52 protein-coding genes are annotated in these 56,634 nt (G+C 66.6%); 18 read left to right on the forward strand and 34 right to left on the reverse strand.

The window, feature by feature from the left end:
• Positions 1-101: 101 nt before the first annotated feature.
• The 10 genes from cydB to GOC52_RS20040 all read right to left on the reverse strand — a co-directional run bounded on the left by cydB (position 102) and on the right by GOC52_RS20040 (position 9,118).
• A complete protein-coding gene (gene cydB, locus GOC52_RS19995) occupies positions 102-1,115 on the reverse strand; it encodes a cytochrome d ubiquinol oxidase subunit II (RefSeq protein WP_010482330.1) in 1,014 nt (337 codons plus the stop codon).
• Position 1,116: 1 nt separating this feature from the next.
• Positions 1,117-2,514: a cytochrome ubiquinol oxidase subunit I gene (locus tag GOC52_RS20000; protein ID WP_191850306.1), complete on the reverse strand. Its 1,398-nt coding sequence runs from the start codon at positions 2,512-2,514 to the stop codon at positions 1,117-1,119.
• A gap of 129 nt (positions 2,515-2,643) precedes the next feature.
• Entirely contained in the window at positions 2,644-3,843 is a 1,200-nt protein-coding gene (locus tag GOC52_RS20005; RefSeq protein ID WP_049454173.1) for an ABC transporter permease, read from the reverse strand.
• A gap of 1 nt (position 3,844) precedes the next feature.
• On the reverse strand, positions 3,845-5,143 hold the full coding sequence (locus tag GOC52_RS20010; RefSeq protein WP_043399574.1) for an FtsX-like permease family protein: 1,299 nt from the start codon (positions 5,141-5,143) through the stop codon (positions 3,845-3,847).
• A gap of 27 nt (positions 5,144-5,170) precedes the next feature.
• Positions 5,171-5,995 (reverse strand): hypothetical protein, encoded by an 825-nt coding sequence (locus tag GOC52_RS20015; RefSeq protein WP_191850309.1) that lies wholly within the window; start codon positions 5,993-5,995, stop codon positions 5,171-5,173.
• Positions 5,992-7,209, reverse strand: coding sequence for a hypothetical protein (locus GOC52_RS20020; RefSeq protein WP_191850311.1), 1,218 nt, complete (start codon positions 7,207-7,209; stop codon positions 5,992-5,994). The genes GOC52_RS20015 and GOC52_RS20020 overlap by 4 nt, the downstream gene beginning before the upstream one ends.
• A 51-nt stretch (positions 7,210-7,260) precedes the next feature.
• Positions 7,261-7,569 carry a hypothetical protein gene (locus tag GOC52_RS20025; protein WP_053443726.1) on the reverse strand — a complete coding sequence of 103 codons (309 nt, stop codon included), beginning with the start codon at positions 7,567-7,569 and terminating at the stop codon, positions 7,261-7,263.
• 325 nt (positions 7,570-7,894) lie between these two features.
• Positions 7,895-8,110 (reverse strand): hypothetical protein, encoded by a 216-nt coding sequence (locus GOC52_RS20030; protein WP_053443727.1) that lies wholly within the window; start codon positions 8,108-8,110, stop codon positions 7,895-7,897.
• Positions 8,107-8,751 carry an RNA polymerase sigma factor gene (locus GOC52_RS20035; RefSeq protein ID WP_053443728.1) on the reverse strand — a complete coding sequence of 215 codons (645 nt, stop codon included), beginning with the start codon at positions 8,749-8,751 and terminating at the stop codon, positions 8,107-8,109. The genes GOC52_RS20030 and GOC52_RS20035 overlap by 4 nt, the downstream gene beginning before the upstream one ends.
• Before the next feature lie 37 nt (positions 8,752-8,788).
• A complete protein-coding gene (locus tag GOC52_RS20040) occupies positions 8,789-9,118 on the reverse strand; it encodes a hypothetical protein (RefSeq protein ID WP_010482336.1) in 330 nt (109 codons plus the stop codon).
• Positions 9,119-9,285: 167 nt separating this feature from the next.
• Between GOC52_RS20040 and GOC52_RS20045 the strand changes: the two genes are divergently transcribed.
• The 7 genes from GOC52_RS20045 (at position 9,286) to GOC52_RS20075 (ending at position 18,034) form a co-directional block, all read left to right on the forward strand.
• On the forward strand, positions 9,286-11,655 hold the full coding sequence (locus GOC52_RS20045; protein WP_191850313.1) for a S9 family peptidase: 2,370 nt from the start codon (positions 9,286-9,288) through the stop codon (positions 11,653-11,655).
• Entirely contained in the window at positions 11,652-12,071 is a 420-nt protein-coding gene (locus GOC52_RS20050; protein WP_019337913.1) for an NUDIX hydrolase, read from the forward strand. Before GOC52_RS20045 ends, GOC52_RS20050 begins: the two co-directional genes overlap by 4 nt.
• A gap of 30 nt (positions 12,072-12,101) precedes the next feature.
• Entirely contained in the window at positions 12,102-12,662 is a 561-nt protein-coding gene (locus GOC52_RS20055) for a hypothetical protein (RefSeq protein ID WP_191850315.1), read from the forward strand.
• A 32-nt stretch (positions 12,663-12,694) separates the two neighbouring features.
• Positions 12,695-13,813, forward strand: coding sequence for a hypothetical protein (locus tag GOC52_RS20060; RefSeq protein ID WP_191850317.1), 1,119 nt, complete (start codon positions 12,695-12,697; stop codon positions 13,811-13,813).
• Between the two features lie 37 nt (positions 13,814-13,850).
• Complete coding sequence (locus tag GOC52_RS20065; protein WP_191850318.1) at positions 13,851-15,467, forward strand: hypothetical protein; 1,617 nt, start codon at positions 13,851-13,853, stop codon at positions 15,465-15,467.
• Between the two features lie 54 nt (positions 15,468-15,521).
• The gene (gene hemF / locus GOC52_RS20070; protein WP_010482345.1) at positions 15,522-16,418 is read left to right on the forward strand and encodes an oxygen-dependent coproporphyrinogen oxidase; all 897 of its coding nucleotides are present in this window, start codon (positions 15,522-15,524) and stop codon (positions 16,416-16,418) included.
• A gap of 95 nt (positions 16,419-16,513) precedes the next feature.
• Complete coding sequence (locus GOC52_RS20075; RefSeq protein WP_191850320.1) at positions 16,514-18,034, forward strand: hypothetical protein; 1,521 nt, start codon at positions 16,514-16,516, stop codon at positions 18,032-18,034.
• A 78-nt stretch (positions 18,035-18,112) separates the two neighbouring features.
• Here the strand turns inward: GOC52_RS20075 and GOC52_RS20080 are convergent, their stop codons facing one another.
• Positions 18,113-18,592, reverse strand: a complete 480-nt coding sequence (locus GOC52_RS20080; RefSeq protein ID WP_049454188.1) for a DUF421 domain-containing protein — start codon at positions 18,590-18,592, stop codon at positions 18,113-18,115.
• 328 nt (positions 18,593-18,920) lie between these two features.
• On the reverse strand, positions 18,921-21,695 hold the full coding sequence (gene polA, locus GOC52_RS20085) for a DNA polymerase I (RefSeq protein ID WP_191850322.1): 2,775 nt from the start codon (positions 21,693-21,695) through the stop codon (positions 18,921-18,923).
• Positions 21,696-21,793: 98 nt separating this feature from the next.
• On the opposite strand from polA, the gene GOC52_RS20090 reads away from it, so the two are divergent.
• Positions 21,794-22,078, forward strand: a complete 285-nt coding sequence (locus GOC52_RS20090) for a DUF2782 domain-containing protein (RefSeq protein WP_005411628.1) — start codon at positions 21,794-21,796, stop codon at positions 22,076-22,078.
• Between the two features lie 132 nt (positions 22,079-22,210).
• Here the strand turns inward: GOC52_RS20090 and GOC52_RS20095 are convergent, their stop codons facing one another.
• Positions 22,211-22,657: a universal stress protein gene (locus GOC52_RS20095; RefSeq protein ID WP_005411629.1), complete on the reverse strand. Its 447-nt coding sequence runs from the start codon at positions 22,655-22,657 to the stop codon at positions 22,211-22,213.
• A gap of 183 nt (positions 22,658-22,840) precedes the next feature.
• Here GOC52_RS20095 and GOC52_RS20100 point away from each other — a divergent pair, with 183 nt between their 5' ends.
• Positions 22,841-22,987, forward strand: coding sequence for a hypothetical protein (locus tag GOC52_RS20100; RefSeq protein WP_191850324.1), 147 nt, complete (start codon positions 22,841-22,843; stop codon positions 22,985-22,987).
• Between the two features lie 88 nt (positions 22,988-23,075).
• Here GOC52_RS20100 and GOC52_RS20105 read toward each other — a convergent pair whose 3' ends face one another.
• From GOC52_RS20105 to rpmB, 6 genes are all read right to left on the reverse strand, one after another.
• Positions 23,076-23,630, reverse strand: a complete 555-nt coding sequence (locus GOC52_RS20105; protein WP_019337921.1) for a hypothetical protein — start codon at positions 23,628-23,630, stop codon at positions 23,076-23,078.
• 120 nt (positions 23,631-23,750) lie between these two features.
• Positions 23,751-25,943 (reverse strand): DNA helicase II, encoded by a 2,193-nt coding sequence (gene uvrD / locus GOC52_RS20110; protein WP_191850326.1) that lies wholly within the window; start codon positions 25,941-25,943, stop codon positions 23,751-23,753.
• A gap of 9 nt (positions 25,944-25,952) precedes the next feature.
• Positions 25,953-27,374 (reverse strand): FAD/NAD(P)-binding protein, encoded by a 1,422-nt coding sequence (locus tag GOC52_RS20115; RefSeq protein WP_191850328.1) that lies wholly within the window; start codon positions 27,372-27,374, stop codon positions 25,953-25,955.
• Positions 27,375-27,419: 45 nt separating this feature from the next.
• Positions 27,420-28,838 carry a cardiolipin synthase gene (cls, locus tag GOC52_RS20120; RefSeq protein ID WP_191851494.1) on the reverse strand — a complete coding sequence of 473 codons (1,419 nt, stop codon included), beginning with the start codon at positions 28,836-28,838 and terminating at the stop codon, positions 27,420-27,422.
• 192 nt (positions 28,839-29,030) lie between these two features.
• The gene (rpmG, locus tag GOC52_RS20125; RefSeq protein WP_170272460.1) at positions 29,031-29,198 is read right to left on the reverse strand and encodes a 50S ribosomal protein L33; all 168 of its coding nucleotides are present in this window, start codon (positions 29,196-29,198) and stop codon (positions 29,031-29,033) included.
• Positions 29,199-29,208: 10 nt separating this feature from the next.
• Positions 29,209-29,445: a 50S ribosomal protein L28 gene (gene rpmB, locus GOC52_RS20130; protein ID WP_005411638.1), complete on the reverse strand. Its 237-nt coding sequence runs from the start codon at positions 29,443-29,445 to the stop codon at positions 29,209-29,211.
• A 278-nt stretch (positions 29,446-29,723) separates the two neighbouring features.
• Between rpmB and GOC52_RS20135 the strand changes: the two genes are divergently transcribed.
• Complete coding sequence (locus GOC52_RS20135; RefSeq protein ID WP_191850330.1) at positions 29,724-30,938, forward strand: glycosyltransferase; 1,215 nt, start codon at positions 29,724-29,726, stop codon at positions 30,936-30,938.
• Positions 30,939-30,950: 12 nt separating this feature from the next.
• Here the strand turns inward: GOC52_RS20135 and dnaQ are convergent, their stop codons facing one another.
• Positions 30,951-31,460: a DNA polymerase III subunit epsilon gene (gene dnaQ / locus GOC52_RS20140; RefSeq protein WP_049436013.1), complete on the reverse strand. Its 510-nt coding sequence runs from the start codon at positions 31,458-31,460 to the stop codon at positions 30,951-30,953.
• Positions 31,461-31,515: 55 nt separating this feature from the next.
• Entirely contained in the window at positions 31,516-32,409 is an 894-nt protein-coding gene (locus tag GOC52_RS20145) for a LysR family transcriptional regulator (protein WP_191850332.1), read from the reverse strand.
• Positions 32,410-32,517: 108 nt separating this feature from the next.
• On the opposite strand from GOC52_RS20145, the gene GOC52_RS20150 reads away from it, so the two are divergent.
• The 5 genes from GOC52_RS20150 (at position 32,518) to GOC52_RS20170 (ending at position 39,198) form a co-directional block, all read left to right on the forward strand.
• Positions 32,518-32,907 (forward strand): RidA family protein, encoded by a 390-nt coding sequence (locus tag GOC52_RS20150; RefSeq protein ID WP_191850334.1) that lies wholly within the window; start codon positions 32,518-32,520, stop codon positions 32,905-32,907.
• A 227-nt stretch (positions 32,908-33,134) separates the two neighbouring features.
• Positions 33,135-33,467: a hypothetical protein gene (locus tag GOC52_RS20155; protein ID WP_019337929.1), complete on the forward strand. Its 333-nt coding sequence runs from the start codon at positions 33,135-33,137 to the stop codon at positions 33,465-33,467.
• Between the two features lie 55 nt (positions 33,468-33,522).
• On the forward strand, positions 33,523-34,776 hold the full coding sequence (locus tag GOC52_RS20160; protein WP_191850336.1) for a TolC family protein: 1,254 nt from the start codon (positions 33,523-33,525) through the stop codon (positions 34,774-34,776).
• Positions 34,773-35,978 carry an efflux RND transporter periplasmic adaptor subunit gene (locus GOC52_RS20165; RefSeq protein WP_191850338.1) on the forward strand — a complete coding sequence of 402 codons (1,206 nt, stop codon included), beginning with the start codon at positions 34,773-34,775 and terminating at the stop codon, positions 35,976-35,978. Before GOC52_RS20160 ends, GOC52_RS20165 begins: the two co-directional genes overlap by 4 nt.
• A 10-nt stretch (positions 35,979-35,988) precedes the next feature.
• Positions 35,989-39,198 (forward strand): efflux RND transporter permease subunit, encoded by a 3,210-nt coding sequence (locus GOC52_RS20170; RefSeq protein WP_191850340.1) that lies wholly within the window; start codon positions 35,989-35,991, stop codon positions 39,196-39,198.
• Between the two features lie 100 nt (positions 39,199-39,298).
• Here GOC52_RS20170 and GOC52_RS20175 read toward each other — a convergent pair whose 3' ends face one another.
• From GOC52_RS20175 to GOC52_RS20215, 9 genes are all read right to left on the reverse strand, one after another.
• A complete protein-coding gene (locus GOC52_RS20175; RefSeq protein WP_191850342.1) occupies positions 39,299-41,071 on the reverse strand; it encodes a DUF885 domain-containing protein in 1,773 nt (590 codons plus the stop codon).
• A 161-nt stretch (positions 41,072-41,232) separates the two neighbouring features.
• Entirely contained in the window at positions 41,233-41,580 is a 348-nt protein-coding gene (locus GOC52_RS20180; RefSeq protein ID WP_010482376.1) for a lipid-A-disaccharide synthase N-terminal domain-containing protein, read from the reverse strand.
• Positions 41,580-42,302, reverse strand: a complete 723-nt coding sequence (locus GOC52_RS20185; protein WP_049436020.1) for a glycosyltransferase family 2 protein — start codon at positions 42,300-42,302, stop codon at positions 41,580-41,582. Before GOC52_RS20185 ends, GOC52_RS20180 begins: the two co-directional genes overlap by 1 nt.
• An 89-nt stretch (positions 42,303-42,391) precedes the next feature.
• Positions 42,392-43,357, reverse strand: coding sequence for an NAD-dependent epimerase/dehydratase family protein (locus GOC52_RS20190; RefSeq protein WP_049436021.1), 966 nt, complete (start codon positions 43,355-43,357; stop codon positions 42,392-42,394).
• Positions 43,358-43,408: 51 nt separating this feature from the next.
• Positions 43,409-44,140, reverse strand: a complete 732-nt coding sequence (locus tag GOC52_RS20195; RefSeq protein WP_049436022.1) for a suppressor of fused domain protein — start codon at positions 44,138-44,140, stop codon at positions 43,409-43,411.
• Positions 44,141-44,266: 126 nt separating this feature from the next.
• Complete coding sequence (locus GOC52_RS20200; RefSeq protein ID WP_019338308.1) at positions 44,267-45,190, reverse strand: ParB/RepB/Spo0J family partition protein; 924 nt, start codon at positions 45,188-45,190, stop codon at positions 44,267-44,269.
• Positions 45,190-45,987, reverse strand: coding sequence for a ParA family protein (locus GOC52_RS20205; RefSeq protein WP_109813712.1), 798 nt, complete (start codon positions 45,985-45,987; stop codon positions 45,190-45,192). Before GOC52_RS20205 ends, GOC52_RS20200 begins: the two co-directional genes overlap by 1 nt.
• 112 nt (positions 45,988-46,099) lie before the next feature.
• Positions 46,100-46,738 (reverse strand): 16S rRNA (guanine(527)-N(7))-methyltransferase RsmG, encoded by a 639-nt coding sequence (gene rsmG / locus GOC52_RS20210; RefSeq protein ID WP_010482382.1) that lies wholly within the window; start codon positions 46,736-46,738, stop codon positions 46,100-46,102.
• A 39-nt stretch (positions 46,739-46,777) separates the two neighbouring features.
• Positions 46,778-47,377, reverse strand: coding sequence for a 4'-phosphopantetheinyl transferase family protein (locus GOC52_RS20215; RefSeq protein WP_049454213.1), 600 nt, complete (start codon positions 47,375-47,377; stop codon positions 46,778-46,780).
• A gap of 84 nt (positions 47,378-47,461) precedes the next feature.
• On the opposite strand from GOC52_RS20215, the gene GOC52_RS20220 reads away from it, so the two are divergent.
• Positions 47,462-47,713 carry a GlsB/YeaQ/YmgE family stress response membrane protein gene (locus GOC52_RS20220; RefSeq protein WP_005411656.1) on the forward strand — a complete coding sequence of 84 codons (252 nt, stop codon included), beginning with the start codon at positions 47,462-47,464 and terminating at the stop codon, positions 47,711-47,713.
• Between the two features lie 82 nt (positions 47,714-47,795).
• Here GOC52_RS20220 and xth read toward each other — a convergent pair whose 3' ends face one another.
• The 4 genes from xth to GOC52_RS20240 all read right to left on the reverse strand — a co-directional run bounded on the left by xth (position 47,796) and on the right by GOC52_RS20240 (position 53,561).
• Positions 47,796-48,563 (reverse strand): exodeoxyribonuclease III, encoded by a 768-nt coding sequence (gene xth, locus GOC52_RS20225; protein ID WP_049413190.1) that lies wholly within the window; start codon positions 48,561-48,563, stop codon positions 47,796-47,798.
• Positions 48,564-48,716: 153 nt separating this feature from the next.
• Complete coding sequence (locus tag GOC52_RS20230) at positions 48,717-50,126, reverse strand: coniferyl aldehyde dehydrogenase (RefSeq protein ID WP_191850344.1); 1,410 nt, start codon at positions 50,124-50,126, stop codon at positions 48,717-48,719.
• Between the two features lie 235 nt (positions 50,127-50,361).
• Positions 50,362-52,023, reverse strand: coding sequence for an MFS transporter (locus GOC52_RS20235; RefSeq protein ID WP_043399645.1), 1,662 nt, complete (start codon positions 52,021-52,023; stop codon positions 50,362-50,364).
• Between the two features lie 110 nt (positions 52,024-52,133).
• The gene (locus GOC52_RS20240; protein ID WP_191850346.1) at positions 52,134-53,561 is read right to left on the reverse strand and encodes a DcaP family trimeric outer membrane transporter; all 1,428 of its coding nucleotides are present in this window, start codon (positions 53,559-53,561) and stop codon (positions 52,134-52,136) included.
• 245 nt (positions 53,562-53,806) lie between these two features.
• On the opposite strand from GOC52_RS20240, the gene acs reads away from it, so the two are divergent.
• Complete coding sequence (gene acs / locus GOC52_RS20245) at positions 53,807-55,750, forward strand: acetate--CoA ligase (RefSeq protein ID WP_191850348.1); 1,944 nt, start codon at positions 53,807-53,809, stop codon at positions 55,748-55,750.
• A 121-nt stretch (positions 55,751-55,871) separates the two neighbouring features.
• On the forward strand, positions 55,872-56,537 hold the full coding sequence (locus GOC52_RS20250) for a response regulator transcription factor (RefSeq protein ID WP_005420420.1): 666 nt from the start codon (positions 55,872-55,874) through the stop codon (positions 56,535-56,537).
• Positions 56,538-56,634 lie beyond the last annotated feature (97 nt).

Raw genomic sequence — 56,634 nt, forward strand, 5'->3', positions numbered from 1 at the left:
CCGCCGGAAAGGAGCGCACGCTAGCACGTCCCGCGCGGGGTGTGCAGGTTTCACATTCCCCAACACGGGGCCCGGCAAGCGCAGGCCCCGTCTTCAATCGATCAGTGGTAACCGGTGTCGGCGTGCACCTTGCCGCGGAATACCCGGTAGGACCACGCCGTATAGCCGAGGATGACCGGCAGCAATATGACCAGCCCGACCAGCGTGAAGCCCAGCGACGACGCCGGCGCGGCGGCCTGCCACAGGGTCATCGACGGTGGCAGCAGATACGGCCACATGCCCAGCACCAGACCGAGGAAGCCGAGTACGAACAGGGCCAGGCTGAGCAGGAACGGCGGCAGGTCACGGCGCGGGTGGGTGGCACTGCGCCACAGCGCGGCGGCTACCGCCAGGGTCAGCAGCGGCACCGGCGACAGCCACCAGAAGTTGCCGTCGCTGAACCAGCGATCCATCAACCGCGAATCGAGGAACGGCAGCCAGCTGCTGACCAGGCCCATCGCCGCGATCACGGCCACCACCAGCGGCCGGGTCATCTGCCGCGCCAGCGCCTGCACGCGCCCTTCGGTCTTCAGGATCAGCCAGGTGCTGCCCAGCAGCGCATAGCCGGCCACCAGTGCGGCACCGGTCAGCATCGCGAACGGGCTGAACCAGGCGAACGGCCCGCCCTGATAGACACCGTCCACCAGCGGGATGCCCTGCACCAGGGTGCCGAGGATCACGCCCTGGGCGAAGGTCGCCAGCAGCGAACCGAGGCCGAACGCCACGCTCCACAGCCGGCGCGAACGATGCGCCTTGAAGCGGAACTCGAACGCCACGCCGCGGAACACCAGCGCCACCACCAGCAGCAGCACCGGCAGGTACAGCGCAGACAGCAGCACCGCATACGCCTTCGGGAACGCCGCCAGCAGGCCGGCGCCACCGAGCACCAGCCAGGTCTCGTTGCCGTCCCAGATCGGCGCGGCGGTGTTCATCATCAGGTCCAGCTGTTCCTCGTCCTCGGCGAACGGGGCGAGGATGCCGATGCCGAGCACGAAGCCGTCCAGCACCACGTACATCAGCACGCCGAAGCCGATCACCGCGAACCATGCCACCGGCAGCCAGGTCATCAGGTCCATGTCAGCGTTCCTCAAGCGGTTCGTCGGCGGCCGACAGCGGGCGTGCCGGGGTATGGCTGCCGTGGTCCAGCGACGGCCCCTCGGCGTACGGCTGCGGCCCATGGCGCAGGATCTTCACCAGGTACCAGATGCCCCAGCCAAACACGAAGGCATAGCCAACAACGTAGACGCCCAGCGACAGCGCGGTCATCCACGCGCTCTGCGGGCCCACTGCATCAGCGGTGCGCAGCACGCCATACACCACCCACGGCTGGCGCCCCATCTCGGTAACGAACCAACCCGACAGCAGCGCGATGAAGCCGCTGGGCAGCATCCAGTTCCAGCCGCGCAGCAGCCACGGCGAATCCAGCAGCTTCTTCCGCCACAACTGGAAGGCCGACACCCAGGCCAGCAACAGCATCAGCGTGCCCAGCCCGACCATGATGCGGAAGGCGAAGAACACCGGCGTCACCGGCGGCCGCTCGCTGGCGGGTACCGAGGTGAGAGGATCGAAAGTGCCATCCAGGCTGTGGGTGAGGATCACGCTGCCCAGCTTCGGGATGGCAACCTCGAAATCGTTGCGCTCTTCCTTCTCGTTCGGCAGCGCGAACACCACCAGCGGCACGCCCTCGCCTTCCTTGGTTTCATGCCAGTGCGCTTCCATCGCCGCGATCTTCATCGGCTGGTGCTTGAGCGTGTTCAGGCCATGCATGTCGCCGACGAAGATCTGCACCGGCACGGTCAGTGCGGCGAACGCCACCGCCGCGATCAGCATGCGCCGACCCGCTTCCACGTGCGTGCCCTTGCGCAGGTACCACGCGCCCACACCACCGATCACGAAACAGGTAGTGATGAACGAGCCCAGCGCCATGTGCACCAGGCGATAGGGGAACGAGGGGTTGAACACCACTTGCCACCAATCGACTGGATGCACGATGCCGTTGACCATCTCGTAGCCGGCCGGTGTATGCAGCCAGCTGTTGGACGACAGGATCCAGAACGTGGAGAACAGCGTGCCCAGCGCCACCATGCAGGTGGACAGGAAATGCAGGCGCGGTGAGACCCGGCCCCAGCCGAACATCATTACGCCGAGGAAGCTGGCTTCCAGGAAGAACGCGGTCAACACCTCATAGGTCAGCAGAGGGCCGATGACCGTGCCGGCCACCTCGCTCAGCCGCGGCCAGTTGGTGCCGAACTGGAAGGCCATGACGATGCCGCTGACCACGCCCATGCCGAACGACACCGCGAAGATCTTCTGCCAGAAGAAATACAGCTCGCGCCACACGGGCAACTTCGTGCGCAGCCAGCGCCATTCGATGAAGGCCAGCCAGCTGGCCGTGCCAATGGTGAAGGCGGGGAACAGCACGTGGAAACTGATGACGAATCCGAACTGGATCCGGGACAACAACAACGCGTCCAAGGGACGCCTCCTGCCTGTGACCGGTGGGATACCGGACCACTTTAGGAGGATTTCGTTAAGGTGGGATGCGACCGGGTGACGCGCTGCTTCACTTTGTCGCAGGTGGAGCTGGGCTCACGGGCGAACGAATCAGAACGGCTTCAACAGCGCCAATGGCTCCTCCCGCACCGTTCGCCATGCACGGGGCAGCAGGGCAGCAAGACTCGCCACCATCACCAACATGAACGCCATCAACCCTGTCAGCCACGACGATATCGAGCTTCGTTCCTCGGGCGACCAGAACAGGTACAGCGAACACGCGCCCAGCACGGCGCCAGGAATGGTGAAGATGCTGACTTCGAAGATGATCTCCGTGAAGATCACCGATGCGCGCGCACCCAACGTTCGACGGATACCGATGGAGCGCCGCCTACGCTCCAGCCATGCGCCTACCACGCCGGACACGCCGGCCATCAGCACACCCAGGACCACCGCTGCCATGAAAGCGAGCATGGCCGTCGTGAAGCGGTCTGCACGAAGGTAGGCATCGCGATATCCGGCCAACGTGTCAACGCCTGTCGGATTCACGACGCGATAGGGCTGCCGCAGCGCCTCAACGGTGCGGTCAAGCAACACGCGATCCACCTCCGCGTGGGATCCGATCAGGTAATAGCGGCTCGCACCGGTTGGAAAACCGGGAAACAGCGCCCACTGCGAGTCCCGATCGTTTCCACTTGGCGCAGGCCCGACGATGGACGAGAACACACCCACGATCACCCTGCTGCTTCCCGGCCCGAAGTACAACTGACGACCCACGGCGCTCTCCGAGCCAAACAGATGGACGGCCAATGCCTCGCTGATCAGCACGACCGGCGCGCCGTCGGTCGCCTCATGGTCTGCCGGCAAACGCCCCTTCACCACCTGTGTCCCCAGCATCGTCAACAGGCCTGGGCTGGCGGTTATCACGGGAATGCGATCACAGCCTGCCACGTCGCTGCTGCCAGCCGCCATGGCGTGTGCCATGGCTGCATCACTGGTGCATGCACCGTAATGATGAGCCCTGCCTCCGAACGGAACCGAATCGCTGGCGACCGCCTGCCGGACGCCAGGGAGCTGGATGGCGGAGAGGTCCGATCGCACCAACGAAGGCGCCACCCTCTCTTCGATATCGGAGACCCGGATGACACCGATCGCCTGTGCTCCCTCGATGCCCCGCGTGTTCAATCGTGAGAAACCATCTGCGGCAGACTGCAGGGCAAAGGCGCAGGCCAGGCTGGCCAGTGCGGCCTGTACAAACAGCAGCGACGCGCGGCCCAGGTGGTTGCGGACTTCCTGCATTGAATCCAGCATTTCACGCCGCTCCCTTTGCAAACAACCGCGACAGCGATCCGCTCCGGCAGACTTCCAGCGCGGGGATGAACGCGCACAACAGCGCTGTCGCGAACCCAACCCCGGCTGCCATCAGTACGGACGCGGGGTCCAGCGTAGTGATGGCCGACGGAAGCACCTCCCCTGTCGCCACCAGCCGCATGCCCACCGCATACGCAATGGCCGCCAATGCAGCACTGGCCAATCCCGACGATGCGCATTCCCACATGAGCTGGGCAAAAACATCCCCCCGCCGGGCACCCAGCGCGCGACGTATCGCAAGCTCGCGACGGCGCGCGCCCAGGCTGAATCCCAGCAGCGCGGCTGCATTGACGATGCAGACCACCAGCAGAAGCAGTGCCAGATGAAGCTGTTTCCGGGTGCGTTCAGGGACCAGCCCCTGTCGGTCCAGCCACGCCATCAGCGGCCAGAGCCCGACCTGATCGCTGTCCGGGTCAACCTGCAGATCCCGGGCTTGCGCGTACGCGTTCAGCATCGCGCGGTATCCAGACACGTCATCCACTGTCGGTAACCATGTCCACAGTTGCAGCCAGGACGCCTGCGGGCCAGCAAGGTCCACTCCCTCCCCACCGCCCCAGACCGCCACGCCGTCGACCACGGTCAATCCGTCCGCAATGGCAGTTTCAACCGGTAGATAGATCTGATCGGGTTCCACGAAAGGACGACGGGTCACGTCTCCCTGGAACATCGGCACCGGATGCCAGTCCTCCGCCACGCCGACAACCGTGTATGTGCGCCCGCTCAGCTCCAGCGGATGACCGATGCATCCGGCCGGGCACTCGACCGCTGCGAGTGCCCGTGACAGCACAGCGATCCGACTTCCAGCCTGCCCTTCCTCCGCCGTCCACGATCGCCCTTGCACCAGAGTGATCCCGAGCACGCCGAACACTCCTGACGTTGCGTATCTGGCACGCAGCCGGGCGCTTGATTGCCCGGGTTTCAGCAGGGTCACGGCACCACCGGCCATGGCCGCCTGATTCCAGGCATACCCTTGGTCCAGCAGGGCTTTGGCATCAGGCCAGGTCAACCCCTGCCCAGGATCAGGTGCCGCCGCGTGCTGTGCTCCCGGGCGCACGTCCAGGTGTGGACGGAAGAGCGACCCGCTGCGTCCCGGGACCGGATCGGAGGATGCCTGCAGCACAATGGACAGCATCACCATGGCGGTTCCCACTCCCGCACCGAGCATGAGAGCGACGGCAATGTGCGTCCGGAGGCGCTGCCGAAAGCGCTTAAGCGACAGAGAAACGTAATAGAAGATCACACACCCTCCATGGAGTTGACCCTGTGCCTAGACAGACGCGATCGGCATCCCACGCAGGAGCAGATCCCTGCTTCTCACTGGATCGCCAAGGGTGGCCAGATACGGGCTGAATGCACAGAAAGTGATTGTCGTCCCTTGGACGTAAAATAAGATCTCGCCAATTCTGCTATCGAACGTTTCGCGACATGCGGCTACTAGCGATGTGATAACACCCGCGCCGATCGATACCGCGCCTCGTGGAAATTCCAGGTCAACCGCATCGCCGTGATAGCTGCAGACTACGGGCACACCCTCAGGCCGTTCAACGAAGAAGGGATGCCACTGCTCCTCTCCCTCTTCTACATCCGACGTCCCATCCCACTTGAAGTAGGACCATACGGATTTCTGTACAGGATCCTTGAGATGAGAAGTGTCTGGCATCCTGTGGCCAAAGCCAAACGCGAATGGTGGAACTCTGATGTCCGAAACAAGGCCAGAAATCAGCATCCACTGAACATTCAGCGGAAGAAGTGATTTACTCACCCCGCGAGTACCGATTCCATGCGCCAGTGTTGCGGCACCCACCAGGAGAGAGCCCAGTGCAGCATGTGCCCAATTCTCATGTAGTCCACACTTGCGGAGCTTCATGCCGATATCGCAACGAGAGATATCAAACACCCGGTTGATTACGTAGCCTGCATGCAGCATTGGCTTCCGACCAAGGGGCGCGGCAACGATCGGCGTCGCTTCCCGGATCGTCCACAGGCTGGTCAGCTGATCCAGATGAATCACGGTTACGTCCCTGACGTCGCGCAGAGCGACCGCGACTGCGTCCTGATCATCCGAGTGAAGAACGACAATGGAATTTTTCATGCCACCGCCTCCGCGACCACAGCGCCTTCTGGAGATCTGTAAACTCTCTTGATTTCACTCTGCATTTCGTCGACCAGTGCCGTGAGCTTTTCTGAAGGCGCTTCTTCCAACACAAAAAGCGTCGATACTCTCCTCTCGATGAAGAACCCCCCATCGATATGCATCAGCCTTCGCCTCACTCTTCTGATTGCTGCATGGTCGAAGTCCACGAAGAATTCCAAGGCACGAGCGAGCAACTGATGAATGGCGTAGTAGACGAACACAGCGTGAACCAGCGAGTGATTGGGAATGAAATTTCCCGACCAGGGGGAGACCGGCCGAACGCGGATTGCGCTGGACATGAACTTCCCGTAGACATCCTCATATGCTGAAAGAAACGAATGCACAGATTCATGCAGGATCGCTTCTGCGCAAAGATCCACCGTCATTTCTTCCCTATGGACATTCAGCACGCGAATGCAGCCCGCGTGAGTTGGCCGATACTCCGATCCAAGGTTGAGCTGGGCTACGCTGTCACCAACGCCAATGGATTTTCTGACAAGAACACGCCTTGTGAATGTTCGAATCAACAAGCCGAGATGCGGAACTGACTCGTCCACCATACGAATGGCCGCTTCAAGCTTGTTCCTTATTACTTGAATCTCGTGCTGTGGGATATCCAATGATGGTTGGCAGAACGTTCCGCTCTCGGGTTCGTACCTCTGCGAAAGCCGGCTGTCCACATCAAGGACAATCACTCCACCAATCCTGGGTCTGTCCATCCTTTCAGCGATGTCGCCCTCACTCGTTGTCACCCAGTCGCCCAGAGCGCTTTCGAGCGGGCTCGCGACAGCAGGCCGCTTCGGCTCGATGGTGTGGGTGCGCTGTTGAGCCGGGCACTCGGCGATAGCCGCAAACCAAAGAGCATCGAGAGTCGAAACCGGCTCACCATGCTGATCTTCATATGCGATGCCCGCCGACTCGTCCAGGAATGCGGATACCCAAGGCGAGGCAAGAAGCCTCCGTCTTCCGGCAGCGTCAAGGCGATGAATTGCACGCTCTATCGCGTCGACCCGGCCCTGAATCCCAGCCCCTTCACCTCGCTTGACTGAAAGCGCAACTCCCAAGCGTTGCCCAGTAATCTCGATCCACGATTTCATCAACGCCACGCACACATCGGCCGTGCGTCCGGGCTCATCTATCGCCCCCTTCAGATCTTCAAAGCACAGCTCCATCAATCGCTCCTTGATGGCGGGCGATCACCTTTACAGCGATCGCCCGTTCTATCAGATAATGAATTTCCGGACTTCAGGAACTGCGTGCGCGAACCTGAAACTCTCCTTCTGCTGATCTCCGGTGGAGTAGTGTCCGCAATGGGTACCGCCACTCGAGTAGCTCGTGCACTGCGTACCTGCGATTTCATGATCGCCAGGCAGTTCGTGCGTAGACATCCCACTATCGATGCTGATTTCTGGAATCGAGAGGCTCTGAACCAGTGGCGACGCATCCGACTGCGCTGCAGCTGCAATGCCGGACAGGCCAAGCAGTGCTACGAGAGTAGGGGGAAGCAGCACAGACTTGTCGATCTTCGACATGACTCATCTCCGTTGAAGTTGATGGAACGCGAACAGGTCCAAGCCTCCCCGGCTATGACCTGCGTCAGCGATTGCCGACGACCGAGAGTTCCCCAGGACGCACATGAACCTCAATAGCGGAATGGAACTCTGCAACTTTCCTCAAGATGGTTGAGAGCTCAGAATCATTGTCGGCAACATCAGCCTACGATTGGCGGCGCGATCGCGACTCGTCATGGCGCTAATCACCACATCTTGATGAAGCTCGCGAGTTTCACGAGTCCTCATTCCAGGTCATTGGTCCTGCAGACCACGCAGAATGCGTCTAACGCATCACCACGTCCTGTCAGCGCCAGAAGTACCAGACAGCCCCTGCCACCAACGCCCCCAGCAACACCACCTGCACCACCACATAGCCCACGCCACTGTCGCGCGACTCAACGGCGATGCGCTTCTGCAGCACCTCGCTCACATCCGGTGTCTGTTCCTGCTGCGCCTGCTCACGCAACGCCTGCACCAGCGCGCGCTCTTCCGCATCGCGAGGGTCGGTCGGTGGGTTCACAGCAGTTCTCCGGCGGTGGCATGCCGCGTCAGTTCCTGCTTCAGGACCTGGCGCGCACGGTGAAGGTGGCTCTTGATGGTACCGCGGGCCAGTCCAGTCACCTGCTCGATCTCGGCCAGATCGAAATCCTCCAGGTAATGCAGGCCGACGATCAGCCGCTGCGGTGCACTCAGCCGTTCCAACGCCGCGCCAAGATGGCGACCAGCCTGCAGCGCCTCGCTCAGTTCAGCCGGCCCCGGCCCTTCATCGCCAATACCCAGTTCCTCGGGTACTTCCACCGCCACCATCCATTGCGCCTCCAGCCGTCGCCTGCGCAGGTGCTGCAACGCCGTGGTGTAAGCCACCCGTGAAACCCAGGTACGCAGCGAGGATTCAAAGCGGAACCGGTGCAGCTGGCGGAACACGGCCAGGAAGGTTTCCTGCAGCAGGTCAGCCACCTGATCACGGTCGCCCACCATGCGCCCGATCACATGCGCGCAGGTACGTTGATGGGCCTGCACCAGCTGTGCGAAGGCCGGTTGCGAGCCATCGATGATGGCGCTGACCAGGGCGCGGTCGTCGTCCGCGTCCGGCGTGGGCTCGACGGGGACGTCGCGGCGGCGTCCCCGCAATGCAGCCAGTGCTCCGCACAGCAGGTTCATGCGCGGGGCGCCCCCTGTGCCCGTGGCATGTCCTGGCTCAGCCCTTGCGTGCGGCAGGACGGGTGAAGTGCCAGGCCAGCAGCTGGCCGAGGCCGGCACTGCCGACCATCGCGGCGGCGGCGCCGAAGGTCAGTTCGCGTGCACCGATCGCCTCCAGCAGGCCCATTGCCACGGCCAGGCTGACCAGGCTGATGCCCCAGCGCAGCGCGCCCTGGCGGCGGCGTTCTTCTTCCAGTACCGCCAGCGAGCGGATAACTTCCTCCGGCACGTGCGGAGCCACCAGCTTGCTGCGGGCGCGGGCATCGGCAATGGCATGGATCGCGTAGGCGATGCAGATGAAGAGGGTGATCGGGATCAGTTCCTGCATGGTCGGGCTCCTGTTCGGTGGATGATGCGGGTTCAGGAGAATGGATGCGCGACCACGGCAACCGGTTGCACCACTTTGCCAATCTCGCTGCCATGACCTGTGGCCCCTGTCCCGGGCCGGGGCGGCTGGTACCCTTGGCCGGTTTCCTCTTCTGGTGCCGTCCGCCCATGTCCCGAGTGCTGCCCCTGTCCCTCCTGCTGTCGGCCGTGCTGGCCGCACCGGCTGCGCATGCCGCGCCGACGCCGATCACCATCGAACAGGCCATGGCCGACCCGGACTGGATCGGTCCGCCGGTCGAGAAGGCCTGGTGGTCGTGGAACAGCCAGCAGGTGGAATACCAGCTCAAGCGTAGCGGCAGCCCGGTGCGCGATACCTTCCGCCAGCCGCTGGCCGGTGGCGTGGCCGCGCAGGTGGCCGATGACCAGCGCGGCACCCTGGACGTGGCCGAGCCGGTCTACGACCGCAGCCGCAGCCGCAGCGCCTTCGTGCGCAATGGCGACGTGTTCGTGCGCGACCTGCGCAGCGGCGCGCTGACCCAGCTGACCCGCAGTAACGAGCGCGCGGGCAACGTGAACTTCGCCGCCGACAACGGCGTGATCTGGCGGGTCGGCCAGAACTGGTTCCACTGGACCGCCGCCAGCGGCGTGCAGCAGGTGGCCAGCCTGAAGGCCGAGAAGGACCCGCGTACGGCACCGAAGGCCGACGTGCTGCGCGACCAGCAGCTGCGCACGCTGGAAACCCTGCGCCGCGACCGTGACCAGCGCGAAGCACTGAAGGACCAGGACCAGCGCTGGCGCCAGGCCGACCCGACCCGCGCGCCGGGCCCGGTGTACCTGGGCGCCGACGTGGAGATCGCCGACAGCGTGCTGTCGCCGGACCTGACCCACCTGATCGTGGTGACCAAGCCGAAGGACTTCGACGACGGCCGTGGCGGCAAGATGCCGCTGTACGTGACCGAGTCGGGCTACGAGGAAACCGAAGACACCCGCACCCGCGTCGGCCGCAACGGCTTCGAACCGCACACGCTGTGGTACGTGGACGTGCGCACCGGCAAGGCCGAGAAGGTTTCGCTGGCCGGCCTGCCGGGCATCAAAACCGATCCGCTGGCCGAGCTGCGCCGCAAGGCCGGCAAGGACGCGCTGAAGGGCGAGCGCAGCCTGCAGGTGATGAGCGACTTCATGGGCGGTGGCATCCGCTGGAGCGCCGACGGCCAGCAAGCTGCGGTGATGCTGCGTGCCAACGACAACAAGGACCGCTGGATCATCAGCGTCAACGCTGCCGACGGCCGCGTGCAGTACCGCCACCGCCTGACCGACAACGCCTGGATCAACTGGGGCTTCAACGATTTCGGCTGGATGGCCGATGGCCGCACGCTGTGGCTGCTGTCGGAGGAATCGGGCTTCTCGCACCTGTACACCCAGGCCGGTACCGCAAAGCCGCAGGCGCTGACCAGCGGCAAGTGGGAAACCTCGGCGCCGGTGCCGTCGGCCGATGGCAAGGGCTTCTACTTCCTGTGCAACCAGCAGGCGCCACATGACTACGAAGTCTGCGCGGTCGACACCAGCAGCCGCCAGGTGCGCGAGCTGACCAGCCTCAACGGCGTGGAAGACTTCTCGCTGTCGCCGGACGGCCAGCAGCTGCTGGTGCGCTACTCCGGCGCCTACCTGCCGCCGCAGCTGGCCGTGCTGCCCAGTGCCGGTGGCCAGACACGCGTGCTGACCGACACCCGCACCGCCGACTACAAGGCGCGCCAGTGGATCCAGCCGAAGCTGGTGGCAGTGCCGTCCAAGCATGGTGCCGGCGTGGTCTGGGCCAAGTACTACGAGCCGGAAAACAAGGAACCGGGGAAGAAGTACCCGATCGTGATGTTCGTGCACGGTGCCGGCTACCTGCAGAACGTGCACCAGCGCTACCCGGCCTACTTCCGCGAGCAGATGTTCCACAACCTGCTGGTGCAGAAGGGTTACATCGTGCTGGACATGGACTACCGCGGCAGCGAGGGCTACGGCCGCGACTGGCGCACGGCCATCTACCGCAACATGGGCCACCCGGAACTGGAAGACTACAAAGACGGCCTGGACTGGCTGGTCGACACCCAGCAGGGTGACCGTGACCATGCCGGCATCTACGGCGGTTCCTATGGCGGCTTCATGACCTTCATGGCGCTGTTCCGCTCGCCGGGCACGTTCAAGGCCGGTGCCGCGCTGCGCCCGGTGGTGGACTGGCACCAGTACAACCACGGCTACACCAGCAACATCCTCAACACCCCGGACATCGATCCGGAGGCGTACCGCGTGTCGTCGCCCATCGAGTACGCACAGAACCTGCAGGACAACCTGCTGATCGCCCACGGCATGATGGACGACAACGTGTTCTTCCAGGATTCGGTGAACCTGACCCAGCGCCTGATCGAGCTGCACAAGGACAACTGGTCGATCGCGCCGTACCCGCTGGAGCGCCACGGCTACGTGCGTGCCGACTCCTGGCTGGACCAGTACAAGCGCATCCTCAAGCTGTTCGAGCAGAACCTGAAGTGAGCAACGCCGCGGCCACGATCCACATCGTGGCCGCGGTCATCCTGGATGACCGCGGCCAGGCGCTGGTGGTGCGCAAGCAGGGCGCCAGCCGCTTCATCCAGCCGGGCGGCAAGCCCGAACCCGGCGAGGCGCCTCTGCAGGCGCTGGCCCGCGAGCTGGACGAGGAGCTGGGCGTGCAGTTGCGTACGGCTTCAGCGGCTGCGCTGGGCACGTTCGAGGACTGGGCGGTGAATGAGCCTGGCCAGCGCGTACAGGCACAGGCCTGGTGGGTGCAGGTGCACGGCACGCCGCAGGCGCGCGCCGAGATCGCCGAACTGGCCTGGGTGCCGCTGCAACCACCGCATGGCCTGCCCTTGGCACCCTTGAGCGAACACCATATCCTGCCGGCGGTCGCCACCCGGGTGACGGCCCGCTGACCGCGCGGGCACCGATTGCAAGGACACCGGATGTCAATGTCGATCCCGCCGATTCCTTCGCTGGTCCAGCCGGCCTATCACGCCTGGGTGCGCCCGATCGCACAGGCCTCGTTCTGGCTGTCACTGCTGCTCACGGTCTACTTCGTGATGCAGGGACTACTGCTGTGGCCGCTGCACAACCTTCCGATCTGGCATCTGGTTGAGAGGGAAGTGCAAGACCAGCACCTGCACAGCCTGATCTGGCTTTTGGCGCATCCGGTGGCCGCGTCGTTGATCGTCGCGCTGCTGTGCCTGGCCTCGACCCTGGCCAGCTGGGGCCTGCTGCGCGAGCGCAGCTGGGGCCTGTGGAGCTTTGTGGTGATCCTGCTGCTGAGCGCATTGACCAACTTTGCGATCGCCGGCTGGTTGGACGTGTTCATGCGTGACGTCATCCCGTTTCTCTCCGACGACGCCCTCCTGCAGCAGGAACTCCATCTGAAACGCTGGTTGATCACGCTGACCGTGGTGGCCATGTCATTTGTGCTCCTCGGCCTGCAGGGCTGGCTGGCCTGGCGCCTGCTGCGGCCGGACATCCGCTCACGTTTCCACTGAGCCCCCCTTTTCCGCACGACAAGGACCGTCGCATGCGCTTGCAGGCTCTTCTCCCCGCACTGCTGCTGTTCGCCGCGCTGCCAGCCGGCGCCGACGCGTTGCAGTGTGGCGAATACCGCAGCGCCGATGGCGGCATGGCGCTGGTGTTCACCACCCCCAGCAGCGGCTACCGCCACGATGACGGCAGCGAGCCGCAGCCGCTGTGGGTTGATCGCAGTGCGGCGCAGACACGCCTGGTCATGCTCGACGATGGCGTGGCGGAGCCGATCCGGATCAGTGCCGATGGCCAGCGCATCGAGGACGAGGGCGTCGTGGTCTATACCCTGCGCCAGCCCCGCACCTGCGCCACCGAGCCCAGCGCGACGGACGGCAGCTGCCGCGCCGCCGGCAGCCACTGCATTGCGCAGCTGCCCGCCGCCTCTCCCGGCCAGGCCCAGCGCGCGTGCCGCGAGGGCGTTGGCGCGGGCTGCTCGGCGCTGTTGCGACAACTGCGCGATGGCAATGCCGCAGCCGCTGGTGACACCGGCGCCGCCCTCTTCGAGCGCCCGTCCGCCTGCCGCGAACACACGCCCGAGCATGACCCGCAGGCCTGCGAGGCGCTGACCGGTGATGCGCTGGCCACCGCGATGCAGCGGGTGGTTGAACGCCTGCAACAGGAAGACGAAGACGCACTGGATTCACCGCTTCCGGCCGCTGCACGCGATCGTCTGCAGCAGCTGTGCCTGCAGCACCGCAGTGGTCGCTTCTGCGTCGAAGTGGCCGAACAGCAGTTGATCGCGCTGGAACCCGCGTTGGCGGTGCAGGCCCTGCAGGTGGTCTGCGATGCAGGCCGCATCAGTGCCTGCGAACGCATCGCACCGCTGCGCGATCTCGGCACGGACCTGCGCCTCGTCCCGGCCCAGCGGGTGCCGTGCGGCCGCTATCAGGCCGACGGTGGCGTGATCGACAGGCTCGACTTCGGCGATGGCGCGCGTGGCCGTCTGCATGACGGCGCGATCCACCTGCAGCAGAACGGCGAAGCCCTTTTGCTGCGTCAGCTCGGCAATGGCGACCTGCTCGGTATGGATGCGCAGACGGGATATCAGCGTTACCAGCCGGTGCCCGGCACGGCACAATGCACGCCCCCGCGCGAGGGCCGTGGTTCGCCGTAGCGCCTGGAGTTTTCCGTTCGATCGTCAAGGAGACGACATGCATTCACCCGCACCGCGCCGCCGCTGGCTGGCCTGGGCGCTGCTGCTGGCCGCGCCGATGGCCGCCGCACAGTCACCGCAATGCGGCATGTTCAAGGCCGACGAAGGCAGCGGTACGCTGCGCATCAGCTCGCCAAACCGCGGCGAGCAGAAACACTTCGGCAGTGCGCCCTCTCCGGTCGCGTTCCAGCAGATCGACGGAAAGCTGCAACTGGTGAACCTGGAGTACGGCCTGCCCAGCGCGCTGCAGGTGCGCGATCGTGGCCGGACGGTCGAGGTGGATGGCACGGTCTACATCCTGCAGGCCCCTGCACAGTGCGCCGCAGCCGCCGCGCCGGCTGAAGGCAGCTGCCTGGCCGATGCGGCGGCGTGCCTGGACAACCGCCGTGAAGCGAGCCCGACCGCGCTGGAGGCAGGGTGCCGGGAAGGCGTGCCCGGCATGTGCCTGCAACTGGCTGATCGTTGGCACGAGGACGCCAAACCCACGGTCGCGGCTGATCCTGCCCTGGCAAAGGCAGCGCTCGACGCCGCCCTGTCCGGCATCAAACTCCCCGCCGCCTGTGACGACGGTGACTTCGAACAGGGAACCCCGGCGTGTGCCGCCGCACTCGAGGCCGCCCCCGCAGTGCAGGAGCAGCTGGTCAAGGCGGCGATGACGGCAGCCATGACCGAAGCCGTGGTGACGATGGCAGCGCCGACCGCGCCGGTGATCATTCCGGCCGAGCGGCGCCAGCAGTTGTTGCAGCTGTGCCGCGAGGTATCCCATGGCGGCTTCTGCACCCGCGTGGCTGAACTGTCCTGGGAGGCAGGAGACCACTTGCATGCGGTGCAGGCCCTGGCTGCGGCCTGCACACCCGGCAACGACACCGCCAGCTGCGAACGCCTGCCTGCGCTGCAGGCGGTGGGTGCATCGTTGCGACCGCAGCCGGCAACGGCCCTGCCCTGTGGCAACTACCGGGCCGACGGCGGCCTGATGGACACGCTGGATTTCGGTGACAACGGCCTGGTCGGCGTTGGCTGGAGCAGCCATCTTCGCGCGCGCGTCGAAGCGGGCGACATCCGCATCCGCCACGACCGGGACGGCGACTTCGTGCTGCGCCCGCTGCCCGGCGGGCAGCTGCTGGGCCTGGATAACTGGACCCGCTTCCAGGTGTTCGTCCCCACCGGGGAGGGGCCGACCCGGTGCAGTGCGCCGAAGCAGTTCAGGGTGCTGCCACTGCCACAGGATTGCCCGCTGGCACTGACCAACGAGGACGGTGCCGACGCCTGCTGCGCGCAGGGCAAGCTGCAGGGCTGCAACATTCTCGGCAACCGTCTTGCGCTGTCCGGGCACTGGCTGCAGGCCGTCGAGCACTACACCACGGTCTGCCGTGCCGGTGTCCGCGAGGGTTGCGAGAATCTGGTCACCGCACAAGGCAACGGCGCGGAGGTGGACGCGCGTCGAATCCTGGAACAGCTGTGCAAGGCCGACCGCAGCGGCCTGCATGTGGCCTGCGACGTGCTCGAAACCCAGAACTGGGAGCTGATCACGCTGGGCGGTGCCCTGCAGAAGGCGGTTGACGAGGCGGCGGTGGACGACACTCCGGTACCGCGCAATTCCAACCGCAAGCGCTGAGCCGGCCAGGGCCTGCCCGCAGCTTCGGCCGGGCCCTGCGGTAAAGTACGCGCCATGAACGAATTCGAGCGCGTGCGCGCCTACCTCACCGACCTGCAGGACCGCATCTGTGCGGCGATCGAGGCCGTCGATGGCCAGGCCCGCTTCCAGGAAGACCTGTGGCAGCGGGCCGAGGGCGGTGGCGGGCGCACCCGCGTGCTGCGTGACGGTGCGGTGTTCGAGCAGGCCGGCATCGGTTTCTCCGACGTGGCCGGCAGCCGCCTGCCGCCATCGGCCTCGGCCAACCGCCCGGAACTGGCCGGCGCCTCCTGGCGCGCCACCGGCGTGTCGCTGGTGTTCCACCCGCTCAACCCCTACGTGCCGACCACCCACGCGAATGTGCGCTTCTTCCAGGCGCAACGCGACGGTGAAGTGGTGGCCAGCTGGTTCGGTGGCGGCTTCGACCTGACGCCGTTCTATCCGTTCGACGAAGACGTGCAGCACTGGCACCGGGTCGCACGCGACCTGTGTGCGCCGTTCGGCGAGGAACGCTATGCCGCGCACAAGCGCTGGTGCGACGAGTATTTCTTCCTGCGCCACCGCAATGAAACGCGTGGCGTTGGCGGCCTGTTCTTCGACGACCTGCACGGCGACTTCGAGCGCGATTTCGATTACCTGCGTGCGGTCGGCGATGGCTTCCTTCAGGCCTACCTGCCGATCGTGCAGCAACGCAAGGACACCGCGCATGGCGAACGCGAGCGCGAGTTCCAGCTGTACCGTCGCGGCCGCTATGTGGAATTCAACCTGGTCTATGACCGCGGCACGCTGTTCGGTCTGCAGAGCGGTGGCCGCAGCGAGAGCATCCTGATGAGCCTGCCGCCGCGGGTACGCTGGGAATACGGCTTCAGCCCGGAGGCCGGCAGCGCCGAGGCGCGCCTGGCCGACTACCTGGTGCCGCGCGACTGGCTCTGATCTTCCGGCGCCACGCCTGACGCGTGGCGCCTTCCCCGCCTGCGGTGCGCCCCGCACCGGACAGGCCCTGCCCCACTTCTTTCAAGGATGACCCCATGCCTGCTGCTGTTTCCCTTCGCCCCCGCGCTGCGGGCTGGCGCTCCCTGCTGTTGCTTGCATTGGCCTCGGCCAGCCTGCCGGCCGCCGCGCAGTCGATGGCCTGCGGCACATACAGGGACAGCAGCGGCAACACCACGCTGACCCTCGAGAGCGAAGGCCACGGCTTCCTGTCCGGCCCCTACCAGGCGACAGAGGAGCTGCGCATCGCCCGCCAGGAGGACGTGCTGGGTACCGGCAACCTGTCCACAGGCCAGCTGGAAAATTGGTACTTCTCGGACAACGACCGCACGATCAGCACGCCCTATCGCGAGTTCACCCGTGAGCACGCCGCCGCCTGCAGGACGATGCCGGAGCCCATCGAAGACGGTTGCGTGATGAACACCTCCGAGTGCCTGGAGGCGCTGCCGGAGGCCGCACCCGTGAAACTGCACGCCTGGTGTGCCGAGGGCGTGGGCGCAGCCTGCATGCGGTTGCTGGAGACCTACCAGCAGCGGGCCAAGGACGCAGCCCCCGCGCCTGCACGAGCCGAGCCGCCGAAACCGGAGATCTGCAAGGAGGATTCCGCATCCTTCAACGCCGAGGGCTGCCGGGCGATCGCCGAGGTGATCGGGCTGGAGATGATCGGCAAGTCCCTGCTCGGGCTGCAGCATGCGGTCGACCCTGCGTTGCCGTCGGCGCAGCTCGATGAGCTGGCCGCACTGTGCCGGCAGCAGCACGGCGAGACCTTCTGCGCCGACGTTGCCGAGGTGCTGTGGAGTGGTGGACGCCTTTCACAGGCCCACGAAGCACTGCAGCTGTCGTGCGCGCAGCGCGCGGACGGCGTGGCCTGCGGCCGCGCCAAGGCACTTGCCAGCCTGGCCACCGCACCAGCCGCTGCACTGGCCCCGGTGCCGGCCACCGCACTGCCCTGTGGCAGCTTTGAAGCCGAATACGGCGTGCTCTCGCAGCTGCGCTTCCTTGATGGCGGCCTGGTTGAGGCCGAGGGTCGCGACCAGCGCATGCGCGCGCGCCTGCAGGACGGCCGTATCTTCATCCGTCGCGATGTCGGCAGCGACTTCGTACTGCAGCCGCTGCAGAACGGCAACCTGGCCAGCATCGATAGCGGCGACCGTTTTGCCTATTACGAGCGCAAGCCGACCACAGGCAGCGCCAGCTGCAAGCCGCCTGTGGCCTTCGTGGAAATTCCGCTGCCGCTGGATTGCCCGACCCTGGCACGCAAGGACGGCGCAAAGGCCTGCTGCACCGATGGCAAGCTGCTCGGCTGCAAGGTGGCCGGCGAAGCGCTGTTCGAGTCCGAAAAATGGGCCGCGTCGCTGCCCTACTTCGAGACCCTGTGCGGCGCGGGCGTGCGCGAAGGCTGCCTGGCATTGGCATCGGTGTATTCGCACACCGCAGACCCGAAGATCCCGCAAGCCATGGCTGCGATCTGCGCGAAGGATGGCAAAGGCACGCACGTGGCCTGTGATGTGGACGCCACCCGCAACTGGCCGGCGCTTAAGGCCGAAGCCGCGCCCTGAGGCTCATGCACCTGTAGAGCCGAGCCCACGCTCGGCTCCGGACGCAAGGCAGCCGAGCATGGGCTCGGCTCTACAAGGTCAGGTGCTCTTCCTCGGAATGATGGTGATGTGCCCGTTGATCTCCAGCAGGGCCAGCTCGACATCCTCCACGCCCAGGCCGCCCTGTTGGCGCATGGCGGCCTCGAAATCCGCACGGGTGACCTGCTCGCGGCGCAGAACGGCATCGAACAGGCGCCCATCACGCGCGATCACCACCGGTTCTCCTTCAACCAGGCGCTCGATCCGCCGGCTGCGGGTGCTCACCCAGCCCACCCCGTAGTTGAGCAGGATCAGGGTGGCCGCCAGCAACAGGCCGCCGCCCAGCGAGGTGTCGGTGCCCAGCAGCGCGTTCTGCACCGCGTTGCCCAGCAGGACCACCAGCAGCACGTCGAACGGGGTGATCTGCCCCAGCGGGCGCTTGCCGCTGAGCCGGACCATGCCCAGCACCACGACATAGACCACCACCGCGCGCAGGATGAACTCCCACCACGGCATTGCCAGTGCGAACAGGTCGGGCATGGTCTTCCCCTGCGGAGCGGTGGCCCAGCGTGGCGCAGGCCATGGCGTCTGGCAACGGCGCAAATAAAAAGCCCCGCTGACCAGGGGGAGGTCAACGGGGCCGGGGAACGGGCACTTGGGGAGGAGTCCCCGTTCCGAGATCTGCTCCAGGGGATGGGAGAGATCCACAACAGGCGTTGCGCCTGTCGAGAGTTATAGAAGCACTCCGAACACTAACGGTTCGTGAAGGGGCCCAATTTAATGAACCTCGATCAGGGCAACATTCATGATCGAGTCAGAAACCTCTGACGAATGAACGAATTCACGTCGTTTTCGGCCTGAAACACCCTCAGTGTGCTTCGTCCCAGTTGTTGCCGATGCCGGTATCGACCACCAGCGGCACCCGCAGTTTGGCCGCTTGCGACATGCGCTCCACCACCTGCAAACGCAAGTCTTCAACGAAACTACTTTCGGCTTCGAAGACCAGTTCATCGTGCACCTGCAGGATCATCCGTGCTGGTGCCCCGCTGTCACGCAGCCACTGGTCCACGTCCACCATCGCGCGCTTGATGATGTCGGCGGCGGTGCCCTGCATCGGCGCGTTGATCGCAGCACGCTCGGCACCGGCGCGCAGGCCCTGGTTACGTGCATGAATGTCGTTCAGGTACAGGCGGCGGCCGAACAGGGTCTCTACATAGCCCTGGTCACGCGCCTGCTGGCGCATCCGCTCCATGAAGTCGCGCACGCCCGGGTAGCGGCTGAAGTACAGCGCCACGTAGTCCTGCGCCTGGCCCCGGTCGATGCCCAGGTTGCGGGCCAGGCCGAAGGCGCTCATGCCGTACATCAGCCCGAAGTTGATCGCCTTGGCGGCGCGGCGCTCGTTCGGCGTCACGTCCTCCAGCGTACGCCCGAACACCTCGGCGGCGGTGGCACGGTGCACGTCGGCACCCTGCTCGAACGCGCGCACCAGGCCCGGGTCCTCGGACAGGTGGGCCATGATCCGCAGCTCGATCTGCGAGTAGTCGGCGGCCAGCAGCTGGAAGCCCTCCGGGGCGATGAACGCGCGGCGGATGCGGCGGCCATCTTCGGTGCGGATCGGGATGTTCTGCAGGTTGGGGTCCGACGAGGACAGGCGGCCGGTAGCGGCACCGGACTGGTGGTAGCTGGTGTGCACGCGTCCGGTGTCCGGGTTGACCATCTCCGGCAGCTTGTCGGTGTACGTGCTGCGCAGCTTGGCCAGGCCGCGGTAATCGAGGATCACGCGCGGCAGTTCGTGCTGGTCGGCAATCGCCTCCAGTGCCTCTTCATTGGTGCTGGGCTGGCCCTTCGGGGTCTTCACCACCGCCGGCAGCTTCAGCTCGTCGAACAGCACCGCCTGCAGCTGCTTGGGCGAATCCAGGTTGAAGCTGCGCCCAGCCAGTTCGGTGGCCTTCTGCTGCGCCGCCAGCATGCGCGAGGACAGGTCCTGGCTCTGCCGGCGCAGTTCGTCGGTGTCGACCCGCACGCCGTTGGCTTCGATGCTGGTCAGCACCGGCACCAGCGGCATCTCGATGTCGCGGTACACGCTGTCCAGTGCCGGTTCGGCCAGCAGCTGCGGCTGCAGCGCGCGGTGCAGGCGCAAGGTGATGTCGGCGTCCTCGGCCGCATAGCGGCTGGCTTCGTCGATGCCCACCTGCGAGAACGGAATCTGCTTGGCGCCCTTGCCGGCCACGTCCTCGAACTTGATGGTGTTGTAGCCCAGATAGCGCAGGGCCAGCGAATCCATGTCGTGGCGGGTGGCGGTGGAATTGAGCACGAAGCTCTCGAGCATGGTGTCGTCGTGGTAGCCCTGCACGTCCACGCCGTGACGGCGCAGCACGTGCAGGTCGTACTTGCCGTGCTGGCCCAGCTTCTTCTTCGCCGGGTCCTGCAGCATCGGGCGCAGCGCATCCAGCACCTGCTGCATCGGCAGCTGGGCCGGCGCACCCGGGTAATCGTGGCCGACCGGAATGTAGGCGGCCTTGCCCGGCTCGACCGCCAGACTGACGCCGACCAGGCGCGCACGCATCGCGTCCAGCGCATCGGTTTCGGTATCGAAGCTGATCAGGTCCGCCTGCTGCAGGCGCTCGACCCAGGCCTGCAGCTGCTCGGCGGTCAGCACGGTCTCGTATTCACCTGGCGCGGCCAGCGCCGGATCCAGCGTGCCCGCTGCCGGTGCCTCGGCGCTGCCGCGGGCAAAGCCTGCTGCCGTACCGCGCAGGCTCGGCGTTGCTTCGCTGGCGGCCGTCGGCGCCGGCAGCGGTGCACCCAGCTCCTTCAGCGCCTGGGTGAAGCCGTAGCGCGCATACAGCTCGGTCAACTCCGGCACGTCCTGCTCGCGCAGGGCCAGCATGGTCGGGCTGGCGTCCAGCTCCACGTCGGTGCGGATGGTCACCAGCTCGCGGTTCAGCGGCAGCCGCTCCAGCGCCGCCCGCAGGTTCTCGCCGATCTTGCCCTTCATGGTCGGCGCGGCCGCCATCACCCCATCCAGGTGCTGATACTCGGCCAGCCACTTGGCGGCGGTCTTCGGCCCGCACTTCTCTACGCCCGGCACGTTGTCGACGGTATCGCCCATCAGCGCCAGCAGGTCGATGATCTGGTCGGCGCGCACGCCGAACTTCTCCATCACCGCCGCGTCCGAATCCATGCGGCTGCCGGTCATGGTGTTGACCAGCTCGATGCCCGGGCGCACCAGCTGGGCGAAGTCCTTGTCGCCGGTGGAGATGGTCACCTTCAGGTCCTGCGCCACGCCCTGCAGGGCCAGCGTGCCGATCACATCGTCGGCTTCCACGCCGGGGATGCGCAGGATGCTGATGCCCAGCGCCTCGACGATGCGGCACATCGGCTCGACCTGGCTGCGCAGCTCATCGGGCATCGGCGGGCGGTTGGCCTTGTACTGGTCGTACAGGTCATCGCGGAAGGTCTTGCCGGGCGCATCGACCACGAACGCCACGTAGGCTGGGCGCTCCTTCAGTGTCGAGCGCAGCATGTTGACCACGCCGAACAGCGCACCGGTGGGTTCGCCCTGTGCATTGGACAGGGGCGGCAGCGCGTGGAACGCGCGGTACAGGTAACTGGACCCGTCGATCAGGACTAATCTGCTCATGGGTCGATTCTACGCGCCCGTGCCTGCATCGCGGCGACACGGCAGGCGCCCGGCGATGGGGCATAATCAAGACTCTTTCCAGGCAAAGGCCCCCGCCGATGAAGACCCTGATGCTGGCTTCCCTGCTCCTGCTCGCTGGCTGCGCCAGCATGGGTGGTGCGGGCGCTCCTCCGGTGGACGTCAAGGGCGCGGATGTATCCAAGCGCACCATGGACAACGGCGATGTCATCGAGGAATACCGCGTGTCCGGCCAGCTGCGTATGGTCAAGGTGACCCCGTCGCGCGGTGCCCCGTTCTACATGTACGACAAGAACGGCGACGGCCGTTTCGACAACGACAAGGATGGCGTGTCGCCGGTGTACTGGAAGCTGTACAGCTGGTGATGTGACCAGGGACGGATCCCTGCGATCCAGTAGATCCACGCCATGCGTGGATTCACCCCGGCCACCACAAAAAAACAACGCCGGCGCGCATCCTGCGGCCGGCGTCGGGTCCCCTCCCCGGGAACGCTTGAATCAGCGGATGACCAGCACCGGCAGCGTGCTGCGCGCCAGCACCTCGGCAGTTTGGCTGCCCAGCAGCACGCGGGTCACGCCACGGCGGCCATGCGAGGTCATCACGATCAAATCACTGTTGCGCTCGCCCGCCGTCTCGATGATGCCGTCGGCCGCGTAGCGGTCCAGCACATGCACCGGGTTGGCGGTAATGCCCTGCTCGGCGGCCTTGGCCAGCGCCGGCTGCAGCACCTTCTGCGCGCCTTCCTCGCGGTCGGCCTTGTACTCCGGGCTGTTCATGTAGCCCACGCTCCAGCCCATGGCGTCGTACATGCCGACGGCCCACGGCTCGGACACAGTCACGATATCGACCTCGGCGTTGAGGTCCTTGGCCAGCTCCAGGCCCTTGGCCAGGCCCTTGTCGGCCAGCTCGGACCCGTCGGTGGCAATCAGGATGCGCTTGTACATGGTGGGGCTCCGTGGCGATCTGCCAGATGGGAACGACACCATTACACACCGGATGTGCAGGCTGCGCCTTGAGCAGGATCAATCCGGCGCCATGCAGTCGCGTGTGCGCACCGCCGGCTTGCGTACCCGATCACTGCGGCGCAAGCTGGGTAGGCGGCGCCGCGCTGCCTTGGGAGAACCCGCATGCAGGACGGCAAGCCGACATCACGCTCCCCGCTCAGGATCATCCTGTGGAGCCTCATCGCCGCCTTCGTGCTGTTCTGCGGCGGTTATTACCTGGGCAAAGATCTTGCCCAGCGCGACAACGCCCGGCAGTCGGCCGGCCGATAGCCGGCTTCTGTAGAGCCGAGCCCATGCTCGGATGCTACTGGCGGGAAAAGCAGCCGAGCATGGGCTCGGCTCTACATCAGGCCCACCCTCAGGCGATCTGCACCACGCGTGCGTTCTGGCACAGCGGATAGCTGGCCACGAATTCGGCAATCGCATCACGCATCGCCTCGAACGATTCGCCATACATGTACAGCGCGGTTTCGGTCGGGCCCTGCCACCAGCTGCAGATCTCGCCCAGGCCGTCGATGTTCTCCGACAGTTGTTCGAATACGTGGTTGGAATCGCACTGTTCGTAGACTTCGTCCGGCAGATTCAGGCCATCCAGGTAGATGCCGAGGCCCTCGGTCACGCCGAAGCTGCGATCAGCCTCGCCAGTCCCCTGCAGCTGCGAACCCTTCGGCGCGCCCAGCTGTTCCAGCAGGTCGATCAGCTTCGGCACGCCATCCGCACCGACCAGTGCCACTTCGATGTCGCCGTATTCGACCTCACCCAGATCCGACATCGCGGTGCCGCCGCCGGTGAGCTCGCCCACCTGGGCCGCCTGCAGCAGCGCGTCAAGCGGATCCTCGAACAGTTCGTGGCGATGCTCCGGCTGCAGCCGGGCGTTCAACTTCACGGTGACGTGCAGCGTGGGTTCGGTCATGGGGCGTTCCTGGAAGAAGTGCCGCCTATTGTAGAGCCGAGCCCATGCTCGGCTGCTTTTGGCGGTAAAAGCAGCCGAGCATGGCTCGGCTCTACAGGAGTTCCCGCCCCTCGACGGTGATCAGATCACCGTCAGGTTGGCGTAGGCCATCACCAGCCACTTGCTGCCGGCGTCGGCGAACTCGACCTGCACGCGGGCGTGGGCGCCGCTGCCTTCGTAGTCGGTCACCATGCCTTCGCCGAACTTGGGATGGGTGACCAGCGCGCCGAGCTTGACCGGCGGCGCTTCGATCGAGGCATGGCCCATCACCCGGCTGGCGCCCATCGAGGCCGGCCGCGAGACCTGCACCTTCGGGCGCACCTCGTGCAGCAGCTCGCGCGGAATCTCGCGCAGGAAGCGCGACGGCAGGCTGTAGTTGTCCTGGCCGTGGATACGGCGCGATTCGGCATAGCTCAGCACCAGCTTCTGGCGCGCGCGGGTGATGCCCACGTAGGCCAGGCGGCGCTCTTCCTCCAGTCGCCCGCTTTCCTCCAGCGAACGTGCGCTGGGGAACAGGCCTTCTTCCAGGCCGGCCAGGAACACCAGCGGGAATTCCAGGCCCTTGGCCGAGTGCAGGGTCATCAACTGCACGCCGTCCTCGCCCGCCTGCGCCTGGCCCTCACCGGCCTCCAGCGCGGCATAGGCCAGGAACGCGACCAGCTCGTCCATGTCCTCGCCTACTTCCTCGATGTCGTCGGCGCGACGCACGAAGCGCGAGGCCACCGAGACCAGTTCGTCGAGGTTGTCGGTACGCGACTCCGAGTCCAGCGCGTTGCGGCTTTCCTTGCTCCAGTGCTCGCGCAGCTGCGAGCGGGCCAGCACGTGGTCCACCCGCTCGGCCAGGGTCATGTGCAGGGTCTGTGCCTGCAGCTCGTTGACCAGCACCAGGAAGCCGGCCAGCGCATTGCGCGCACGTGCGGCCAGCGCGCTGCCCTGGGTGACCAGCATGGTCGCTTCCCACAGCGAAATACCCTGTGCGCGCGCCTCGCGGCGCACTTCGTCCAGCGTGCGGTCACCGATGCCACGCGTGGGGGTGTTCACCGCGCGCTCGAACGCCGCGTCATCGTTGCGGTTGGACAGCAGGCGCAGGTAGGCCAGCGCATCCTTGATTTCGGCACGCTCGAAGAAGCGCATGCCGCCATACACGCGGTACGGCACCTGTTCGCTCAGCAGCGCTTCTTCCAGCGCGCGCGACTGCGCGTTGCTGCGGTAGAGCACGGCCACTTCGGTGTAGCTGCCACCATCGCGCACCCACTGGCGGGCACGCTCGACGATGTAGCGCGCCTCGTCCATCTCGTTGTACGCGGCGTACAGATCGATCGGCTCGCCGTCACCGCTGTCGGTCCACAGCTGCTTGCCGATGCGATCCGGGTTGTGCGCGATCACCGCGTTGGCGGCACCGAGGATGTTGGCGGTGGAGCGGTAGTTCTGCTCCAGGCGGATGGTCTGCGCGCCAGGGAAATCGCGCAGGAAGCCCTGCACGTTCTCGACCTTGGCACCACGCCAGCCGTAGATGGCCTGGTCATCGTCGCCGACCACGAACACATGGCCTTCGTGACCGGCCAGCACGCGCACGAAGGCGTACTGGATGGCGTTGGTATCCTGGAACTCGTCCACCAGGATTTCGCGGAAACGGGCGCGGTAATGCGACAGCAGCGCGGGGTTGTCGCGCAGCAGTTCGTGCGCACGCAGCAGCAGCTCGGCGAAGTCGACCAGGCCGGCGCGGTCGCAGCGCGCCTGGTATTCGATGTAGGCCTGGCGCATGGTTTCCAGCCACGCATCGTGCGGCTCGGGCTGGATGTGCTGCGGGCGGCGGCCTTCGTCCTTCTGTGCGTTGATCCACCACGCGATCTGCTTGGCCGGGTACTTGCCGTCGTCCAGTTCCAGCGCCTGCACCACGCGCTTGACCAGCCGCAGCTGGTCGTCCGAGTCCATCACCTGGAAGCCTTCGGGCAGCTTGGCGTCCTGCCAGTGCAGGCGCAGCAGGCGGTTGGCCAGGCCGTGGAAGGTGCCGATCCACATGCCACGACTGCCGTTGGGCAGCTGGGCATCGATGCGGTGGCGCATTTCGCCGGCCGCCTTGTTGGTGAAGGTCACCGCGAAAATGCCGTGGGTCGGCACGCCATTGACTTCATGCAGCCAGGCGATGCGGTGGGTGAGTACGCGGGTCTTGCCGGAACCGGCACCGGCCAGCACCAGGTGGTGGCCGGGGGGAGCGGAGACGGCTTCGCGCTGGGCCGGGTTCAGGCCATCAAGCAGGTGGGAGACATCCATGCCCCCATTTTACGGCATCGCCGTCGCGGCTCCTGCGATCACTTCGGTGGCGAGCGCCTGCGCCTGCTGACGCAGTTCAGGCACCGCCAGGCTTTCCCACAGGCTGCCGATGCGCAGGCTGCCGAGCACGCCCAGCCGCGCCTGCGGCTGGCCACCGGCGGCGCGCAGGCGGCCGCCCGGCACCGTGCTGTCCAGGCCCAGCCCATGCGGGCCGGGGCGGGCCAGCCCATCGGCCTGCAGCTGCTGCAGCAACGGATTGCGCAGCGCACTGGCGCGGGTTTCGACGCCGGTGGCGTTGATCACACCGCTGATCGTCCACTGCTGTTCATTGCCGGAGGCATCGCGGCCCGACAACTGCAGCGCATCGCCGTCGCGCCAGACGCGCTGCAGGCGGGACCGGTGGATACGCAGTTGGCCGCTGTCCTGCAGGGCCTGCAGCTGCGCGTCCACCTCTTCGGCGATGCGGTGGCGATGCACATCCCAGTAGCGCACCACATGGCGCAGGAAGCGTCGCTGGTCGGCCTCATCAAGGCTGCACCACAGCGCCTGGCCATGCGGACGGATGCGGTCCATCACGCCCTGCCACGGCAGGCCGTCGGCGTGCGCCTGGCGGGCAAAGCTGCGCAGCGCGCGCAGGCGCTGGCGCAGGTTCATCGGCAGCAGCACCGCCGGATCGAAGCTGGGCAGGCCGCCGTGCGCGTGCGGCAGCGGCAGCAGGCCATGGCGCGAGATCACATGCAGCGGCCCGGTGTGACCGGCGGCGACCAGCGCCAGCACGGTGTCGGCCATGCTCAAGCCGGAGCCGACAATGGCCACGGCCTGTTCGCCGGCCAAGGTACGCACACCGTCGTAGTCCCAGGCCTCGATCACGTCGTCGGCGGGCAGTGCCTCGGCACCGGCCACCGGCAGCGGCCGCATGCTGTTGCCGGTGGCGAGCACCGCCTGCGCGGCCTGCAGCGTGCCGCCATCGCCGAGTGCCAGCTGGTAGCCGTGGTCATCCGGTTGCAGGCCCAGCACCGGTTGCGCGATCACCTGCAGCTGCGCCGGGCTGGCGGCAATGGCCTCCTGCAGGCGCTGCTGCAGGTAGGCGGCAAAGAAGTGGCGGCACACATAGCGCTCGCCCAGCACCTCGCGCGCTTCGCCCGGGTAGGCGTTGGCGGCCATCAGGTAGTCGAGGAAATCGCCGGGCTGGTCGGCAAACGCACTCATCTTCGCCGCCGGCACGTTCAGCAGGTGCTCCGGCCACGGCGTGGCATAGGCGATACCCTGGGCCAGCTGCGAGGCGGGTTCGAAAATGGCCAGCGCCAGCGGCGCGTGGGCCTGGCGCAGTACCTGGATCGCCACCAGCACCCCGGCTGCACCACCACCGATGATCGCCAGGTCCAGTTCGCCATTACGCGGTGAATCAGTCATGCACCGATTGTAGGCCATCGGCGATGACAGGCCGGATTGCCGAAGCGGGCGGTTACCGTCGCCTCACATCAACGCATCGGCCAAGCGTGCGATGCCCTCGCGGCTGCGCCGCCAGGCAGGACGCTTGCGCCATTGCTGCAGATCCAGCTGCCGCGATTCACGCAGGTAGCCATCCTCGATCCCGCACAACTGCTTCACCAGCGCGTGGTCGTAGCAGATCAGGCCGATCTCGGCATTCAGCGCGAACGAACGGATATCCATGTTGATCGAGCCGAGCACGGCGATGTCCTCGTCCACGCTCATGTGCTTGGCGTGCAGGAACTGCGGTTCGTACAGGGCGATGCGCACGCCGCAACGCAGCAGTTCGTCGTAGTACGCCTCCTGCGCCCACGAGGTCAGCCGCTGGTTGTTGCTGGCAGAGAGGATCAGCTGCACCTGCACGCCGGACAATGCGGCGATACGCAGTGCGCTCAATGTGGCCTCGTCGGGCACGAAGTACGGGGTCACCATCACCAGCCGGCGCCGCGCCAGATGAATCAGCGCCGCAACCGCATCGCGCGCGTTGCTGTACGGGTAGGCCGGGCCGCTGGGCAGCAGCTGGGTAGCGATGTCATCACTGCACTCGGGCACGTCGGCAATCACGTCCAGGCGCTGGCCGGTTTCCATGTACCAGTCACTGGCGAACACCGCCTCCAGGTGCGCCACCGCCGGGCCACGCACGCGCGCCACCAGCTCGCGGTTCGGGTGGCCGGGCACGAACTGCGGGCCGGCCAGGTTCTGCGAACCGACATAGGCCACTTCGTTGTCGATCACCGCGATCTTGCGGTGGTTGCGCAGGTCCATGCGCCCGCTGCGGCGCCAGCGCAGGCCACCGGGCAGCATTGCGCGCACTTCGATGTCGCGCGCTTCCAGGCGCTTGCGGTAGGCGCGCAGGCCGCGCTTGGCGCCCACCGCATCGAGCAGCACGCGGCACTGCACGCCACGTGCAGCCGCACGTTGCAGCGCCTCGACGATGGCCTCACCGACCGCATCGTCGAACATCAGGTAGTACAGCAGGTGCACGCGGTCTTCGGCCTGGTCGATGTCGGCGATGAGCGTGTGCAGCGAGTCGTCGTAGTCGGTCAGCAGATCGACCGCATTGCCGTGCACCGGCATGAAATCGCCCTGGCGCTGCACCAGCGGCACGATCTCGGCGCTGGCGGTGTCCGGCTGCGGGGTCCAGCGCAGGCGATGCTGCAGCGCCTGTTCCTCGCGGATGACCTGCGAGGCCTCGGCCTGGCGGCGGATGCGCTCGCGCGACAGCCATGGGTGGCCGAACAGCAGGTACAGCGGCAGGCCCAGCAGCGGCACGAAGCCGACCAGCAGCAGCCAGCTGCGCGCCGCACCCGGCGTGGTGCGGGTGGGAATCCAGCACAGCGCGACCAGCCGGATCAGCCAGTCGATCAGCAGCAGGTACGAACCCAGCAACCACTCGAACAGCATCGCGTCGCCCGTCGGGAGGTGATGGGCCATTCTGCCCAGCGGGGTGTGTAGAGTCGAGCCGCGCTCGACTGCGTTGAACCAGCGTGTCGACCAAGGTCGACACCCACAGGCACCCACCGGCCCCACCGTCGGGCATGAAAAAACCCGCCACGAGGGCGGGTTTCTTCGGAAGCGACCAGCAATCCTTGCGGATTACTTGATCTTGCCTTCCTTGTACGGGACGTGCTTGCGCACGACCGGATCGTACTTGGAGAATTCCATCTTCCCCGGGGTGTTCTTCTTGTTCTTGTCGGTCGTGTAGAAGTGACCGGTACCAGCGGTCGAAATCATACGGACCTTATCGCGCTTGCCTGCCATGATCGTCTACTCCTCAGACCTTTTCGCCGCGCGCACGCAGCTCAGCCAGAACGGAATCGATACCGTTCTTGTCGATGGTGCGCAGTGCATGCGCGGAAACACGAAGCTTCACCCAGCGGTTTTCGCTGGCAACCCAGAAGCGGCGCTCGTGCAGATTCGGCAGGAAACGACGACGGGTCTTGTTGTTGGCGTGCGAGACGTTGTTACCCGTCTGCACTCGCTTGCCGGAAACCTGGCATACGCGGGACATTGCGCACCTCGATAGTAAGTTGTGTCAGCCCGTAGCCCGGGAGACGGCGGCCTCGATGGTTGCCCACCACACGTCAAGAGAATCAAAGGGTTACGCTGGCGTTGGGCGGCCGGGGACGTGCTCCCGGGGGCGCCGCCCGGTAGAAAACCGGACACAGCGAGCCGCGCATTATGCACGGGTTCAAGCACTTGCGCAAGTTACCCACAGGCCGGGGCTGAATGCGCCGGGGCTGCAGCACGCCAACCGGCATACTGCCGCGGATCGCTGCGGAGCTTTCCATGCGGCTGCTGGCCCTGACCTACGGAACCGAAGGCGATACCCGCCCACTGGCCATGCTCTGCCATGGGCTGATCGGCGCAGGCCATGAGGTGACACTGCTGGCCGATGGCGGCACCTTGGGCAGCGCGAAGGCGCTGAAGGTGCCCCATGCGGCTCTTGAAGGTGACATCCATGACGAAGTGGTCGCGCTGGTCTCGCGTGGCAACGGTGTTGCCGCAGCCAGTAACGGACTGGCACGGATGGCGCTGCAGCATGTCAGCGGCTGGATGCGCCAGGCCAATGCCGCTGCCGAAGGCTGCGATGCGATTCTGACCGGTGGCCTGGCGGCCTTTGTCGGTATGAGCGTGGGCGAACGCCGGGGGCTGCCGGTCATCGGCACCGGCATGATTCCGCTGACCCCGACGCGGGCCTTTCGCTCCCCGTTCCTGCCGCCCGGACGCTCGCCAGGCTGGTTGAACCGCGCCAGCTACGGGCTGGTCAACGGCCTGATCTGGCGCCAGTTCCGCCGGCCGATCAACGCGGCCCGCAAGCAGCTGGGGCAATCGCCGCGCCGCTCGCTGTGGTCCGGCCTGCCGATGCTCTATGGCATCTCGCCGCAGCTGCTGCCGCCACCGGCGGACTGGCCGGCCGACCACATCGTCTGTGGTCAATGGCGGCTTCCTGATGCGCCCTGGACGGCGCCGGCCGATCTGCAGGCCTTCCTCGATGCCGGCCCGCCGCCGGTCTACCTCGGCTTTGGCAGCATGACCGGCTTTGATCGCGAGCGCGTGTTGCCGGCCCTGCTGCAGGCGCTGGCACCGCGCCGTGTCCTGCTGTTTCCCGGCTGGGTGGGACTGCCTGCGATGCGCTTGCCCGATTCTGTCTTCGTACTGGGCCCGACCCCACACGAAGCACTGTTCCCGCGTTGCGCACTCGTCATCCACCATGGCGGCAGCGGCACCACCCATTCGGCCTGCCGCGCCGGCATTCCCTCGCTGGTGATGCCGTTCGCCGCAGATCAGTTCTTCTGGGCCGATCGCCTGTATCGGTTGCGGGTGGCACCGGCGCCGCTGTCAGCGAAGCGGCTGGACGCAGCAACGCTTGCAGCGGCCATCACTTTTGCTGAGAACGACGCAACACGTGCACGCGCTGCTGCCTTGGGTGCGGCGATGCGCAATGAAGATGGGGTGGCACGCGGCGTGACAATGATCGAGCGCTGGTTGCGGCCGGTGTAACAGCGCCCAGCCTCAGCGCAGGTGCGGAATCACCTGGGCCAGCAGATGGGCATCCTTCAACGCGCCATGCAGACCACGGTTGCCCGGGATGCGCAGGCGCTGCAGCACATCGTCCAGCTTGTTGCCCTGGCCGGGCCAGCGCCCCCGCGCCAGCTTCAGGCTGCAGGTGATGCGGCAATGCTGGGCCAGCGTGCCGGGGATGCCAGCCAGGCGCAGCTCGTTGTCCAGGAAGCCCACGTCGAAGGTGGCGTTGTGCGCGACCATCTCGCTGCCGCGCAGGAAGTCGAGCAGTTCGGCGGCCTTGCTGGAGAACAGCGGCTTGCCCACCAGCATCGCATCGCTGATGCCATGCACGCGCTGCGCGCCCCAATCGACCCTGCGCTGCGGCTGCAGGTAGGTGTGGAACTGGCGGCCGGTGAGCTGGCCATCGATCAGTTCGACGGCACCGATTTCGATCACCCGGTGCCCCAGGCGGTGGGAGATGCCGGTGGTTTCGGTATCCAGTGCGACGATGCGACTCATGCGTGAGGCTGTTTTCTTTTGCGTGCTGTGGTGATTTTCGCACGCCCCGTGTGTGTCACCCCAGCGCCTCCACCACCCAATCGATGAACACCCGCAGCCGCTGGCTCATGTGCCGGGTCGGCGGGAACATCACGTGCATCGGCATCGGCGGCAGCTGCCAGTCCTGCAGCACCGGCAGCAGTTCGCCACGCGCCACATGCGGCTCGGCCATGTAGCTGGGCAGCGCCACCACGCCCAGGCCCGCCAGCGCTGCGGCCAGATAGGCGTTGCCGTCATCGAAGCCGACCGTATAGCGGCCCTGCACCTCAACGCGTTCATCGCCGCGCTGCGCGCTGAACACCCGCGCCCGGCCACTGCGCGGGCTGAGGAAGCCGACCATGTGGTGATCGGGCCCTTCCAGCGCGCGTGGGTCTGTCGGCAGGCCGAAGCGCTGCACATAGCCGGGGCTGGCGTGGAAACCGATCGGCAGCGCCGCCAGCGGCCGCGCCACCAGCGCTGGGTCGGCCGGGGTGCCACCACGGATCACGCAATCGACGTTGTCGGCGATGACATCGACCTCGCGGTCGCTGACGCCGATATCCAGCTGGATCTCCGGGTAGCGCGCCTGGAACTCCGGCAGCGCCGGTACCAGCTGCAACCGCGCGTAGGGCCCGGGCACATCCACGCGCAGACGCCCGCGCGGCTGGGTAGCTGCGTCGCCCAGCCCGCCTTCCACCTCTTCCAGTTCGGCCAGCAGGCGGGCGATGCGCGGGTAATAGGCCGCGCCATCGGCGGTGACGCTGACCCGGCGCGTAGTGCGGTTGAGCAGGCGCAGCCGCAGGTGCGCCTCCAGTTGCTGCACCAGCTGGGTCACCGTGGTGCGACTGATCTGCAGGGTCTGCGCGGCGCGGGTGAAGCTGCCGGTTTCCACCACGCGGGCAAAGGCCCGCATCGCCTCGAAACGGTCCATGGCTGGCCGTGATTGTTTGGGATTTGCAATCAATCTAGGCCGATCATCGCGGTTTATCCAGACAGCACTCGCGGGGAGGATGGCGTTCTCTCCCACGGGATCTTCCCCATGTCACAGCGTGATGTCGTTTTCCCCGCCGGTCGCCAGGCCCTGTACGAGCGCAACCGCTATTCGCCGGCGATCCGGTCCGATGGCTTCCTGTTCGTTTCCGGCCAGGTCGGCAGCCGCGAGGACGGTTCGCCCGAGCCGGACTTCGAGGCGCAGGTGCGCCGTGCCTTCGAGAATCTCAATGCGGTGCTGGCTGCCGCAGGCTGCACGTTCGATGACGTGATCGACGTGACCGTGTTCCTGGTCGATCCGGAAACCAACTTCGAGAAGGTCTGGGCGATCGTGCCCGAGTACTGGGGCGAGGCGCCGCACCCGACCCTGACCGGTATCGGCGTGACCTGGCTGTATGGGTTCCAGTTCGAGATCAAGGTGATCGCGAAGCTGCCGTGACCGAGCCCATGCTCGGCTGGTCGTGCGAAAGCAGCCGAGCGTAGGCTCGGCTCTACAGACGCGCAGCCCGGTGTCCGACCCCACGGGCCGAAAAGCGTGCCGGCCAAGGTCGGCACCCGCCAGGGCAGAAGTCCCCAGGCCGCCCACCTGAACGGGAGATTCCGACGAATTCCCGAAGCGGCCATTGATATTGTATCCGGCGAAAACCGCTTGCTAGCCTCCCCTTCATGCGCTGGATCACCCGCCACCTCCGTTCGACCCTGCTGATGCTGCTGATGGCGGCATTCGTGGTCGTGCCGGTGGCCGATGCCCTGGCGTGCACGGTGGAACCGCATGCCAGCACGGTGCATGTGGAATCCGCACCGGATGCCGATGGCGATACCGACGGCAAGCATGTCGGTGCCTGTGGCCACAACCACTGCCACCACTCCAACCTGAGCCTGCCGGCGCACACGATCGCCGCCTTCGGGGCGCCACTGCCGGCGCGCTGGATGAGTGCGGGCGATGCGGCGACCTATGCGGTCGCCCAGGATGAATTGACGCGTCCACCCCGGGCGTGAGTTGAGCGCGTCCCGCGATTGCGGGCTCCCGTTTCACTCACAACCGGAATCCCCTATGTCGATCCTGACACCTCGGTCGCCGCGTGCGGCCGGGCTGGTCGTCGCCGTGTTGCTGGGCCTGGCCCCGGCGGCATCGGTGATGGCGCAAGCCGCCCCCTCCTACGACACCCTGCTTGAACGCCTGGACCAGCTGCCCGGCACCCGTGTGGGTACGGCACTGGCCGAGGCCGCCGATGCGCGCGCCGACCAGGCCCGTGCGCTGCCCAATCCCTCCCTTTCCTGGTCGGCCGAAAACGCCTGGGGCTCCGGCACCTACCGTGGCATGGGCAAGGCCGACACCGTGCTCACCCTGTCCCAGCCGCTGGAGGTCTGGGGCCAGCGTGGCGCGCGCGTCCGCGCCGCCCGTGCCGAGGCCCAGGCGGCCAACCTGCGTGGCGCGCAGAGTCGCAGCGACGTGGCCAGCCAGCTGGCGGTGGTCTATGCACAGGCGGAAAGTGCACTGCGCCGCTACACCCTGGCCGAGGAAGCACTGTCACTGACCCGCGATGACGCCAACGCCGTCAACGCCATGGTCAAGCAGGGCCGCGAACCGCAGCTGCGCGCGGTGCAGGCACAGAGCGAAGTGGCCAACGCCAGCGCGGCGCTGGATGAGGCGCAGGCCTTCCGCGATGCCGCGCTGGCGCGCCTGGCCGGTACCGCGCTGCTGGATGCACCGGTGCAGTCGATCGACAACAGCCTGCTCGACCGCGCCCCGCCGCTGCCGCGCGGTGCCACCGATACCGCACTGGCAGTGCGCATCGCCGAAGCCGAAGCCGATGCGGCGGGCAAGCTGGTGGACGTGGAGCGCAAACGCGCCCTGCCCGACCTCAGTGTCACCGCCGCGCAGACCCGCTTCCGCGAAGGCGGCGAGCGCGCCTACAACCTCGGGCTCAGCCTCAGCATCCCGCTGTTCGACCGCAACCGTGGCGGCATCCGCGCCGCCAATGCCGACCAGCGCGCGGCCGAAGCGCGCCTGGACCAGCAGCGCCGCGACAGCGAGGCCGAGCGCCTGTCCGCCGTGGCCGGGCTGAAGGCCGCCGGCAGCCGTACCCGTGCCGCCGATGAAAGCGTGGTCGCCGCCGAAGAGGCGTATCGCCTTGCGCGCGTCGGCTTCGACGCCGGACGCATCTCGCAGCTGGAACTGCGCAGCACGCGCAGCGCCCTCATCGCCGCCCGCGGCACCGCCGTGGATGCGCGCCTGTCGCGCGTCGCCGCGGAAATCGATCTTGCCCGCCTGGAAGGGCGCGCACCTTTTGTGGAGGCCCCATGACTCTCTCCCGTTCCTTTCCCCTGATCGGCGGCCTCCTGCTGACCGTGTTCCTGGCTGGCTGCGCCGGCAACGCGCAGACGCCGGCGAATGAAGATCCCGCTGCGGCCAAGGCCGGCACCGACGATGGCCACGGTCATGCCGCCGACAGCAAGGAAGCCAAGGCAGAAACCGCGAAGGCGCCGGCGGACGCCGATGAAGGCGTGGTGCAGCTGACCCCGGAGCAGATCAAGGCCTCCGGTATCGAAGTGGTTGCCGTCGGTCGCGGCGGTGGTGGTTCAACCCGCCTCGCCGGCCGGGTCGAGCCCTCGGTCGGTGCGCGTGCCTCGGTGGCCTCCACCGTGACCGGCCGCGTTGAACGCGTGCTGGTCGCACCGGGCACGGCGGTGAAGCAGAACCAGGCACTGGCCATCGTGGTCAGCGGCGAAGCGGCGGTGTTCCGTGCCAATGCGCTGGCCGCATCGGCCGAAGCCGAGGCCGCACGCCTGGCCTATGGCCGCGACAAGGCGCTGGTCGACCAGGGCGTGGTCGCGCGCCAGGAAATGGAAGCCTCGCGTGCACGCTCGCTGGCGGCACAGGCGCAGGCGGCCGCCGCGCAGGCGCAGGCCGCCGCCAACGGTGCGCCCGATGCCAGTGGCCGCGTGCGCATCACCAGCCCGGTGGCCGGCATCGTCGGCAACGTGCAGGTCACCCCGGGTGGCGTGGTCGCCGCCGGTAGCGCCGTGGCCGACGTCGCCGATCCGGCGATGAACGAGCTGGTGTTCACCGCACCGCCGGCGCTGGCCGCGCAGGTCACGCCGGGCATGAAGCTGGAAGTGAGTGTGCCGGGTGGCAGCTTCACCGCCACCGTCACCGGCTCGGCCGCCGATGTCCGCCAGCAGGGCGGCGTCGCGGTGATCCGCGCCACGCCGGTCGATGCCTCGTTGCCGCCGGCCGGTTCGCCGGTATCGGCGGTGGTGGTCACCGAAGGCCAGGACGGTTCGCTCAGCGTGCCCGCCGATGCGGTGCAGAACGTCGATGGCAGCAGTGTGGTGTTCGTCGCCGTCGAAGGCGGCTTCAAGGCGCAGCCGGTACTGGCCGGGCGTCGCGCCGGCGACCGTATCGAGATCCTCGGGGGCCTGACCGGCAACGAACGCATCGTCGGTGCCAACGCCTTCCTGCTCAAGGCCGAACTGGCCAAGGGCGAAGCCGAGCACGGCCACTGAGGAGGCGACCATGTTCAAGCTGATCATTGAAACAGCGGTGCGCCACCGCTGGCTGGTGGTGTTCATGGCCGCGCTGATCGCCGCTGTGGGCCTGTTCCAGCTGGGCAAGCTGCCAATCGACGCGGTGCCGGACATCACCAACCGCCAGGTGCAGATCAACACGGTGGCACCGGCGCTGACGCCCGAACAGATCGAGCGGCAGGTGACCTATCCGCTGGAAACCGCGCTGGCCGGCATTCCCGGCCTGACCACCACCCGTTCGCTGTCGCGCAATGGCTTCTCGCAGGTGACCGCGATCTTCACCGATGCCACCGACATCTACTTTGCCCGCCAGCAGGTGGCCGAGCGCATGCGCGAAGCGGCCGATGACCTGCCCGATGGCGCATCGCCCATGCTGTCGCCGGTCACTACCGGCCTCGGCGAGGTGCTGATGTGGACGGTGGACTTCACCACGTTCGATCCAGCCAAACTGGCCAAGCCCGATGAAGCGGGCTGGCAGGCCGGCGAGGTCTACCGCACGCCGGAAGGCAATCTGCTGCGTACACCCGAAGAACGTGCGACCTACCTGCGCACCGTGCAGGACTGGATCATCGCGCCGCAGATGCGTTCCAGTCCGGGGCTGGCCGGCGTCGATACGGTCGGCGGCTACGTCAAGGAATACGGCGTGCATCCGGACAGCGCCAGGCTGGCCGCGCACGGCCTCGGCCTGGCCGATCTGGTCACTGCCCTGCAGCGTTCCAACGTACAGGCCGGTGCCGGTTTCGTACAGCGTGCCGGCGAGGGCCTGGTGGTACGTGCTGACGGCCTGGCGCTGACCACCGACGACCTGGCGCAGGCCCCGGTGGCGACCCGCAATGGCGTGGTGGTGCGCGTGGCCGATGTGGCCGACGTCGACCTGAGCCGCGCCCCGCGCCTGGGTGCGGCCAGCCGCAACGGCCATGAAGCCGTGCTGGGCACCGCGCTGATGATTGCCGGTGGCAACAGCCGCACCGTGGCCCAGGCTGCTGCGGCGCGCCTGGAACAGGTGAACAAATCGCTGCCGGCCGACATCGTGGCGGCGCCGGTGCTGGACCGCAGCGTGCTGGTCAATTCCACCATCAAGACCGTTGCCAAGAACCTCACCGAGGGCGCGCTGCTGGTGGTGGTGGTGCTGTTCCTGCTGCTGGGCAACCTGCGAGCGGCGACGATCACCGCGCTGGTGATTCCGCTGTCGTTCCTGTTCGCAGTGATCGGCATGAACCGCTTCGGCATCAGCGGCAACCTGATGAGCCTGGGCGCGCTGGACTTCGGCATCCTGGTGGATGGCGCGGTGATCGTAGTCGAGTCGACCCTGCTGATGCTGGGCCAGCGCCGCGCCGAACTGGGCCGTGCGCTGACCGCGATGGAACGCCTGCGCGTGGCCGCCGATTCGGCCATGAAGATGGCGCGGCCGGCGGCGTTCGGCCAGCTGATCATCCTGCTGGTGTTCGCGCCGATCCTCACGCTGGAAGGCGTGGAGGGCAAGACGTTCCACCCGATGGCGGCCACCTTCATGCTGGCCCTGGTCGGTGCCTTCCTCTTCTCTTTCACCTTCGTGCCGGCGATGGCCGCGCTGCTGGTGCGCGAGCCCAAGGTGAAAGACGGTGACGCCCATGCAGACGATGGCGAGCACGAAACCAAGCTGATCCGCGTGCTGCGCGCGCGCATCGAGCCGGTGGTACGGAAGGCCGTGGCGCATCCGCGCACGGTGCTGGCCGGCGCGGTGATGATGGTGGTGGTGGGCATCGGTTCGTTCTCGCTGCTGGGCCGCGAATTCATGCCGACGCTGGACGAAGGCAACGTGGCGATGCAGGCGTTGCGCGTGCCCTCGACCTCGCTGGAGCAGTCGCTGGCGATGCAGTTGGCACTGGAAAAAGCGATCGCCAAGCAGCCGGAAGTAGAGACCGTGTTCTCGCGTACCGGTACCGCCGAGGCGGCGATCGACCCGATGCCGACCAACATCTCCGACAGCGTGATCGTGCTGAAGCCGCGCAAGGACTGGCCCGATCCGAAGCTGGGCAAGGACGCACTGGTGGCGCGCTTCGAAAAACTGGCCGGGCAGCAGCTGGGCAACAGCTTCGAGTTCAGCCAGCCGATCGAGCTGCGCTTCAACGAGCTGATTTCCGGCGTGCGTACCGACCTGGCCGTGATGATCTTCGGCGATGACTTCAGCCAGCTGCAGAAGGTGGCCGACCAGGTGGCGCTGAAGCTGCGTGCAGTGGATGGCGCGGCCGACGTGCGGGTGGAACAGATCTCCGGCCTGCCCACGCTGAACGTGGCGATCGACCACGTGGCGGCGGCGCAGTACGGGCTGACCGCCGCGGACGTGAGTGATGCGCTGTCCACCGGCATCGGCGGTACTGCGGCCGGCAAGATCTTCGAAGGCGATCGCCGCTTCAACGTGGTGGTGCGCCTGGACGATGCCTCGCGCAACGATCCGGACCAGCTCGCGTCACTGCCGATCGCCACGCCGTCGGGGCTGGTGATTCCGCTGTCGTCGGTCGCCCGCATCACAGTCAGCGAAGGGCCGAACCAGATCAGCCGCAACAACGGCAGCCGCCGCGTGGTGGTGCAGGCCAATGTGCGTGGGCGTGACCTGGGTGGCTTCGTCGGCGAGGCGCAGGCCGCAGTAGCGGACGTAGCGCTGCCGCCAGGCGCCTACCTGACCTGGGGTGGCCAGTTCGAGAACCTGCAGCGCGCGGAGAAGCGACTGGCAACGGTGGTGCCGGTGGTGTTCCTGCTGATCGGCAGCCTGCTGTTCATGGCCCTGCGCAGCGGCAAGGAAGCCATTCTGGTGTTCAGCTGCGTACCGCTGGCGCTGGTCGGCGGCATCCTCGCACTGCTGCTGCGTGGCATGCCGTTCTCGGTGTCGGCGGCGGTCGGCTTCATCGCCGTCTCCGGCGTGGCCACGTTGAATGGCCTGGTGCTGATGCAGGCGATCCGCGAGCGCCTGGATGCCGGTGACGTGCCGCTGCAGGCGGCGATCAACGGTGCCTCCAGCCGCATCCGCGCGGTGCTGACCACGGCGCTGGTGGCGATCGTCGGCTTCATTCCAATGGCGATTGCCAGCGGTTCCGGCGCGGAAGTGCAGAAGCCGCTGGCGACGGTGGTGATCGGTGGCCTGATCACCGCCACCGTGCTGACCCTGCTGGTGCTGCCGACGTTTGCCGCGCGCGTGGCCAAGCCGCGGGCGATCGGCTGAGGTTGGGGGTCGGAGCCCTTTCCACAGGAAAGGGATCCGACCCCGTGACAGGGTCGGATCCCCGCCCTTCGGGCGGGGCTCTGACCCGATCACACGACGGTCAGGCCTTCTTGCGCTCGGCGATGTAGGCCTGGATCTGCTGTTCCAGCACCGGCAGCGGCACCGAGCCCTGCTTGAGCAGGGTGTCGTGGAAGCCCTTGATGTCGAACTTGTCGCCCAGTTCCTTCTCGGCCTGCGCACGCAGGCGCACGATGGCGATCTCGCCCAGCTTGTAGCTCAACGCCTGGCCCGGCCAGGAAATGTAGCGGTCCACTTCGGTGGTCACTTCATGCTCGCTCAGCGCGGTGTGGTCACGCAGGTAGGCCAGCGCCTGCTCGCGGGTCCAACCCTTGCTGTGCACGCCGGTGTCGATCACCAGGCGCGTGGCGCGCCACATCTCGTAGGTCAGGCGGCCGAAGTCCTCGTACGGGGTTTCATAGATGCCCATTTCCACGCCCAGCTTCTCGCAGTACAGCGCCCAGCCTTCGCCATAGGCGGAGATGTAGGCGTTGCGGCGGAACTCGGGCAGGTTCTTCTGCTCGGCGGCGATGGCGCCCTGCAGCGCGTGGCCCGGATCGGATTCATGCAGGGTCAACGCCGGCAGGTTGTACAGCGGGCGCGACGGCAGGTTGTAGGTGTTGAGCCAGTAGGTGCCCATGCCACCGCGGCCGGCGGTCCAGAACGGGGCGATGTCCGGCGGCACCGGCACGATGGTGAAGCGCGCGCGCGGCAACGTCATGTACTTGCCAAGCTGGCCGTCTGCGCGCTTGGAGATCCACGCGGCACGCGACAGCAGCTCTTCCGGCGTCTTCGCATAGAACTGCGGGTCGGTGCGCAGGAAGGTCAGGAACTCGGCGAAGCTGCCCTTGAACTTCACCTGCTTGATGATGTCGTTCATTTCCTTCTGGATGCGTGCCACTTCATCCAGGCCGATGCGGTGGATCTCGTCCGGCGACAGGTCCAGCGTGGTGTATTCGTGGATCTGCTGCTTGTAGTACGCCTTGCCGTCCGGCATCGCTTCGGCGGCCAGGGTGGTACGCGCCTGAGGCACGTATTCGTTGACGAAGAAGGTGCGCAGCTGCTGGAACGCGGGCACCACCTTGCCACTGATCGCTTCACGCGCCTGCGCCTGCAGCCTGGCCTGTTCGGCCGCCGGAACGGTGTTGGGCAGCTTCTTGAACGGCGCGTACAGCGGCGATTCGGTCGGGTCCTTCAACTCGGCGACGGTGGCGATGGACACTTCGCGGCCATCGAGCACCGCGCGCGGCACGCTGAAGCCGCGCTTCAGGCCGGCGCGCATGTTTTCGGTCTGCTGGCCGAAGTAACGCGGCACATCGTTCAGCCGTGCGATGTAGTTCTGGTAGTCCTGCACGGTCTTCATCTCGCGCCGCGCCATGAAGGACAGGTTGGACCAGAACGAGGAGTCGGCATTGAACGGCATCTCGTAGCCGCGCAGGCGCGTCTCTTCGGCCAGGTTGAATACCTGATCGCGGTAGATCGCGTAGTTGACCTGGTTGTCGGGCGACAGGGTCTTCGGATCGATCTTCTTCAGCGCGGCGAGGGTCTCGTCCCACACCTTCAGGCGCGCCTGCTGCGCGGCCGGGCCGACGTCGGGCATGCGGGTGGCATTGGCCGGGGCGTCTTCGTCCTCGCTGGCCTCGCCGCCGCCATCCTGGCGCCACTTCCATTCCTTCTCGTACAGCGCGCGGAAGGCGGCATCGGCGGGCGATTCGGTGGCCACGCTGGCCGGTGCGGCGGTGGCGGGCGGCGCGGCCAGGGCCACAGCAGGGGCGGACAGGACGATCAGCAGGGCAACGGCAAGACGGGTTTTCACGAGCACAGGTTCCCGGGAAGGCAGACCCCGATGATGGCACCGCCCACGGCCCATGGCATGGGACGAAGGTCCTGCCTGCGCAGCGGACCGGGGCCCCGGTAGCGGCCAACCTGGGTTGGCCCCAAACCCAGCGCCGACCAAGGTCGGCATCTACCGGAGACCTAGTGGCTGGCCCTGTCCCGCTTCCAGCCCCGGTGCTTGATGTCCAGCTGCAGGCTGTACAGCGCGGTGAACGCCGGGAACAGGTTCTGCAGCACGCCCACCGAGTCCTGCTTGGCCGAGAACAGGAAGTAGCTCAGTGTCATCAGGCTGCCGACCACGCTCATGTACCAGAACAGCCGCGGGATCACCGGCTTGCCCGCACGCTTGGAGGCAACGAACTGGACCAGCCAGCGGCCGCCGAACATCAGCGCGCCGGTATAGCCGATCAGCTTCCAGCCGGTCACATGCAGGCCGGTCCAGTACAGCCAGGTCAGCGGCTGGTCGAGCCAGTGCAGTTCCAGGCCCATCACCGCTCTTCCACCGCGGTGCGCTTGCTGCGGGTGATCAGCCAGGCCACGCCGCGCAGGTCGCGGATGCCGACCAGCGCGCGACCGAGGTTGTTGTACTTGGAGACGCCGGCGGTGCGGTGGCGGTGGTTGACCGGCACGCTGGTGGTCTTCCAGCCGGCGCGCTGCATCAGCGCCGGCAGGTAGCGGTGCATGTGGTCGAAGTACGGCAGGTCGAGGAACGCACTGCGCTCGAACAGCTTGATGCCGCAGCCGGTATCGGGCGTATCGTCGCGCAGCATGCGTGCGCGGATGGCGTTGGCCCACTTGCTGGCCCAGCGCTTGCTGCCGCTGTCCTGGCGGTTGACCCGCCAGCCGGCGAACAGCTTCACCTGTGCCTCGGCTGCATCGCGCGCGGCCAGCAGCTTGGGAATGTCGGCCGGATCATTCTGCCCGTCGCCATCCAGGGTCGCGATCCACGGCGCACGTGCGTACTTGACGCCGGTGCGCACGGCGGTGCTCTGCCCGCTCTGGTCCACGTGGTGCAGCACCCGCAGTTCCGGCGTGGTTGCCTTCAGGCCCTGCAGCACCGCCAGGGTGTCATCGCGCGAGTGGTCGTCGATGTAGACGATCTCGAACGGCAGCCGCCCACGCAGTGCAGCGGTGATTTCGGCAACCAGCGGGGCGACATTGTCGCGTTCGTTGAACACCGGGACGACAACGGAAAGCTCGGGTTGGCTCATAAGGCACTCGGCCAAAGGGGGACAAAGACCGCGCATTCTCCGAAGCCGAGGTTATCCGAAGATGAATCCGGCCGTGTGAGGATCCCTCCTCAGGCGCGATCGCCAAAATACTCGCGGCACCACTGCACGACGGGGGGCAACCCTTCTTCGATCGGAGTCACCGCATCGAAGCCGAATGCGTCATGGGCGCGCCGGGTATCGGCCATCGTGCGCACCATGTCGCCCGGCTGCATCGGCTTGTAGACCTTCTGCGCGGGGCGACCGGCGGCCTGCTCGATCACGCTGATGAAGCGCTCCAGCTCGACCGGCGTATGGTTGCCGAGGTTGAACACCCGGTGCGGTACCGGACCTTCGGCCGGATGCGCGAGCGCGCCGAGAATACCCGATACGATGTCGGAAACATGTGTGAAATCGCGCTGCATGCGGCCTTCGTTGAACACGTCGATCGGACGCCCGGCCAGCACCGCGCGCGAGAACAGCAGCGGCGCCATGTCCGGCCGGCCCCACGGGCCATACACGGTGAAGAAGCGCAGGCCGGTGGCATGCAGGCCATACAGCTGCGCGTAGGTGTAGGCCATCAGCTCGTTGGCGGCCTTGGTCGCCGCGTACAGCGAACGCGGCTGGTCCACGCGCTGGTCCTCGGAGAACGGCGGTGTGGCCGAGTCTCCGTAGACCGAGCTGCTGGACGCGTACACCAGGTGCTGCACGCCGCGGTGGCGGCACAGCTCGAGCATGTTGACGAAGCCGACCAGGTTGCTGTCGACGTAGGCGTGCGGGTTTTCCAGCGAATAGCGCACGCCGGCCTGCGCGGCCAGATGGATCACGGCGGTCGGCTGCACCTCGTCGAACAGCGCGGCCAGGCCATCGCGATCGGTCAGGTCCAGGGTGCGCAGGTCCAGCGCCGGGCACAGCGCTGCCACGCGATCGCGCTTGATCTGCGGGTCGTAGTAGTCGTTGAAGTTGTCCAGGCCAACCACGGCCTGGCCGGCCTCCAGCAGCGCGCGGGCGGTGTAGGCACCGATGAAGCCGGCAGCGCCGGTGAGCAGGATGGTCATTGCAGTTGCCTGGGAATCAATGAATACAGGTGCAGAGGATACGCCGCAGACTCAGAACAGCCCGAAACGCTTCCTGGCCACGTTGGTGCGGCCGGGTTCGATCACATCCTGGATCTTCTTCGCATCGAAGCGGTCGAGCAGCGCCTCGGCGCCCTTCTTCAGCTTCAGGTCCATCTCTTCCGGATACAGCGGGACCAGGCTCATGAAGCTGATGGTCTTGCCGTCGTCCAGTTCCAGCGTGGCGAATTCTTCCGGGGTGGTCACCGGCGGCAGCACGATGGCACCGTCGAAGCCCACGCCCGGCGCGTAGGGCTCGCTGGGATGGCCGTTGGGAATGGTGTGGCCGAAGCCCAGCCAGGTGTCGTACTCGTGCGGCAGCCGCGCCATGCCCTTCAGCAGGCGCACCGGCCAGTAATTGCGTTCGTCCTCGAAGGCATCCTGCGAGATCGGCCAGTCAGCCGGCAGGGTCACCATCAGTTCCATGTAGCGGGGCACGTCCGCGTCCACCTCGGCGGGCACGGTCATCGGCAGGTCACTCATGCCGGAGGTGACCAGGCGCAGGTACGGACACTGGTCAGTGGCCGGTACCACGTGCACGTCGATGTGCACCAGGTCGGAGATGATCTCGTGGAAGACACCGGACACCGGACCCAGATGGCGCTCGATGTGCGCGCCGATCGCCTCGATGTGTTCTTCGCCCTGTGGCGGGGTGAAGTCCTTCTGGCGGCTGTGCACCATGATCGGGCTGCCGCCCGGGCTGACGTCGTCGAATGTGTTGCTCATGTCCTGCTCCCTGGATGAGGCCACGGACCGGAGAGCGATGCATCCCCCGGTGTGCGCGGCGGTGCGTTCCCTGTCATCTGCAGGACACGGCAGGAACAGGCCGCATCCCCTGGCGCTGCGCCGGGCTCAGCCCTGGCGCGTACGCAGCTTTTCCAGCACGCCGTCCAGGGTATCCAGGTCGGTGTAGTGGATGATCAGCTTGCCCTTGCCGCCCCGGCCGTGGCTGATCGCCACCTTGGCGCCCAGCGCTTCGGACAGCTCGGTTTCCAGCGAGGCGATGTCGGCCTGCTGCACCTTCGGCGTGGCGACCGGGCGGTTGCTCGGCACCTTGCCGGCGGCGAAGGCCTGCGCACGGCGCTCGACCTCGCGCACCGACCAGCCTTCATCGGCCGCTTCCTGTGCCAGCTTGCCGGCCAGCTCGGGGGCCAGGGTCAGCAGCGCGCGGGCATGGCCCATTTCCAGGCGGCGGGTTTCCAGCAGCAGGCGGATCGCCACCGGCAGCTCCAGCAGGCGCAGCAGGTTGGACACCGCCGCGCGCGAGCGGCCGACGGCCTCGGCGGCCTCGGCATGGGTCAGGGTGAATTCGCTGATCAGGCGCTGCAGCGCCTCGGCTTCTTCCAGCGGGTTGAGGTCTTCGCGCTGGATGTTCTCGATCAGCGCCATCGCGATGACGGTGCGGTCTTCCAGCTCGCGCACCACCACCGGCACTTCGTCCAGCCCGGCCAGCTGCGAGGCGCGCCAGCGGCGCTCACCGGCAACGATTTCGTAGTTGCCCGCCGGCAGCTGGCGCACCAGGATCGGCTGGATCACACCCTGCGACTTGATCGAGTCGGCCAGCTCGGACAGCTTGCCCTCGTCCATCTCGCGGCGCGGCTGGTACTTGCCCGGCTGCAGCTGGCCCACGGCCAGCTTGCGCAGCACTTCGCCCGGCAGCGGCTCGATCACCGCGGTGGTGGCCTGCACCTGGCTGACCGCCCCCTTGGGACCCAGCAGCGCATCCAGGCCACGGCCGAGGCCTCGCTTCTTGGCTGCCGGCTTGCTGCTGGTCATCAGACGGTCTCCACGGCCTTGGCGGCCTTGTTGCGTTCGTTGTTGCGGCGGATGATCTCGCCGGCCAGGCCCAGGTAGGCCACGCCACCGCGCGAGGCGCGGTCGTAGCCGACGATGCTCTGGCCATGGCTGGGCGCCTCGGCCAGGCGCACGTTGCGCGGCACGATGGTGCGGAACACGCGGTCGCCGAAGTGCTCGGTGAGCTCGGCCGAGACCGCGTTGGCCAGGTTGTTGCGCACGTCGAACATGGTGCGCAGCACGCCTTCGATCTCCAGCGCCGGGTTAAGGTTGGCACGCAGCGCATCGATGGTTTCCACCAGCGCGCTCAGGCCTTCCAGCGCGTAGTACTCACACTGCATCGGCACGATCACCGAATCGGCGGCGGCCAGCGCGTTGAGCGTCAGCAGCGACAGCGCCGGCGGGCAGTCGATCAGGATGTAGTCGTACTCGTCGCGGATTGGTGCCAGCGCGCGCTTCAGCCGCTGCTCGCGCTCGCTCTGCGCCATCAGCTGGATCTCGGCGGCGGTCAGGTCGATGTTGCCGGGCAGCAGGTCGTAGCCTTCGGCGGTCTGCACGCGCACGTCGGCGGCGCTGGACTCGCCCAGCAGCAGATCGTAGGTGGAAGCGGCCAGCTCACGCTTGTCCACGCCACTGCCCATGGTCGCGTTGCCCTGCGAATCCAGGTCGACCAACAGCACGCGCTTGGGTGCGTTGGCCAGGGAAGCGGCCAGGTTGACGGCGGTCGTGGTCTTGCCGACGCCACCCTTCTGGTTGGCGATGGCGATGATGCGGGCCATGCGGGTGTGCCTCGTCGACGTGTGCTGGGACCGGTCATTATGCGTACAACCGGCCCCTTGCGGAAATCGTGAATCGCCAACCCGTTGTTCCACAAAGGGCTGGCGGCGGGAATCAGGGACCTGTAACCGTGACCAGGTGGCGTTCGCCGGCCAGGCCGGGCACGCTCAGCGGGGTCACCTCACGCACCTTCCAGCCAGCCGGCAGGTCCGCGATCTCCTCATGCGGGTAGACGCCCTTCATGGCCAGCAGTACGCCGCCGGGGCGCAGCAGGTGGCCACCAACGCGGACGATGCCGGCCAGGGTGTCCATCGCGCGCGCGGTCAGCTGGTCGTAGCGGCCGGCCTCGTCCAGCGCCTCGGCGCGCGATTCGGCCACGCGGGCATTGTCCAGACCCAGCTGGCGCACGGCCTCGCGCATGAAGCGCGCCTTCTTGCCGTTGCTCTCGACCAGGGTGACCTGCAGGCCCGGGCAGGCGATCGCCAGCGGGATGCCGGGCAGCCCGGGGCCGGTGCCGAGGTCGGCCAGGCTGCCATCGGCCACGAACGGCTGCATTGCCAGCGAGTCGAGCAGGTGGCGCGTGACCATCTCCTGCGGGTCGCGGATGGCGGTGAGGTTGTAGGTGCCGTTCCAGCGGTGCAGCAGGGCCAGGTAGCGCAGCAGCGGCGGCGCCAGCGCGGCGTCCAGGCCCATGCTGGCCAGGCCCTGTTCCAGCGTGGCAGCCACGCTGGCGGGAAGTGGGTGTTCGCTCATGCCGGCATTATCGCCGGTTTTGCGCGCTGATTCCCCGCTTCAGTGCGGATACCAGGCCAACGCCGCACGGAACTGGCCGCTGGCCTGCCATTCGTGCAGGTGCCAGCGCGCGGCCTCGCCCAGTTCCGGGTCGCACCAGCGCAGGTGCAGGGCACCATCGGCCCCCGGCGCCAGCTGCAGGCGGTGCAGGCCGAACGAGATGCCCTGGCCGTGCGCCTTCAGGATGGCTTCCTTGGCGCACCACACGCGGAAGAACCAGTGCTCGCGGCCGGCCTGGTCCAGACTTTCCAGCCAGGCCACCTCCTCGGGGTGGAAGAAGCGCTGCACGATCTCCAGCAGGCGGGCCCGCGGCCGCAGCAGTTCCAGATCCACACCCAGCCGCACGCCTTCGCCCAGCGCCACCAGCAGCACCTCGCCACTGTGGCTCCAGCCGGTGCCGTAGTGGGCCAGCGCGCCGCTCAGTTCCGGCCGGCCCTTGTCATCGCGGACCAGCGGCAGCGTCTCCGGGTCGGCACCCAATGCCTGTGCCAGCACCTGCCGCGCCTGCGGTTCACCGCGCTGGCCCGGCACGTGCGGACGCCGCCAGACCGTCACCGGACCGAAGCGCCACGGGCCATCGAGGGTGGCTGGCAGGCTCATCCGCACGCGCCCGTCACGCAATTGCACGACGGGTTCACAGCCCTGCGCGTCAACTGGTCACAGTTCCCCACCGGAGGTTCGATCATGGGCATCATCATCTGGCTGATCGTCGGCGGCATCGTAGGCTGGCTGGCCAGCATCATCATGAAGCGCGATGCCCAGCAGGGCATCATCCTCAACATCGTGGTCGGCATCGTCGGCGCGCTGATTTCCGGCTGGCTGTTCGGCGGTGGCATCAACGAAGCGATCACCATCCGCACCTTCCTGTTCTCGCTGATCGGTGCGGTGATCCTGCTGGCGATCGTCAACCTGTTCACCCGCAAGAGCATACGGTGATCTGGGGGGGTAGCGCCGGGCCATGCCCGGCGTCACCCTGCCGCCGCTGCGCTCGCCGGGCATGGCCCGGCGCTACCTCAACTCAACCCAACTGTACCCACGCCGGCGCATGGTCGCTCGGACGTTCCCAGGTGCGCGGCTCGCGGTCGATGCCCGAAGCCACCGCACCGCTCTTCAGCGCATCGGAGACCAGGGTCAGGTCGATGCGCAGGCCCAGGTTGCGACGGAAACCAGCGGCGCGGTAATCCCACCAGCTGAAGGTACCCGCCTCGTCGTTGTGCAGGCGGAAGCCGTCGTGCAGGCCCAGCTGCAGCAGCTTGTTCAATGCGCCGCGCTCGGCGGTGGAGGTCAGGATGTGGTTGTCGTTCCACACCTCCGGGTCGTGCACGTCGCGCGCGTCCGGGGCGATGTTGAAGTCGCCCATCACGATCAGCTTCGGGTGGCGCTGCAGCTCTTCGGCGATCCAGGCATGGACCGCCTCAAGCCAGCGCAGCTTGTAGTCGTACTTGTCGGTACCGATGTCCTGGCCGTTGACCACGTACAGGTTGATCACGCGCAGGTCGCCGAAGGTACCGGCGATGACGCGCTTCTGCTCGTCCTCGAAACCGGGAATGCCGATCTGCACGTCCTGCGCCGGCTCACGCGACAGCAGCGCCACGCCGTTGTAGGTCTTCTGGCCGGCGAACACGCTGCGGTAACCCGCGGCGATCAGCGCCGAATCGGGGAACTTGTGGTCCTCCAGCTTGGTTTCCTGGATACCGACGATGTCCGGGCCGAAATCCTTGAGCCACTGCTCCAGGTGCGGCAGGCGGACATTGAGCGAATTGACGTTCCACGAGGCGATCTTCATGGGCGCATTCTACCCGGGTAGGCCTGGGTTGCCTTGTAGAGCCGAGCCCACGCTCGGCTGCGTCTGCCTGGACCAGCCAAGGGCAGCCAAGCGTGGGCTCGGCTCTACAGAAGAATCGGGCCCTGATTCAGTAGAGCCACGCCCTGCCTGGGTTCACCGCAGCAGCAGCTTCAACAACCCCGCAATCTTCGAATATGGCGGCCGCAGCCGGTCACTGGTCGCCCAGCGCGCCTGCCACAGCACGGGCAGGCGCTTGCTCATCGCGTCGAACCCGGCCCGGCCGTGGTACGCGCCCATGCCGCTGGCGCCCACCCCGCCAAACGGCAGGCCATCGGCGGCGAAGTGCAGCAGCGTGTCATTCACCGTCACCCCGCCCGCCACCACCTGGCCGAGGATGCGCTCCACCGTCGCCTTGTCGTGGCTGAAGGGATACAGCGCCAGCGGCCGGTCGCGCGACAGCACGTCGGCCAATGCGGCATCCAGATCCGGATAGGCGCGCACCGGCAGGATCGGGCCGAATATCTCCTCGCGCATCAGGTCCAGGTCGTCGGGCGGGTCCAGCACCACGGTCGGCACCAGCAGGCGCTCGCGGTCGGCGCGCGCCTCATCCACCTGCGCCAGTGGAATCACTGGCACGCCGCGTTCCCGCGCCTGTGCCAGATAGCCCTGCAGGCGCCGGTACTGGCCTTCATTGATGATGCGGGTGTAATCGCCGGCATCGCTGAAATCGCCATAGCGCTCGCGCACCTGCTGCTGCAGCGCCTGTACGAACTCACGCTGGCGCACGGTATCGATCAGCACGTAATCCGGCGCGATGCAGGTCTGGCCCGCGTTGAACCACTTGCCGGTGGCCAGCCGCGCGGCGGCCTTGTCCAGCGGGAAATCCCGACAGACGATGGCCGGCGACTTGCCGCCCAGCTCCAGCGTGACCGGCACCAGATGCTCGGCGGCGGCGGCCATCACCTTGCGGCCCACGGCGGTCGAGCCGGTGAACAGCAGATGGTCCAACGGCAGCGACGACACCGCTGCGGCCACGTCCGCCCCGCCCTGCACCACCGCCACCCGATCGGGCGGGAACACACTGGCCAGCAGATCGGCCAGGAACGCGCTGGTACGCGGCGTATGTTCCGAAGGCTTGAGCAGCACATGGTTGCCTGCGGCGATGGCGGTAGCCAAAGGCACCAGTGCCAGCGTGACCGGGTAGTTCCAGGGCGAGATCACCCCGACCACGCCCAGCGGCGTCGGCCGCAGTTGCGCGCGCGCCGGCCACAGCTTCCAGCCGGCCGATGCGTGCTGCGGCTTCGACCAGCGCCGCAGGTGGCGGCGCAGGTGGTCGATGGCCGACAGCACGCTCATGCCATCGGCCAGCTTCGATTCAACGTGGGCGCGGTGGCCGAAGTCTTCTGCGATGGCCGCAGCCATATCGTCCAGGCGTGCCTTCAGCGCTTCGCGGAGGCGGCGCAGGTCTGCCTCGCGCTGGTCCAGCGTGGGGCGCTGCGACTGCCAGGCGCTGCGCAGGGTGTGCAGGAGGGCGGGGAGCTCGGCCGGCGGAATGGTGGTCATGCCGCGACTATACGGCGTGCGGCACGTCTCGATGGGCACGAGATGGCGTGTGGCTTCGGATGCTTGTCAACCGCGATGATGGCATTGAACGCTGCCTGTTCGCTTCTGCGGAATTTTGTGCCGCGCGTAGCGCGGTCGCCGAGCATCGCTCGGCGCTACAGGGAAACGAAAAGGCCGTGGTCTGCACCACGGCCCCTGAAACCCGGTGGGTGCCGACCGTTGGTCGGCACGCCGGTTATTGGGTGATATCCACGTCCTTGGTTTCGCGCAGGAACAGGCCGCCGATCACCACCGACATCAGCGCGATGATGATGGGGTACCACAGGCCGTAGTACAGGTTGCCGGTACCGGCCACCAGCGCGAAGGAGATCGCCGGCAGGAAGCCACCGAACCAGCCGTTGCCGATGTGGTACGGCAGCGACATCGAGGTGTAGCGGATGCGGGTCGGGAACAGTTCCACCAGGTAGGCAGCGATCGGGCCGTAGACCATGGTCACGTACAGCACCAGCAGCCACAGCATGAACACCGTGCCGGCAATGTTGATGCGTGCACCATCGGCCTTGGCCGGGTAGCCGGCGGCGGTCAGGGCGGTCTTCAGTTCCGCACCGAACGCATCGGCCTTGGCCTTGCCGTCTTCCTTGGTCAGGCCGGCGGCCTCATACGAGGTGACACTGGCGCTGCCCACGTTCACCATCGCCAGCGAGCCGGCGGCGGCGGGCTGCACGTCGTACGGCACACCGGCCTTGGTCAGCGCGGCGGTAGCCACGTCGCAGGAGCTGGTGAACTTGCGCAGGCCCACCGGATCGAACTGGAACGAGCAGGTAGCCGGATCGGCCACGACCAGGGCCGGCGAGCTGCTGCGGGCTTCTTCGATGGCCGGGTTGGCGAAGTGGGTCAGGCCCTTGAAGATCGGGATGTAGGTGACGGCGGCCAGCAGGCAGCCGGCCAGGATGATCTTCTTGCGGCCGATACGGTCGGACAGCCAGCCGAAGAAGATGAAGAACGGTACGCCCAACGCCAGCGCGGCCGCGATCAGCAGGTAGGAGGTGGTGGCATCGACCTTCAGCATGCTGCTGAGGAAGAACAGCGCGTAGAACTGGCCGCCATACCAGACCACCGCCTGACCCGCCGCCGCACCGAGCAGGACCAGCAGCATCAGCTTCAGGTTGCCGCCCTTCAGGCTGTCACGGAACGGGGTCTTGGAACCCTTGCCCTCGGACTTCATCTGCTGGAACAGCGGCGACTCGCTCAGCTGCAGGCGGATCCACACTGAGACACCCAGCAGCAGGATCGAGACCAGGAACGGAATGCGCCAGCCCCAGGCTTCGAAGGCTTCATTGCCCAGGAAGTAACGGCAGGCCAGGATGATCAGCAGCGACATGAACAGGCCGAGCGTGGCCGTGCACTGGATGAAGCTGGTGTACAGGCCACGTTTGTCGTCCGGCGCGTGCTCGGCCACGTAGGTGGCGGCACCGCCGTACTCGCCGCCCATCGCCAGGCCCTGGGCCAGGCGCAGGATGATCAGGATCACCGGCGCGGCGAAACCGATCGAGGCGTAGTTGGGCAGCACGCCGACCAGGAAGGTCGAGATGCCCATGATCAGGATGGTGACCAGGAAGGTGTACTTGCGGCCGATGCGGTCGCCGAGGCTGCCGAAGAAGGCCGCGCCGAACGGACGCACGAAGAAGCCGGCGGCAAACGCCAACAGGGCGAAGATCATGCCTGTGGTTTCATTGACGCCACTGAAGAACTGCTTGGCGATGATGGCCGCGAGCGAGCCGTACAGGAAGAAGTCGTACCACTCGAACACCGTGCCGAGGCTCGAGGCGAAGATGACCTTCTTGTGACCCTTGGTCAGGGTGCCCGCTTTGTGTGCGGTACTGGGTGTGCTGGACATGGGGCGTTTTCCCTCGGTAGATGCCGACCTTGGTCGGTACTCAATTCGGTAGGTACCGGCCGCGGGCCGGCACGCAATCTCTATAGGTGCCGACCTTGGTCGGCACTCCTCTAGAAGCTGTACTTGGTGGTGAACTGCAATCGGGTGATGTCACCCTTGTTGCCGTTCTCCACTTCGCGACGGCCGTACATCAGCTCCGCACCGATATCGACCTTGGGCAGCGGCGAATAGAAGATGTTGCCGCGGATGCTCTGCACGCTCTTGGTTACCAGCGGGCCGAGGATGCTGTCGTTGTCGTAGTCGCTGCGCGCGTAGATCAGGTTGGTGCGCAACTTCGGCGAGAACGCATGCCGCCAGCCCACGTAGCCGGCAAGCACGCCGGTCGGGTTGAGTTCGTCGCGGGCCACGTCATAGGCACTGTCGGCGGTGATGCCCAGGCCGATGTAGCGGGCGATGCCTTCGCCGCCGGTCAGCTGGTAGTGCAGCGAATCGCTGTCACCCATCACCCATTTGCCGCCCAGGGTCAGGCCGCCAGCCACCTTGTCGGCCTTGGCGCCGGTGGCCTGGTTGTCGACCTTCAGCTGACGGACGATGCCGCCGACACCGAAGGTGCCCCAATCACCCTTCCAGCCATAGCGCATGGTCAGATCGGGCAGGCTGCCACGGTCGGAGTTGGCGCTGACGTTGGTCCATGCCCCGGTGACCGGGTTGCGGGTACCGGTGAGGGTGGTGGTTTCCGGGTTTTCCAGCGCGACGCTGAAGCCACCCTGGGTGTAACGCACCTGGGCCTGGCGCACGAAGATCACGCCATCGGTGGGGCCGACGAAGTCGACCGCCTCGGGCAGTGCGGCCGCGTCCATGAAGTTGGACCAGGTCTGGCCGGCCATCCAGTTGTTCCAGTACATGTAGGCGTGGCGCAGGGTCACACCGTAGGTATTGGTGGCGGTCTGGTTGCCCAGTGAATTGCCGAAGAAGTCCATCTCGAAGAACGCACCGGCCTTGTTGCCCGATTCGCTCACGTTGTCGATGCCCAGGTTGAAGCGCGAGAACTTGGCGTGGGCATTGAAGTCGGTGCCCGAACGCTTGCCGCTGCCGCCAGCGCCTTCCACCGGGGTCTGGCCCGGCAGGTACAGCGAGCGGCCGGTGGCGTCGTCGGCCAGCTGGCCATCGCTGGTCTGGGTGGCCAGGAAGTCGGCCTTGATGAAGCCGCCGATCTTGACCGTGGTGCCCGGCGCCGCGCCCGGGGTGATGGTGGTGACCTGGATGGGCTGCTTGCCGGCCGGCACCTGTGCGACCGGCTTCTGCTCGGCCTGCAGCGTGCGGACTTCGGTTACGGCCTGCTGGGTCTGGCTGATCTGGGTCTGTTGTTGTTGCTGCGAAGACAGCAGCAGCTGGACCTGGCGTTCCAGTTCGGCAACGCGTGCTTCCAGCGCCTTCTCTTTGGCGGTCTCTGCGAACGCCATGCCCGGTGCGACCAGGGCGACCAACAGGCAGGCCGCCAAAGGTGTGCGCACGGCTTTCAACGTACGGTGGCTCATGTTGCCCTCTCTCCCAAGTGGCAAGGTGATGCCGCGCGTGGGGCACGGTCGAGCCGAGACTGCGGGGCGATTATGTATAGCGGCTATTCGCCATTGGTCGAACCCGGCCCTGCTGGGCGCTCACTTTCGACCATGGTCTAACCAAGGTGGTGACGCGGCCGGGGGTGGATGGGGCAAACTGAGGGGGATCGGTCGCTGCGATGCTGCGACCGCACATACAAAGTCAACGTGCAAGTGAGGGTGCCATGGCTGATATCTACCCCGTCGATCCGCAGTTCGCCGCCAAGGCACGCATCGACAAGAAGACTTATGAACAGCAGTACCAGGCGTCGGTGACCGATCCGGATGGATTCTGGGGCAAGGCCGCCGAGCGCCTGCAATGGATGCGCGCGCCGACGAAGATCAAGAACGTCAGCTACGACCTGTCCGACTTCCACATCAAGTGGTTCGAGGATGGCGAGCTCAATGCCAGCGTGAACTGCCTGGATCGCCAGCTGGAAACGCGCGGCGACAAGACCGCCCTGCTGTTCGAGCCGGACGGCCCGGATGCACCGGCCCAGCACGTGACCTATCGCGAGCTGTACGAGCGCACCTGCCGCCTCGGCAACGCGCTGCGCAACCTGGGCGTCAAGAAGGGCGACCGGGTCACCATCTACCTGCCAATGATTGTCGACGCTGCGGTGGCCATGCTGGCCTGCGCGCGCATCGGTGCGATCCACTCGGTGGTGTTCGGTGGCTTCGCGCCGAACTCGATTGCCGACCGCGTCAGCGACTGCCAGAGCAAGCTGATCATCACCGCCGACGAGGGCCTGCGCGGTGGCCGCAGGATTCCGCTGAAGGCCAACGTCGATGCCGCGCTGAAGCTGCCGGGCACGAACACGGTTGAAACCGTGCTGGTGGTGCGCCATACCGGCGGCGCGGTGGACATGCAGGCGCCGCGCGACCGCTGGTTCCACGATGTGGTGGACAGCCAGCCGGCCAGCTGCGAGCCGGAACGCATGAACGCCGAAGACCCGCTGTTCATCCTCTACACCTCCGGTTCCACCGGCAAGCCAAAGGGCGTGCTGCACACCACCGGCGGTTACCTGCTGTACGCGGCCTACACCCATGAAGCGGTGTTCGACCTGCGCGAGGACGACATCTACTGGTGCACCGCCGACGTCGGCTGGGTCACCGGCCACAGCTACATCGTGTACGGTCCGCTGGCCAACGGCGCGACCTCGCTGATGTTCGAAGGCGTGCCGAACTACCCGGACACCTCGCGTTTCTGGAATGTCATCGACAAGCACAAGGTGAGCATCTTCTACACCGCCCCGACCGCCATCCGTGCGCTGATGCGCGAGGGCGAGGAGCCGGTGAAGAAGACCTCCCGCGCGTCGCTGCGCCTGCTCGGTAGCGTGGGCGAACCCATCAATCCGGAAGCCTGGCGCTGGTACTACGAGGTGGTCGGCGACAGCCGCTGCCCGATCGTCGATACCTGGTGGCAGACCGAAACCGGCGGCATCCTGATCTCGCCGCTGGCCGGTGCGATGGACCTCAAGCCGGGTTCGGCCACCCTGCCCTTCTTCGGCGTGCAGCCGGCGCTGGTCAATGCCGATGGCGAGATCCAGGAAGGCCCGACCGAGGGCAACCTGATCATCCGTGATTCCTGGCCAGGCCAGATGCGTACGGTGTACGGCGACCACCAGCGTTTCATCGATACGTATTTCCGCACCTACCCGGGCAGCTACTTCACCGGTGACGGTTGCCGCCGCGACGAGGACGGCTATTACTGGATCACCGGCCGCGTTGACGACGTGATCAATGTGTCCGGCCACCGCATCGGCACCGCCGAAGTGGAAAGCGCGCTGGTCTCGCATCCGAAGGTGGCCGAAGCCGCCGTGGTCGGCTTCCCGCACGACGTGAAGGGCCAGGGCATCTATGCCTACGTGACCCTGGTGGCCGAAGAAGCGCCGAGCGACGAACTGCAGAAGGAACTGGTCGCCTGGGTACGCAAGGAAATCGGCCCGATCGCCACGCCGGACCACCTGCAGTGGGCGCCGGGCCTGCCGAAGACCCGCTCGGGCAAGATCATGCGCCGCATCCTGCGCAAGATCGCCGAGAACGCACCGGACCAGCTCGGCGACACCTCGACCCTGGCCGATCCGTCGGTGGTGGCGTCGCTGGTGGACGAGCGCAAGGTGCGCTGATGCCGTGACTGCAGGCGCAGGACGCGCCAGGGACGTGGCCGGGAGGAGGGACCCGGCCGTGTCCGACCCGTCCTGCACCTGCCATCACGTCGCTCTTTTTCCTGATCGATAAGCTCGACCCATGACCACCCTCCTGATTGCCGATGACCACCCGCTGTTCCGCGAAGCCCTGCGTGGGGCGGTGCAGCGGGTCATCCCGGGCGTACAACTGTTCGAGGCCGACAGCGTGGAAGCACTGTACGCGCTGGCCGATCAGCACAACGACGCCGACCTGGTCCTGATGGACCTCAACATGCCGGGTGCGCAGGGCTTCAACGCACTCGTGCACATGCGCTCACTGCACCCCCAGCTGCCGGTGGTGGTGGTGTCCGCGCGCGAAGAGGCCACGGTGATGCGCCGCGCGCTCGACCACGGTGCGCTCGGCTTCATTCCCAAATCGGCCGACTCGGACACCATCGGCCATGCACTCGGCACCATCCTCGATGGCGAGACCTGGGCACCGCCGGAAGCGCACAACGTGCCGCCCACCGGCAGCGAAGAACGCGAAGTCGGCCAGCGCCTGCGCGAGCTGACCCCGCAGCAGTTCCGCGTCCTGCAGATGCTCGGCGCCGGCCGCTTGAACAAGCAGATCGCCTACGACCTCAACGTCTCCGAAGCAACGATCAAGGCCCACGTCACCGCCATCCTGCGCAAGCTGGGCGTGACCAACCGCACCCAGGCCGTGCTGATGGCCGGCAAGCTGGCCATCGACGACGACGCCATCGTGCTGCCGCCGGAAGAAGACTGAGGTAGTGCCGGCCGCTGGCCGGCAATCGCCTGAAACGCCTGAAACCGCCTTGGTAGGTGCCAAGCTTGCTTGGCACGCCTTTGCTTCGCCCATGTTA

Origin of the sequence: Stenotrophomonas sp. SXG-1 (genome assembly GCF_014083965.1) — a bacterium.
Taxonomy (GTDB): Bacteria; Pseudomonadota; Gammaproteobacteria; order Xanthomonadales; family Xanthomonadaceae; genus Stenotrophomonas; species Stenotrophomonas geniculata.

Excerpts from the sequence above, each read along its gene's own strand:
- cydB (WP_010482330.1), bottom strand. The coding sequence starts at position 1,115 with ATGGACCTGATGACCTGGCTGCCGGTGGCATGGTTCGCGGTGATCGGC.
- GOC52_RS20005 (WP_049454173.1), bottom strand. The coding sequence starts at position 3,843 with ATGCTGGATTCAATGCAGGAAGTCCGCAACCACCTGGGCCGCGCGTCG.
- GOC52_RS20015 (WP_191850309.1), bottom strand. The coding sequence starts at position 5,995 with ATGAAAAATTCCATTGTCGTTCTTCACTCGGATGATCAGGACGCAGTC.
- GOC52_RS20020 (WP_191850311.1), bottom strand. The coding sequence starts at position 7,209 with ATGGAGCTGTGCTTTGAAGATCTGAAGGGGGCGATAGATGAGCCCGGA.
- GOC52_RS20025 (WP_053443726.1), bottom strand. The coding sequence starts at position 7,569 with ATGTCGAAGATCGACAAGTCTGTGCTGCTTCCCCCTACTCTCGTAGCA.
- GOC52_RS20035 (WP_053443728.1), bottom strand. The coding sequence starts at position 8,751 with ATGAACCTGCTGTGCGGAGCACTGGCTGCATTGCGGGGACGCCGCCGC.
- GOC52_RS20040 (WP_010482336.1), bottom strand. The coding sequence starts at position 9,118 with ATGCAGGAACTGATCCCGATCACCCTCTTCATCTGCATCGCCTACGCG.
- GOC52_RS20045 (WP_191850313.1), top strand. The coding sequence starts at position 9,286 with ATGTCCCGAGTGCTGCCCCTGTCCCTCCTGCTGTCGGCCGTGCTGGCC.
- GOC52_RS20055 (WP_191850315.1), top strand. The coding sequence starts at position 12,102 with ATGTCAATGTCGATCCCGCCGATTCCTTCGCTGGTCCAGCCGGCCTAT.
- GOC52_RS20060 (WP_191850317.1), top strand. The coding sequence starts at position 12,695 with ATGCGCTTGCAGGCTCTTCTCCCCGCACTGCTGCTGTTCGCCGCGCTG.
- GOC52_RS20065 (WP_191850318.1), top strand. The coding sequence starts at position 13,851 with ATGCATTCACCCGCACCGCGCCGCCGCTGGCTGGCCTGGGCGCTGCTG.
- hemF (WP_010482345.1), top strand. The coding sequence starts at position 15,522 with ATGAACGAATTCGAGCGCGTGCGCGCCTACCTCACCGACCTGCAGGAC.
- GOC52_RS20075 (WP_191850320.1), top strand. The coding sequence starts at position 16,514 with ATGCCTGCTGCTGTTTCCCTTCGCCCCCGCGCTGCGGGCTGGCGCTCC.
- GOC52_RS20080 (WP_049454188.1), bottom strand. The coding sequence starts at position 18,592 with ATGCCCGACCTGTTCGCACTGGCAATGCCGTGGTGGGAGTTCATCCTG.
- polA (WP_191850322.1), bottom strand. The coding sequence starts at position 21,695 with ATGAGCAGATTAGTCCTGATCGACGGGTCCAGTTACCTGTACCGCGCG.
- GOC52_RS20090 (WP_005411628.1), top strand. The coding sequence starts at position 21,794 with ATGAAGACCCTGATGCTGGCTTCCCTGCTCCTGCTCGCTGGCTGCGCC.
- GOC52_RS20095 (WP_005411629.1), bottom strand. The coding sequence starts at position 22,657 with ATGTACAAGCGCATCCTGATTGCCACCGACGGGTCCGAGCTGGCCGAC.
- GOC52_RS20100 (WP_191850324.1), top strand. The coding sequence starts at position 22,841 with ATGCAGGACGGCAAGCCGACATCACGCTCCCCGCTCAGGATCATCCTG.
- GOC52_RS20105 (WP_019337921.1), bottom strand. The coding sequence starts at position 23,630 with ATGACCGAACCCACGCTGCACGTCACCGTGAAGTTGAACGCCCGGCTG.
- uvrD (WP_191850326.1), bottom strand. The coding sequence starts at position 25,943 with ATGGATGTCTCCCACCTGCTTGATGGCCTGAACCCGGCCCAGCGCGAA.
- GOC52_RS20115 (WP_191850328.1), bottom strand. The coding sequence starts at position 27,374 with ATGGCCTACAATCGGTGCATGACTGATTCACCGCGTAATGGCGAACTG.
- cls (WP_191851494.1), bottom strand. The coding sequence starts at position 28,838 with ATGCTGTTCGAGTGGTTGCTGGGTTCGTACCTGCTGCTGATCGACTGG.
- rpmB (WP_005411638.1), bottom strand. The coding sequence starts at position 29,445 with ATGTCCCGCGTATGCCAGGTTTCCGGCAAGCGAGTGCAGACGGGTAAC.
- GOC52_RS20135 (WP_191850330.1), top strand. The coding sequence starts at position 29,724 with ATGCGGCTGCTGGCCCTGACCTACGGAACCGAAGGCGATACCCGCCCA.
- dnaQ (WP_049436013.1), bottom strand. The coding sequence starts at position 31,460 with ATGAGTCGCATCGTCGCACTGGATACCGAAACCACCGGCATCTCCCAC.
- GOC52_RS20145 (WP_191850332.1), bottom strand. The coding sequence starts at position 32,409 with ATGGACCGTTTCGAGGCGATGCGGGCCTTTGCCCGCGTGGTGGAAACC.
- GOC52_RS20150 (WP_191850334.1), top strand. The coding sequence starts at position 32,518 with ATGTCACAGCGTGATGTCGTTTTCCCCGCCGGTCGCCAGGCCCTGTAC.
- GOC52_RS20155 (WP_019337929.1), top strand. The coding sequence starts at position 33,135 with ATGCGCTGGATCACCCGCCACCTCCGTTCGACCCTGCTGATGCTGCTG.
- GOC52_RS20160 (WP_191850336.1), top strand. The coding sequence starts at position 33,523 with ATGTCGATCCTGACACCTCGGTCGCCGCGTGCGGCCGGGCTGGTCGTC.
- GOC52_RS20165 (WP_191850338.1), top strand. The coding sequence starts at position 34,773 with ATGACTCTCTCCCGTTCCTTTCCCCTGATCGGCGGCCTCCTGCTGACC.
- GOC52_RS20170 (WP_191850340.1), top strand. The coding sequence starts at position 35,989 with ATGTTCAAGCTGATCATTGAAACAGCGGTGCGCCACCGCTGGCTGGTG.
- GOC52_RS20180 (WP_010482376.1), bottom strand. The coding sequence starts at position 41,580 with ATGGGCCTGGAACTGCACTGGCTCGACCAGCCGCTGACCTGGCTGTAC.
- GOC52_RS20185 (WP_049436020.1), bottom strand. The coding sequence starts at position 42,302 with ATGAGCCAACCCGAGCTTTCCGTTGTCGTCCCGGTGTTCAACGAACGC.
- GOC52_RS20190 (WP_049436021.1), bottom strand. The coding sequence starts at position 43,357 with ATGACCATCCTGCTCACCGGCGCTGCCGGCTTCATCGGTGCCTACACC.
- GOC52_RS20195 (WP_049436022.1), bottom strand. The coding sequence starts at position 44,140 with ATGAGCAACACATTCGACGACGTCAGCCCGGGCGGCAGCCCGATCATG.
- GOC52_RS20200 (WP_019338308.1), bottom strand. The coding sequence starts at position 45,190 with ATGACCAGCAGCAAGCCGGCAGCCAAGAAGCGAGGCCTCGGCCGTGGC.
- GOC52_RS20205 (WP_109813712.1), bottom strand. The coding sequence starts at position 45,987 with ATGGCCCGCATCATCGCCATCGCCAACCAGAAGGGTGGCGTCGGCAAG.
- rsmG (WP_010482382.1), bottom strand. The coding sequence starts at position 46,738 with ATGAGCGAACACCCACTTCCCGCCAGCGTGGCTGCCACGCTGGAACAG.
- GOC52_RS20215 (WP_049454213.1), bottom strand. The coding sequence starts at position 47,377 with ATGAGCCTGCCAGCCACCCTCGATGGCCCGTGGCGCTTCGGTCCGGTG.
- GOC52_RS20220 (WP_005411656.1), top strand. The coding sequence starts at position 47,462 with ATGGGCATCATCATCTGGCTGATCGTCGGCGGCATCGTAGGCTGGCTG.
- xth (WP_049413190.1), bottom strand. The coding sequence starts at position 48,563 with ATGAAGATCGCCTCGTGGAACGTCAATTCGCTCAATGTCCGCCTGCCG.
- GOC52_RS20230 (WP_191850344.1), bottom strand. The coding sequence starts at position 50,126 with ATGACCACCATTCCGCCGGCCGAGCTCCCCGCCCTCCTGCACACCCTG.
- GOC52_RS20235 (WP_043399645.1), bottom strand. The coding sequence starts at position 52,023 with ATGTCCAGCACACCCAGTACCGCACACAAAGCGGGCACCCTGACCAAG.
- GOC52_RS20240 (WP_191850346.1), bottom strand. The coding sequence starts at position 53,561 with ATGAGCCACCGTACGTTGAAAGCCGTGCGCACACCTTTGGCGGCCTGC.
- acs (WP_191850348.1), top strand. The coding sequence starts at position 53,807 with ATGGCTGATATCTACCCCGTCGATCCGCAGTTCGCCGCCAAGGCACGC.
- GOC52_RS20250 (WP_005420420.1), top strand. The coding sequence starts at position 55,872 with ATGACCACCCTCCTGATTGCCGATGACCACCCGCTGTTCCGCGAAGCC.